The organism is Magnetospirillum sp. WYHS-4 (genome assembly GCA_039908345.1).
Taxonomy (GTDB): domain Bacteria; phylum Pseudomonadota; class Alphaproteobacteria; order Rhodospirillales; family GLO-3; genus JAMOBD01.
In genome coordinates, this window is record JAMOBD010000018.1 from 1 (window position 1) to 44,572 (window position 44,572).

51 protein-coding genes, 1 tRNA gene and 2 pseudogenes are annotated in these 44,572 nt (G+C 66.2%); 35 read left to right on the plus strand and 19 right to left on the minus strand.

Annotated features, from left to right (window positions below):
- From hflK to H7841_07225, 3 genes are all read left to right on the plus strand, one after another.
- Nucleotides 1-1,041 (plus strand): FtsH protease activity modulator HflK (gene hflK, locus H7841_07215; GenBank protein MEO5336666.1); only part of this gene is annotated, 1,041 nt, incomplete at its 5' end.
- Nucleotides 1,041-1,910 carry a protease modulator HflC gene (hflC, locus tag H7841_07220; protein ID MEO5336667.1) on the plus strand — a complete coding sequence of 290 codons (870 nt, stop codon included), beginning with the start codon at nt 1,041-1,043 and terminating at the stop codon, nt 1,908-1,910. The genes hflK and hflC, both read left to right, overlap by 1 nt.
- A gap of 118 nt (nt 1,911-2,028) precedes the next feature.
- Nucleotides 2,029-3,474 (plus strand): DegQ family serine endoprotease, encoded by a 1,446-nt coding sequence (locus tag H7841_07225; GenBank protein ID MEO5336668.1) that lies wholly within the window; start codon nt 2,029-2,031, stop codon nt 3,472-3,474.
- 1 nt (nt 3,475) lies between these two features.
- Here the strand turns inward: H7841_07225 and H7841_07230 are convergent, their stop codons facing one another.
- Nucleotides 3,476-4,276, minus strand: coding sequence for a hypothetical protein (locus H7841_07230; GenBank protein ID MEO5336669.1), 801 nt, complete (start codon nt 4,274-4,276; stop codon nt 3,476-3,478).
- 108 nt (nt 4,277-4,384) lie between these two features.
- Here H7841_07230 and H7841_07235 point away from each other — a divergent pair, with 108 nt between their 5' ends.
- From H7841_07235 to H7841_07275, 9 genes are all read left to right on the plus strand, one after another.
- Nucleotides 4,385-4,636 (plus strand): hypothetical protein, encoded by a 252-nt coding sequence (locus H7841_07235; protein ID MEO5336670.1) that lies wholly within the window; start codon nt 4,385-4,387, stop codon nt 4,634-4,636.
- Nucleotides 4,633-4,905 (plus strand): hypothetical protein, encoded by a 273-nt coding sequence (locus H7841_07240; GenBank protein MEO5336671.1) that lies wholly within the window; start codon nt 4,633-4,635, stop codon nt 4,903-4,905. The genes H7841_07235 and H7841_07240 overlap by 4 nt, the downstream gene beginning before the upstream one ends.
- Nucleotides 4,906-4,928: 23 nt before the next feature.
- Nucleotides 4,929-5,447: a hypothetical protein gene (locus tag H7841_07245; protein MEO5336672.1), complete on the plus strand. Its 519-nt coding sequence runs from the start codon at nt 4,929-4,931 to the stop codon at nt 5,445-5,447.
- A 15-nt stretch (nt 5,448-5,462) separates the two neighbouring features.
- The gene (locus tag H7841_07250) at nt 5,463-5,669 is read left to right on the plus strand and encodes a hypothetical protein (protein MEO5336673.1); all 207 of its coding nucleotides are present in this window, start codon (nt 5,463-5,465) and stop codon (nt 5,667-5,669) included.
- Nucleotide 5,670: 1 nt separating this feature from the next.
- Nucleotides 5,671-5,982: a cytochrome c gene (locus tag H7841_07255; GenBank protein MEO5336674.1), complete on the plus strand. Its 312-nt coding sequence runs from the start codon at nt 5,671-5,673 to the stop codon at nt 5,980-5,982.
- Nucleotides 5,983-6,282: 300 nt separating this feature from the next.
- Nucleotides 6,283-6,633 (plus strand): hypothetical protein, encoded by a 351-nt coding sequence (locus tag H7841_07260; protein ID MEO5336675.1) that lies wholly within the window; start codon nt 6,283-6,285, stop codon nt 6,631-6,633.
- Nucleotides 6,634-6,677: 44 nt separating this feature from the next.
- The gene (locus tag H7841_07265; GenBank protein ID MEO5336676.1) at nt 6,678-7,358 is read left to right on the plus strand and encodes a transglutaminase-like cysteine peptidase; all 681 of its coding nucleotides are present in this window, start codon (nt 6,678-6,680) and stop codon (nt 7,356-7,358) included.
- A 175-nt stretch (nt 7,359-7,533) separates the two neighbouring features.
- Nucleotides 7,534-9,495: an NAD(P)-binding protein gene (locus H7841_07270; protein MEO5336677.1), complete on the plus strand. Its 1,962-nt coding sequence runs from the start codon at nt 7,534-7,536 to the stop codon at nt 9,493-9,495.
- 94 nt (nt 9,496-9,589) lie between these two features.
- Nucleotides 9,590-10,309 carry a DUF1624 domain-containing protein gene (locus H7841_07275; GenBank protein ID MEO5336678.1) on the plus strand — a complete coding sequence of 240 codons (720 nt, stop codon included), beginning with the start codon at nt 9,590-9,592 and terminating at the stop codon, nt 10,307-10,309.
- Here H7841_07275 and H7841_07280 read toward each other — a convergent pair.
- The 4 genes from H7841_07280 to H7841_07295 all read right to left on the minus strand — a co-directional run bounded on the left by H7841_07280 (nt 10,296) and on the right by H7841_07295 (nt 14,384).
- Nucleotides 10,296-11,162: a universal stress protein gene (locus H7841_07280; GenBank protein ID MEO5336679.1), complete on the minus strand. Its 867-nt coding sequence runs from the start codon at nt 11,160-11,162 to the stop codon at nt 10,296-10,298. The two genes, H7841_07275 and H7841_07280, sit on opposite strands and share 14 nt — an antisense overlap.
- Nucleotides 11,159-12,724: an AAA family ATPase gene (locus H7841_07285; protein ID MEO5336680.1), complete on the minus strand. Its 1,566-nt coding sequence runs from the start codon at nt 12,722-12,724 to the stop codon at nt 11,159-11,161. The genes H7841_07280 and H7841_07285 overlap by 4 nt, the downstream gene beginning before the upstream one ends.
- Before the next feature lie 93 nt (nt 12,725-12,817).
- Entirely contained in the window at nt 12,818-13,585 is a 768-nt protein-coding gene (locus H7841_07290) for a phytanoyl-CoA dioxygenase family protein (GenBank protein MEO5336681.1), read from the minus strand.
- 502 nt (nt 13,586-14,087) lie between these two features.
- Nucleotides 14,088-14,384, minus strand: coding sequence for a transposase (locus tag H7841_07295; protein ID MEO5336682.1), 297 nt, complete (start codon nt 14,382-14,384; stop codon nt 14,088-14,090).
- A gap of 233 nt (nt 14,385-14,617) precedes the next feature.
- Here H7841_07295 and H7841_07300 point away from each other — a divergent pair, with 233 nt between their 5' ends.
- Together H7841_07300 and H7841_07305 are read left to right on the plus strand one after the other, a co-directional pair.
- A complete protein-coding gene (locus H7841_07300) occupies nt 14,618-14,893 on the plus strand; it encodes a BrnT family toxin (protein ID MEO5336683.1) in 276 nt (91 codons plus the stop codon).
- Complete coding sequence (locus tag H7841_07305) at nt 14,871-15,197, plus strand: XRE family transcription factor (protein MEO5336684.1); 327 nt, start codon at nt 14,871-14,873, stop codon at nt 15,195-15,197. Before H7841_07300 ends, H7841_07305 begins: the two co-directional genes overlap by 23 nt.
- A 4-nt stretch (nt 15,198-15,201) precedes the next feature.
- Here the strand turns inward: H7841_07305 and H7841_07310 are convergent, their stop codons facing one another.
- On the minus strand, nt 15,202-15,537 hold the full coding sequence (locus tag H7841_07310) for a DUF6441 family protein (GenBank protein MEO5336685.1): 336 nt from the start codon (nt 15,535-15,537) through the stop codon (nt 15,202-15,204).
- Between the two features lie 91 nt (nt 15,538-15,628).
- Here H7841_07310 and H7841_07315 point away from each other — a divergent pair, with 91 nt between their 5' ends.
- Complete coding sequence (locus tag H7841_07315; protein MEO5336686.1) at nt 15,629-15,889, plus strand: type II toxin-antitoxin system Phd/YefM family antitoxin; 261 nt, start codon at nt 15,629-15,631, stop codon at nt 15,887-15,889.
- The gene (locus tag H7841_07320) at nt 15,889-16,314 is read left to right on the plus strand and encodes a type II toxin-antitoxin system VapC family toxin (GenBank protein MEO5336687.1); all 426 of its coding nucleotides are present in this window, start codon (nt 15,889-15,891) and stop codon (nt 16,312-16,314) included. Before H7841_07315 ends, H7841_07320 begins: the two co-directional genes overlap by 1 nt.
- Before the next feature lie 57 nt (nt 16,315-16,371).
- Here the strand turns inward: H7841_07320 and H7841_07325 are convergent.
- Nucleotides 16,372-16,587, minus strand: a pseudogene (locus tag H7841_07325) (hypothetical protein).
- Between the two features lie 195 nt (nt 16,588-16,782).
- A complete protein-coding gene (gene gluQRS, locus H7841_07330) occupies nt 16,783-17,613 on the minus strand; it encodes a tRNA glutamyl-Q(34) synthetase GluQRS (protein MEO5336688.1) in 831 nt (276 codons plus the stop codon).
- Nucleotides 17,614-17,743: 130 nt separating this feature from the next.
- On the opposite strand from gluQRS, the gene H7841_07335 reads away from it, so the two are divergent.
- From H7841_07335 to gatB, 9 genes are all read left to right on the plus strand, one after another.
- Complete coding sequence (locus H7841_07335) at nt 17,744-18,304, plus strand: HNH endonuclease (protein ID MEO5336689.1); 561 nt, start codon at nt 17,744-17,746, stop codon at nt 18,302-18,304.
- A 12-nt stretch (nt 18,305-18,316) separates the two neighbouring features.
- Entirely contained in the window at nt 18,317-18,751 is a 435-nt protein-coding gene (paaI, locus tag H7841_07340) for a hydroxyphenylacetyl-CoA thioesterase PaaI (protein MEO5336690.1), read from the plus strand.
- A 242-nt stretch (nt 18,752-18,993) separates the two neighbouring features.
- The gene (locus tag H7841_07345) at nt 18,994-19,434 is read left to right on the plus strand and encodes a MarR family transcriptional regulator (protein ID MEO5336691.1); all 441 of its coding nucleotides are present in this window, start codon (nt 18,994-18,996) and stop codon (nt 19,432-19,434) included.
- Nucleotides 19,435-19,905 (plus strand): DUF2269 family protein, encoded by a 471-nt coding sequence (locus tag H7841_07350; protein ID MEO5336692.1) that lies wholly within the window; start codon nt 19,435-19,437, stop codon nt 19,903-19,905. It begins immediately after the preceding gene.
- Nucleotide 19,906: 1 nt separating this feature from the next.
- Nucleotides 19,907-20,485 (plus strand): DUF2269 family protein, encoded by a 579-nt coding sequence (locus H7841_07355; GenBank protein ID MEO5336693.1) that lies wholly within the window; start codon nt 19,907-19,909, stop codon nt 20,483-20,485.
- Between the two features lie 302 nt (nt 20,486-20,787).
- Nucleotides 20,788-22,416, plus strand: coding sequence for a nitrite reductase (locus H7841_07360; protein MEO5336694.1), 1,629 nt, complete (start codon nt 20,788-20,790; stop codon nt 22,414-22,416).
- A 237-nt stretch (nt 22,417-22,653) separates the two neighbouring features.
- Nucleotides 22,654-22,941, plus strand: a complete 288-nt coding sequence (gatC, locus tag H7841_07365) for an Asp-tRNA(Asn)/Glu-tRNA(Gln) amidotransferase subunit GatC (protein ID MEO5336695.1) — start codon at nt 22,654-22,656, stop codon at nt 22,939-22,941.
- A gap of 5 nt (nt 22,942-22,946) precedes the next feature.
- Entirely contained in the window at nt 22,947-24,413 is a 1,467-nt protein-coding gene (gene gatA, locus H7841_07370; protein MEO5336696.1) for an Asp-tRNA(Asn)/Glu-tRNA(Gln) amidotransferase subunit GatA, read from the plus strand.
- A gap of 1 nt (nt 24,414) precedes the next feature.
- Nucleotides 24,415-25,875 carry an Asp-tRNA(Asn)/Glu-tRNA(Gln) amidotransferase subunit GatB gene (gene gatB, locus H7841_07375; GenBank protein MEO5336697.1) on the plus strand — a complete coding sequence of 487 codons (1,461 nt, stop codon included), beginning with the start codon at nt 24,415-24,417 and terminating at the stop codon, nt 25,873-25,875.
- Nucleotides 25,876-25,877: 2 nt separating this feature from the next.
- On the opposite strand, the gene H7841_07380 is transcribed toward gatB, so the two are convergent.
- The gene (locus tag H7841_07380) at nt 25,878-26,387 is read right to left on the minus strand and encodes an SH3 domain-containing protein (GenBank protein ID MEO5336698.1); all 510 of its coding nucleotides are present in this window, start codon (nt 26,385-26,387) and stop codon (nt 25,878-25,880) included.
- 106 nt (nt 26,388-26,493) lie between these two features.
- Between H7841_07380 and H7841_07385 the strand changes: the two genes are divergently transcribed.
- Nucleotides 26,494-27,480 carry a D-glycerate dehydrogenase gene (locus tag H7841_07385; protein MEO5336699.1) on the plus strand — a complete coding sequence of 329 codons (987 nt, stop codon included), beginning with the start codon at nt 26,494-26,496 and terminating at the stop codon, nt 27,478-27,480.
- Nucleotides 27,481-27,496: 16 nt separating this feature from the next.
- On the opposite strand, the gene H7841_07390 is transcribed toward H7841_07385, so the two are convergent.
- Together H7841_07390 and H7841_07395 are read right to left on the minus strand one after the other, a co-directional pair.
- A complete protein-coding gene (locus H7841_07390; GenBank protein MEO5336700.1) occupies nt 27,497-29,371 on the minus strand; it encodes a GAF domain-containing protein in 1,875 nt (624 codons plus the stop codon).
- 15 nt (nt 29,372-29,386) lie between these two features.
- Nucleotides 29,387-29,953 (minus strand): annotated as a pseudogene (locus tag H7841_07395) (GAF domain-containing protein).
- 107 nt (nt 29,954-30,060) lie between these two features.
- On the opposite strand from H7841_07395, the gene H7841_07400 reads away from it, so the two are divergent.
- Both H7841_07400 and H7841_07405 read left to right on the plus strand, forming a co-directional pair.
- The gene (locus H7841_07400; GenBank protein MEO5336701.1) at nt 30,061-31,575 is read left to right on the plus strand and encodes a UbiD family decarboxylase; all 1,515 of its coding nucleotides are present in this window, start codon (nt 30,061-30,063) and stop codon (nt 31,573-31,575) included.
- A 31-nt stretch (nt 31,576-31,606) separates the two neighbouring features.
- Nucleotides 31,607-31,683: transfer RNA gene (locus H7841_07405), tRNA-Ile, on the plus strand.
- A gap of 68 nt (nt 31,684-31,751) precedes the next feature.
- On the opposite strand, the gene H7841_07410 is transcribed toward H7841_07405, so the two are convergent.
- The gene (locus tag H7841_07410) at nt 31,752-33,266 is read right to left on the minus strand and encodes a penicillin-binding protein activator (GenBank protein MEO5336702.1); all 1,515 of its coding nucleotides are present in this window, start codon (nt 33,264-33,266) and stop codon (nt 31,752-31,754) included.
- Between the two features lie 83 nt (nt 33,267-33,349).
- On the opposite strand from H7841_07410, the gene rsmI reads away from it, so the two are divergent.
- A complete protein-coding gene (gene rsmI / locus H7841_07415; GenBank protein ID MEO5336703.1) occupies nt 33,350-34,192 on the plus strand; it encodes a 16S rRNA (cytidine(1402)-2'-O)-methyltransferase in 843 nt (280 codons plus the stop codon).
- Nucleotides 34,189-34,554 carry a YraN family protein gene (locus H7841_07420; GenBank protein MEO5336704.1) on the plus strand — a complete coding sequence of 122 codons (366 nt, stop codon included), beginning with the start codon at nt 34,189-34,191 and terminating at the stop codon, nt 34,552-34,554. The genes rsmI and H7841_07420 overlap by 4 nt, the downstream gene beginning before the upstream one ends.
- Nucleotide 34,555: 1 nt before the next feature.
- Here the strand turns inward: H7841_07420 and H7841_07425 are convergent, their stop codons facing one another.
- Nucleotides 34,556-35,329 (minus strand): hypothetical protein, encoded by a 774-nt coding sequence (locus H7841_07425; GenBank protein ID MEO5336705.1) that lies wholly within the window; start codon nt 35,327-35,329, stop codon nt 34,556-34,558.
- 91 nt (nt 35,330-35,420) lie between these two features.
- On the opposite strand from H7841_07425, the gene ruvX reads away from it, so the two are divergent.
- Both ruvX and H7841_07435 read left to right on the plus strand, forming a co-directional pair.
- Entirely contained in the window at nt 35,421-35,885 is a 465-nt protein-coding gene (ruvX, locus tag H7841_07430) for a Holliday junction resolvase RuvX (GenBank protein MEO5336706.1), read from the plus strand.
- 3 nt (nt 35,886-35,888) lie between these two features.
- Complete coding sequence (locus H7841_07435) at nt 35,889-36,809, plus strand: AEC family transporter (GenBank protein MEO5336707.1); 921 nt, start codon at nt 35,889-35,891, stop codon at nt 36,807-36,809.
- A 257-nt stretch (nt 36,810-37,066) separates the two neighbouring features.
- Here the strand turns inward: H7841_07435 and H7841_07440 are convergent, their stop codons facing one another.
- Nucleotides 37,067-37,675 carry a hypothetical protein gene (locus H7841_07440; GenBank protein MEO5336708.1) on the minus strand — a complete coding sequence of 203 codons (609 nt, stop codon included), beginning with the start codon at nt 37,673-37,675 and terminating at the stop codon, nt 37,067-37,069.
- A 157-nt stretch (nt 37,676-37,832) separates the two neighbouring features.
- On the opposite strand from H7841_07440, the gene ilvD reads away from it, so the two are divergent.
- Genes ilvD through H7841_07455 form a run of 3 tightly spaced genes read left to right on the plus strand, consistent with a single transcriptional unit; the run spans nt 37,833 to nt 40,902 of the window.
- Nucleotides 37,833-39,680 carry a dihydroxy-acid dehydratase gene (gene ilvD / locus H7841_07445; protein ID MEO5336709.1) on the plus strand — a complete coding sequence of 616 codons (1,848 nt, stop codon included), beginning with the start codon at nt 37,833-37,835 and terminating at the stop codon, nt 39,678-39,680.
- Nucleotides 39,681-39,699: 19 nt separating this feature from the next.
- Nucleotides 39,700-40,527: a bacteriohemerythrin gene (locus H7841_07450; protein MEO5336710.1), complete on the plus strand. Its 828-nt coding sequence runs from the start codon at nt 39,700-39,702 to the stop codon at nt 40,525-40,527.
- Between the two features lie 9 nt (nt 40,528-40,536).
- Nucleotides 40,537-40,902 (plus strand): cyclic nucleotide-binding domain-containing protein, encoded by a 366-nt coding sequence (locus H7841_07455; protein ID MEO5336711.1) that lies wholly within the window; start codon nt 40,537-40,539, stop codon nt 40,900-40,902.
- A 21-nt stretch (nt 40,903-40,923) separates the two neighbouring features.
- Here the strand turns inward: H7841_07455 and scpB are convergent, their stop codons facing one another.
- The 5 genes from scpB to H7841_07480 all read right to left on the minus strand — a co-directional run.
- Entirely contained in the window at nt 40,924-41,616 is a 693-nt protein-coding gene (scpB, locus tag H7841_07460; GenBank protein ID MEO5336712.1) for an SMC-Scp complex subunit ScpB, read from the minus strand.
- The gene (locus H7841_07465) at nt 41,613-42,410 is read right to left on the minus strand and encodes a segregation/condensation protein A (protein ID MEO5336713.1); all 798 of its coding nucleotides are present in this window, start codon (nt 42,408-42,410) and stop codon (nt 41,613-41,615) included. Before H7841_07465 ends, scpB begins: the two co-directional genes overlap by 4 nt.
- A gap of 1 nt (nt 42,411) precedes the next feature.
- Complete coding sequence (locus H7841_07470; protein MEO5336714.1) at nt 42,412-43,104, minus strand: site-2 protease family protein; 693 nt, start codon at nt 43,102-43,104, stop codon at nt 42,412-42,414.
- 50 nt (nt 43,105-43,154) lie between these two features.
- A complete protein-coding gene (nagZ, locus tag H7841_07475) occupies nt 43,155-44,192 on the minus strand; it encodes a beta-N-acetylhexosaminidase (protein ID MEO5336715.1) in 1,038 nt (345 codons plus the stop codon).
- Between the two features lies 1 nt (nt 44,193).
- Nucleotides 44,194-44,572, minus strand: a 379-nt coding sequence (locus H7841_07480) for an SPOR domain-containing protein (protein ID MEO5336716.1), incomplete at its 5' end; no start/stop codon positions are given.

A 44,572-nucleotide genomic window follows, 5' to 3' on the forward strand; every position in this document is an offset into this window, starting at 1 on the left:
CAAGGCGGCGGCGGCGGCCCCCGGCCTCCCGACATCGAGGCGATGCTGCGCCGGGGCCAGGACCGCTTCAAGTCCATCCTGCCGGGCGGCCTCGGGGCCGGGCGCGGGTTCGTGGTGCTGCTGATGGCGGCCGTGCTGATGTGGCTGGGCAGCGGCGTCTACCAGGTCAAGCCGGGCGAGGAAGGCGTCGAACTGCTGTTCGGCAAGTTCGTCCAGCGTACCGGCCCGGGCCTGCACGTCTGGTTGCCGGAACCTTTCGGCGAGGTGCTCAAGCCCAACGTGGAACGCACCAACGTCATCAACATCGGCTTTCGCGGCAGCCAGCAGGACTCCAGCGGCCGTGGCGCCGGATCGCGGGATGTACCGCAGGAGAGCCTGATGCTCACCTCGGACCAGGCGATCATCGACGCCGATTTCGTCGTCCAGTGGCGCATCAAGAACGCCGCCGATTTCCTGTTCAACATCGTCAACCAGGAAGTGACCATCAAGGTGGTGGCGGAAAGCGTGATGCGCGAGGTGGTCGGCCGGGCGCCCCTGGAAGGGACCCTGACACAGAACCGCCAGGTGGTCGAGCAGCACGCCAAGGAACTGATGCAGAAGACCCTGGACGACTACGGCACCGGGGTGATGATCTCCGACGTCAAGCTGCAGAAGGTGGACCCGCCCACCGAGGTGATCGACGCCTTCAACGACGTGCAGCGCGCCTTGCAGGACAAGGAGCGCCAGCAGAACGAAGCCAACGCCTATCGCAACGACATCATCCCCAAGGCCAAGGGCGAAGCCGAACGCATCATCTACGAGGCGCGCGGCTACAAGGAAAAGGCGATCAAGGACGCGGAAGGCGAGGCGAAACGCTTCATCTCCGTCTACGACGCCTACGCCCAGGGCAAGGACGTGACCGCCCGGCGCCTCTATCTGGAGCGCATGGAGGACGTGTTCCGCCATTCCCAGAAGGTCATCGTGGACCAGGACGGCGATAGCGGCGGCGTGGTGCCCTATCTTCCCCTGCCCGAACTCAAGAAGCGCGAAGGAGCCAAGTGATGAACGGCAAGGCATCCCTGGCCATCCTGGGCGTCGTGGGCGTCGTCGCCGTCGGCCTCGCCGCGACCAGCCTGTTCACGGTCCACCAGCGCCACCAGGCCCTGGTGCTGCAATTCGGCAATCCGATCCGGGTCGAGCGCGAGCCCGGCCTCAAGGTCAAGCTCCCCTGGCAGAACGTGGAAACCTACGAACGCCGCATCCTGGACCTGGACCCGCCGGGCCAGGAGGTGCTGCTGTCCGACCAGAAGCGCATCATCGTCGACGCCTTCGCCCGCTTCCGCATCGTCGATCCGCTGGAATACCGCAAGAAGGCGGTGACCGAGGCCAACTTCCGCCAGGTCTTCGGCGGGCGGCTCAATTCGTCGGTGCGCTCCGAGGTCGCCAAGGTCTCGCTGGCCGATTTGCTGACCGAGAAGCGCGCCCAGGTCATGGACATCATCGCCGACCAGATGAAGGGCCAGGCCAAGGAGTTCGGGGTCGAGGTGGTGGACGTGCGCATCGGGCGGGCCGACCTGCCCGAGGCCATTTCCCAGGCCACCTACAACCGCATGCGATCCGAACGCCTCGCCAAGGCGGCCCAGCTACGGGCCGAGGGCGCCGAGTTGAAGGCCAAGATCCAGGGCGATGCCGATCGCGAACGGACCATCATCCTGGCCGAGGCCCAGCGCGAGGCCCAGGTGCTGCGCGGCGAGGGCGACGCCACCCGGACCACCATCCTCAACGACGCCTACGGACGCGATCCCGAGTTCTTCGGCCTCTATCGCAGCCTGGACGCCTACGGGGTGGCCTTCGGCGAGGGTACCACGATGGTGCTCAAGCCCGATTCGGAGTTCTTCCGCTACTTCGGAACCGCGAACCGGAAAAAGTAAGGGGCCCGGCGGAATTCTCCGCCATTCTTCCGCCTTGATCGCCACGCAGGTTGCGCGGCGTCCCGGCGGGGGCTAAATGGATGACAAGGGTTGTCGGATGGATGGAGATTTTGCCGTGATGCGTCGCATGAAGGCCGCCCTGGCGGGCGTGGTGGCGTTGGGTCTGTGCTCGGGTGCCTGGGCGCGTCCGGCTCCGGAGGGCTTCGCAGATCTGGCCGAAAAGCTGCTGCCCTCGGTGGTCAACGTCTCGACCACCCAGCATATCGAAGGCCGTGCCGACATGCCCGAGTTGCCGCAACTCCCGCCCGGGTCCCCCTTCGAGGACTTCTTCAAGGAATTCTTCGACAAGGGCCGCCCGCAGCAGAAGCGCAAGGCGACCTCGTTGGGGTCGGGCTTCGTCATCGATGCCGCCGGCCATATCGTGACCAACAACCACGTCATCCAGGACGCCGAGGAAATCAACGTCATCCTGCACGACAACACTCGGGTGGAAGCCAAGGTGGTGGGGCGCGACGCCAAGACCGACTTGGCGGTGCTCAAGATCAAGACCGACCACAAGCTGCAGCCCGTGGGCTTCGGCGATTCGGACAAGGCCCGGGTCGGCGACTGGATTCTCGCCATCGGCAATCCCTTTGGCTTAGGGGGCACGGTGACTGCCGGAATCATCTCGGCACGCGGCCGCGACATCAATTCCGGGCCCTACGACGACTTCCTGCAGACCGACGCCTCCATCAACCGGGGGAATTCCGGCGGTCCGATGTTCAACCTCCAGGGCGAGGTGATCGGCATCAACACGGCCATCTATTCTCCCTCGGGGGGCAGCGTCGGCATCGGCTTCGCCATCCCCGCCGGGGCGGCCCGGCCGGTGGTCGAGCAGCTGATCAAGCACGGACAGGTCAAGCGCGGCTGGCTGGGCGTGCATATCCAGGGCATCACCGAGGAACTGGCCGACGGCCTCGGCCTCAAGGAAGCCCAAGGCGCCCTGGTGGCCAGCGTCTCCAAGGGCGGCCCCGCCGAAAAGGCCCAGATTCAGGCCGGCGACGTAATCCTGGAATTCGACGGCCATTCGGTCAACGAGATGCGCAAGCTGCCCCGCATGGTCGGCGAGACACCGGTTGGCAAGCCGGTGGATGTCGTGCTCTGGCGCGGCGGCAAGAAGCAGACGGTCAAGGTGGTCCTGGGCGAGTTGGACGACGAGGAGAGCAAGGTGGCCGCAGCCCCCGAAAAGGGTGGCGAGCGCGGACAGGCCGGCACGATCGACGTGCCGCAAGTCGGCTTGGTCCTGGCGGCGCCCAACAAGCCGTTGCGCGAACGGTTCAGCCTGCCCGAGGACGCCAAGGGCGTGGTCGTGGTCAGCGTCAAGCCGGGCAGCCCGGCGGCCGAGAAGGGCTTTCGCGCCGGCGATCTGATTTCCGAGGTCAATCAGGAACCGGTTTCCGCCCCCGCCCAGGTCAAGGCCAAGGTCGACGACCTGAAGAAGGGCGGCAAGAAGTCGGTGATGTTCCTGGTCCAGGGCCAGGGCGGCGCCCGCTTCGTCGTGGTGAAGATCGACGGCAAGGACTGAGTCAGCGGTACTTGTCCAGCACCGCGCGGCAGATGTCTTCGTGGCGCGGGTAGTTGTACTGGTGGACGACGGCCGGCATCGTGCCGTCGGCATTGGCGACGATGCCGTCGGGACGTAGCGTTACCGACTCGCGCGGCAGGTGCCCCATGGTCAGGACGTGCCGTCCGTTCGCCGACAGGCTGAAGTCGGATAGACGTCCGTCCTGGATCAGCATGTTGTGGATCGCCTGGTCGATCCCGGTTACCGTCAGAGCGGCCGGATCGGCCTCTGCCATCGCGCCGATCATGGCTTTCAGATAGTCCAGGATGCCCCGCCGGGTTCCCAGGGTCGTGCCGGAACAGGAAATCGGCCGATCTCCGATGCGGGCCGCCATCGCCTTGCCGAACGCCGCCCTCAGCCAATGGCTGTTGGTCGCGCAGGTCCCCAGGGTCACGGTGTCCGGTTCCATGAAGAAGCAGGTGGACGTCGTGAGATCCAGGGCGAAAGGGTCGGCCTGGAAGATCACGTCGCGGGTGTCCGTCAGGAAAACCTGCTCGCAGGGATGGGCGAGCAGGACTTCCAGGTATTTCAAGTAACGAGCGGTATTGACCTCCACGGCTGGCCGGGTCGGCAGATCGAAAGGCTCGACGATCACCCGAGCCCGCTCCAGAGCCGTCACGGTAGCGGGGTCGGCGTCGGTGGACATCAAAAGGCAGAGACGGCCACGGTAGCCGGTGGCACGCAACGAGACCAGGAACGGCCGCAACTGCGCCAAGCCGTATCCCCGCGCCGCGCCAAGGATCAGGCACTCGGGTCCATGCATCCCGGCAGCCTAGCACAAATGACCCTGCCTGCCCTCCATTTTCCTGTAGGAGGCCGGCGCCCGACGGAGGTAAGCTGGAGGGCGAGGCGCGCTTCCCGGAGGTCAGCCATGTACAATCCCTGGTCCAGCTACGTCCGTTTCCACCAATCCATCCTGGAAGGCATGGGCGGCATGGCGAAGATCATGATGGAATCCTATCTGCGGCTGGCGCGCCAGCAACAAGAAGTCCTGATGAAGACATTCGATCACCGCCGGGCCGAGGACGGCAAGGCCAAGCCTTCCGTCGTCCCTTCGGGGCCCGACTTGACGGATCATTACGGCCGTCGCAGCCGCGACATCGACGTGGAAAAGGACGTATGATGGCGGACGATATCCTGGCCGGTCCGGCCCGGTCGCTGACCGAGGCCGAACAGCAATCCCTGGCGATCGAACGCCTGCTGGCCGTGTTCGCCGAGGCGCCCGCCTTAGGCATCGCCCCCGAGAAGATGGCGATCGTCGCCCTGTCGGCGGCCGTCAACAACATGGTCGCCGTATTCGGCGAAACCAAGGCCGCAGCCATTCTATCCACGGTTCCGGAGAAAATCCTGGCGGGGAACTTCACCACCCGGCCGCAAGGGACGATGCAATAGACGCAATGACGGAGAAGGGAAGGATGCGGTTCGTTCTGGGCCTCGTGGCTTTGATCGTCGGCATGACGGCGGGCCTGCCGTCGTCGGCGGAGACGCTTGTTTCCTGCCCCGACCTGGGGGGGGCACGGCGCGTTGGCACCTGTCCCAGCGAGAGCGAATTGCGGCACTACTGGGACGAGACCTGCGTCCGCCAGAGGGCCGAGAGCAACAATCCCAACGTTCCGGAATGCGCCAAGTACGAAACCTTCGCCAAGCTGAAAGATGTGGCGCTTTGGGAGGCCGGGCCCGAGGCCGATCCCTTCCAGGGGTATCTCGGCTGCGGCGCCCAGGGGGCCAAGATCAAGCAATCGAAGGCTATCGACGTGGCGCTGGAGTGCGCCTCGACCGCCTGCAAGCTCACTTGTTTCTACGAGAACGGCTTTACCATGATCGCGCGTGCTCCGGCCATCTGCCGGCTACCGGGGAAGGACAAGCCGGTACTTGGGATCGGCAAGGTTTCCTGCGGTACGCCGGGAACGGACTGCGCCGTGCGTTGCGACTGACAAAGGATTTCGTCCATGACCGAGACACGCCGCCTCAGCGATGCCATCGTCGCCGCCCTGGAGGCGGCCTGCACGGAAAACCGAAGGGAAGTCGCCGACCTTCTGATGGAGGCGCTCGAACTTGATCTCTCGGTGATCGGCGGCAAGATGGTCGAGCATCGCGATTCGGTCGACTATGCGGAAAAGGCCTTCAATCTCTATGAAAAAACCTTCGGGCACTGACATGCCGCGAATCTTGGCGGTGGTGGCGGCGATCTTCTGGGCGCAGGGAGCGCTAGCCGCGTCGGACGAAGCGGATGCCGGGCGGGCTCTGGCCGTGCGCTGGTGCGCCTCCTGCCACGTGGTGGAAGCCAACCGTGGCGGAACCGACGCAGTGGCCCCCTTCCAGTCCATCGCCGACCGGCCCCAGACCACCGAGGCGGGCCTGAAGGGCTTCCTCGTGCGGCCTCATGGCCAGATGCCCGATTTCCAGCTTGCCCTGCCCCACATCGACGCCATCGTCGCCTATCTGATGAGCTTGCGCGGCCGCAAGTAAGGCGGGCGCAAAATGAAAAGCCGGGTCGTCGAACCCGGCTTCAGCGCTGAGAGGAGGGGGGGCCGGAGGCGTTGGGGGGGAGGGGAGGAGCGCCTCCGGCCGGGTCGTTGAGGACTCTTTTACACTGAGTTGCGCCGCGACGCTCATCACATCCGTCTCACAATTTCGTGAGGCCGGATTTTCTCCCGCCACGAGGAATTGCGGGTGGCCCTCGGGATGGTCGCGGGCCCGTTGCGATAGAGCTTTCCTCCCGTCCGACTTTCTGTCAGACATTGCACAGCAGAGGAAGGGGGAGACGGCATGAGCGGGACCGAGGCGAATACCCGGGCGGTGGCTGGCATGGACCTCCAGGCGTTCAACGACACCTGCTTCGCCCTGGTCGACTGGCTGGGGACCGTCGAGATGCCCGAGGACCGGGTCGGCATCCGCGAGGCCGGCGGGTGCCTGGGGGGCATTCTGGTTGGCCTGATGACCGAGGGCAAGGCAACCTTCATTCCCGGAGAATCGGGCAATGTGGCGGCACTTTGCGGCTACCTGAAGGACGACGCCGATCCCCACCGCGCCGCCATCCTGACCGTGATCGGCGATTGCGCTCAGGCTGCTGTCGCCGCCGGCCGCAACCTGGAATTCTCCCTCGCGCCGAAGGGGTGACGGCCCCAGGCATGGCCTTGTCGGACGAGCGAGGCGGGGTTACCATGCCGTCCATGCGGGTTGCCGTCGCATTCTTCATGGCCCTCCTTGCCGCCGTTCCCGTACCGGGACGGGCGGGGCCGGCCGACGCCGCGCCGCCGTTGCCCTCCGCTCCCGCCCCCAGCTTCTTCAACACGGTGGAAACCCGCTCCTCCGATCTGTCGGCCTTCAACAAATGGACCGGCATGCTGGAGCGCTTCACCAAGGAGGCGGCCGAGGCGCAGAAGGGCGGCTGCGAGTCGAAGAAGTTCACCAAATGCCATTACGACGACTGGTCCGCCTTTTTGCGCGGCCAGCTCGACCAGGACCGCCAGACCCAGATGATCGAGGTCAACCGGTTCATGAACAAGGCGAAATACACCGAGGACGAACCCAACTGGGGGCAGAAGGATTTCTGGTCGACGCCGGGGGAATTCTTCTCCAAGTACGGGGATTGCGAGGACTACGCCATCGCCAAGTTCATCTCCCTGCTCAAGCTGGGGTTCAAGCCGGACCAGTTGCGCGTCGTTGCCGTGCAGGATCTCAACCTCAAGATCGGCCATGCCGTCCTGGTGGTCTTCCTGGACGGCAAGACCTGGCTGCTCGACAACCAGATTCCCCAGGCCGTCGAGGCCAAGACCGTGCGCCACTACCAGCCCATCTTCTCAATCAACACCCAGGCCTGGTGGCGCCACCGGCCAGCCTGATCGTCCATACCGCAATGCGGCGGAATTGTGCGGTGCACAAGGCGAAAATCGCGTCCGGGGGGCATATTCCGTCTTTACTGTATTAGGCCTGCCTAATATAGTCTCCGCCCGGAACCGGAGGCCGGGCGAACCCACGTTCCCCCGGAGCCGCAGGAGGACAAGAAGGAGCGTGCCGATGGATGCCAAGATTCAGGATGCCGGCCAGCGCGGCGGCCATACCTATCTGCGCTTCAAGAAGGGTGACAACACCTACGACGACCTGACCGAGGTTGTCCTGGAATCGGGCTTTTCCTACAAGTGCCCCACTTACGTCCACCGCACGCCGCCCTGCCAGGGCAGTTGTCCTTCCGGCCACGATATCCGCGGCTGGCTCGCCATCGCCCGCGGCCAGGACAAGCCGGCCGACGGCCGTCCGTGGCAGGCCTACGCCTTCGAGCGCATGGTCAAAGCCAATCCCTTCCCGGCCATCATGGGCCGCGTCTGCCCTGCTCCCTGCCAGTCGGGCTGCAACCGCAACGAGGTCGAAGACTACGTCGGCATCAACGCGGTGGAACAGTACGTCGGCGATTGGGCCATCGAGAACAAGCTCGCCCTGCCCAAGCCGGAAAAGGAATCCGGCAAGAAGGTCGCGGTGGTGGGCGGTGGTCCGGCCGGCCTGTCGGCGGCCTACTTCCTGCGCCAGAAGGGCCACAAGGTTACCTTGTTCGAAGCCAATGCCAAGCTGGGCGGCATGATGGAGTTCGGTATCCCGAACTACCGCATTCCCCCCCACGTCCTGGAGGCCGAGACCCGGCGCATCCTTGACCTGGGCGTCGAGGTCCGCCTCAATACCCGCGTCGGCAAAGACATTTCCCTTGACCAGCTCAAGAAGGACTTCGACGGCGTGTTCTGGGGCATCGGCGCCCAGAAGGGCCGCGGGCTGCCGATCGCGGGCTGGGAAGGCACTCCCAACTGCGTGTCCGGCGTCGCCTTCCTGAAGGCCTTCGCCGAAGGCCGCCTGCAGTTCACCACCAAGCGCATGATCGTGGTGGGCGGCGGCGACACCTCCATCGACGTGGCTTCGGTGGCGCGCCGCATCGGCGCGATTCACCACGCCCGCGAGAGCGACCGCCCGGAGAACGTGGTTTGGGGCAATACCGCCCATGACGTCGCCTCCAGCGGCCGGCGCGAAGGCGTCGAGGTGGTTCTGACGTCCCTGTTCCCGGTCGAGGGCATGATGGCCGCCGAACGCGAGCGCGAGGACGCCATGTGCGAAGGCGTCGAAATCCGCGGCAGCGTCATGCCCCTTGAAATTCTCAAGGACGAGACCGGGCGCGCCAAGGGCCTCAAGATGTGCGAGTGCGACATGGACGGCATGACGCCGATTCCCCGCCAGGGCACCGAATTCAACCTCTACGCCGACTTGATCGTGGCCGCCATCGGCCAGTCGGGCGACATGGAGGGATTGGAAGCCATGGACAACGGCCGCGGGTTCGTCGCCATCGACACCAAGGCCGCCTATCAAGTCAAGGGCGCGCCCGGCCACTTCGCCGGCGGCGATGTGATCCGTCCACACCTGCTGACCACCGCCATCGGCCATGGCTCCATCGCCGCCGAGCAGATCGACGTCTTTCTCGCCCAGGGCGAGGTGCCCATCCGTCCCAAGGTGGACAAGCACCACTTCAACCTGCTCGAGGAACTGCATCAGCGCAAGCTGGAGCCGGAAGCCTTCAAGGGCGGCAACGTCCATGGCACCTCGGCGGCCAAGTTCGCCATCCATAATTACGAGGATCGCTCCACCAAGGAGATCGTGACCCACCACGAACTGTTCCTCGGCCACTTCAAGTTCGTCGACCGCAACAAGCGGGAAGAGATCAAGATCTCCGCCGACACCGTTCTTGGCAACTACGAGGAACGCACCAAGGGCCTTACCGACGCCCAGGTGGTCGACGAGGCCAAGCGCTGCATGAGTTGCGGCATGTGCTTCGAATGCGACAATTGCATGATCTTCTGCCCGCAGACCGCCGTGAAGCGCCACAATACCAAGGAGCGGGCCGTCGGCCGCTATGTCTTCACGGAATATTCGGAATGCATCGGCTGCCACGTTTGCAAGGACGTCTGCCCGACCGGTTACATCCAGATGGGCCTCGGCGAATAAAGTCCGGCACTTCGTCATCGACGCAAGGCCCGCCCTTCGAAGGGGCGGGCCTTTTCGTTATCATCTCCTTCGTCCCTTGTGGCAGGATCGCGCCGTGACCGATGGACAAGGTTCCCCTTCCCGGCTGCCGCTCCTCGACGTGATGCGCGGGTTGGCCCTGCTGCTGATGGCCAGCTACCATCTGGCCTGGGACTTGGTCTATTTCGGTCTGGCCGACATCCCCTTGTTCAGCGCCCCGGCCTGGATCTTCTATCCCCGCTTCATCGCCGCCCTGTTCCTGTTCATCGTCGGGATCGGTCTGGCGCTTTGGTGGCGGGCGGGGGCGAATCGGGCGCGCTATTTGCGTCGCCTGGGGCTGGTATCCGCCTGTGCGGGGATCATCACGCTTGCCACCTGGGCGGCCTTCCCGGCGCAATACGTGTTCTTCGGCATCCTCCATTGCATCGCGCTGTCCAGCTTGGCCGCGTTACCCTTTCTGCGCGGCTCTCCGCGGACGGCGGTGGCGGGGGGATTGCTTTGCTTGGCCGCACCCTGGCTGTTCGCCGCACCGATCTTCGATGCGCCGGCCCTGCTTTGGCTGGGGCTGGCGACTCTGCGGCCGAGCACGGTCGACTACGTTCCCCTGTTCCCCTGGGTGGGTTGGGTGCTGCTAGGGACGGCGGCGGGGCGGTGGAACCTCGTTCCCACGGGCGGCCTTCCCCGCTTCCTGATTCCCCCGGCCTGGCTCGGCCGTCACAGTCTGGCCGTCTACATGCTCCACCAGCCGCTGTTGTTCGGGCTGGTCTATCTCATTGCCTTGGTCAGTGCGCCATGAACAGCGGAACGGCTGCCTTTTCCAGCATATGGCGGGTGACGCCGCCCAGGATCAATTCCCGCATGCGGCTATGGGTGAAGGCGCCCATGACCAGCAGGTCGACCTCCGCCTTCGCCGCATGATCGAGAATCACCGTTCCCACATCCTGGCCGGGGCCCAATTCGAGAGACCAAGCGTCGGCAACGATGTCGTGCCAAGCCAGATAGGCCACCAGATCGTCCAGGGAGGCACCCGGTTCGTCCACCCGGCCGGCGGCCAGCGCCGTCACCCGGTCGGCTCTGCGCAGGAGCGGAAGCGCGGCGGCCACGGCGCGGGCCGACTGCGGACTGCCGTTCCAGGCCACCGCCACATGGCGGCCGATCATGGTCGGCGCGGTGCCTGGCGCCACCAGGACCGGGCGGCCGGTCTCGAACAGGGCGGCGTTGAGGGACAAGGCACGGGCAATGTCGTCCTTGGCCGATCCGCCGACCACGATCAGATCCGCCATCCGGCCCCGCCGGGCCACGACGCCGTCCTCGGGCCCGGTCGTCTCGGCCCATTCGGCGGACAGGTCTCCGGGACCCGGCGCCTCGCGGTCCAAGGCAACGCGATAACGGCCGACGAAGGTATCGAAGATCTCGCGGGCACGAGCCTTGCGGATGGCGATTTCCCGGGCCGCCATGTCGATCATATCCTCGATCATCGGTCCCGACATGCCCTCGCCCAGCAAGGGCAGCGCATCGCGCGCGTCGGCCGCCACGTGCAAGGCCACGACATGGGCCGCCAGGTCGCGCCCCAGGGTCATGGCGGTTTCCAGGGCGACTTGGGAATCGGCGGTGCCGTTGACCGGCACGAGAATGGTCTTGATGGTCATTTCCGGTGTCCTTCCTGCATGGCGCGCAATCCCAGAATCCTCGATCCCTGGCTTAAAGTCTGCTCCCGAGGTCCGCTGCTGTCCACCCTTGCCCAGGAGATGGGTCCCAGATCGTAGCCCTGCTGCATGATGACCACCTCGGCGTCGGCGTCCGAGGCGTTGCCGATGCGCTTCTCCACCCGTTCCAGCATGACGTCGGGCGGGGCTTCCAGCCAGAGGCCGTGGAACTCGACACCGACGTCGACGGCGATGCGCGCCATGGCGTCGCGCTGGTCCGGCTTGGCGAAAACCGCGTCGGCCACCACGGAATGGCCACCCTTCAGGGTGGCGCGCACCGCCTCCTCGAAGACATGGTAGGTCTGCTGGGTGATGTCGCTGGCATAGCCCCACTTGGGCAGCTTCTGCAGGGGGCTGGCGCCCAGAAGCCGCTTGCGGATGACGTCGGTGCGCAGCACGCGGGCGCCGGGTGCCGCGCCCAGGAACGGCGCCACCTCGCGGGCCATGCGGGATTTGCCGCTGCCCGACAGCCCGCCGACCGCCACCAGGCGGGGGGCGGGCGGTGCCAGATAGGCCAAGGCTGCGTCCAGGTAGGCGCGCGCTTCGCCGCGCAGGCGTGCGACCTCGGTAATGTCGGCGATGGTGCCCACGGCGGTGGCGCTGACATGGGCGCGGATGGCGGCGCGGAGCGCGAGGAACAGGGGCAGCGCAGGCAGGCCGCTGCCGTCTCCCGTGATGTCCAGGTACTCGTTCATCAGGAAGCAAGCCAGCCCGCGGAGTCGCCTGTGGTCAAGGTCCATCAGCAGGAACGCCAGGTCGAAGAAGGTGTCGATGTCGGCGAAGTCGTCGTTGAACTCGATGGCGTCGAACAGGACCGGTCGCCCCTCGATCAGACAGATATTGCGTAAGTGCAGATCGCCATGGCAGTGCCTGACCTTACCCAGGCGGCGCCGGGCCTCCAGGCCCGGGCCCCAGCGGTCCAGGGCCTCCAGGCAGGCCTGATCGAGGCGTTTCGTCTTGGCGGTGTCCAGCAAGCCGGGCGGCAGCTGCCCGAAGGCCGCCGCGTTGCCCTTGAGGACGCCCAGCAGGCCCAGCTTGCCCCCCCGATTGGGGCGCTCCTCGGCCTCCATGTGGAATCGGGCCACCGCTTCCGCCAGGCCGCCCATCAGACGGCGGTCGAGGCCGCCGCGCTGCGCGACGCGGTCGAGCAGGTTGTTGTCGTCGAAGCGCGCCATGTCGACCACCCAGTCGAGCACCTCGCCCTCGCCGCCCAGCGCGAGGCTGCCATCGGCGCGCCGCACGACCGGCAGGATACCCTTGTAGATGCCCGGCGCGGTGCGGCGATTGACCGTTACCTCTTCCTCGCAGAACCGGCGGCGCCGGTCGGGGGTCGAAAAGTCGAGATAGGGGTAGACAACGGCGCGCTTCAGCTTGAGCGCCCGATCGCCCAGCAGGAAGATGCTGGAAATGTGGGTATCGATTCTTTCCACGCGCCATTCCCGGACCCCGAAGGCCTCGGGCCGCGAGAGGAAGTCGATGACGGCGGATTGGTCCTCGACGATCATGGCGGCAGTGTACCCTGCCAACCGGAAGTTGGGAACCGGGCCGATGTCCGCCCCACCCCGGCGGCCTGGCCGGGATGGGGCGGGGACGTCGGATCAAACGCGGTAGCTGGCGTCGGCGCGGGCCTCCGAAGCCTTGTTGGGGGCGTAGTTCTTCCACTTGTCAGTATAGTAGCGCATCCGCATGTCGCCCTCGGAAGCGCGGTTGAAGGTAAGGAAGATGTTGCGCCGGCCCTTGGCGCTGGTGTTGGAGGGCGAGCCGTGCGGCACGTAGGAATCGAAGAAGATCACGTCGCCCGGATCGGCCTCGATCAGCATGTATTCGTCCTCGGGCTTGTAGGGCGGGTCGTCATGGGTGAGCACCTGCCACTCGGGGCCCATCAGCTCCTTCTTGTAGTTGCCCGAGCACAGGAAGCTCAGCGCGGCGTTCTCCTTGCGGTTGGCGTCGACCACGATGCCCATGCTGATGAAGAATTTGCTGTAGGCGTTCCAGCCGGCCGCCTGGTCCTGATGCAGCTTGTCGGGGCGGCAGCCGGGCAGCTTGAAGTTCACCTTCTCCTTGAAGAGTACCGGCGCTTCGCCGAACAGGTCGGTCAGGATGGCCTTGGCCTTGTCGCCGATCATGATCTTTTCGATATCGGGGTTGAGGCCGCCGAACAGGTTCTCGACGCGCACCAGCACGGTCTCGCCGTTGACCGGGCTCTTTTCGTAGTATTTCGCCTCCTTGCCTTCCTGCGCGTCGGTATCGCGCAGGCGGTCCAGAAAGTCGGAGATCTTCTTGATCTCGTCCGCGCCGAAGAAGCCCTTGAACACAAGGAAGCCCCGCTTGTGGAACAGCTCGACCTCGTCCTTGGACAACGCCATGATACGAATTCCTCTAAGTCCAATGAAAATCGGGACGCGGAGCATAGCCTCCCGTCACGAAGCTGACAATCGGGGGAAAAGGACCAATTCGAGAAAGCGGGCCCCATTTTGCGATAGCAGGCATGCCCGGACCGGGCAGCCGACGTCGGAGAACGACCTTTTTAGAGCAGGCGCCCGCCAAAAACTTATTCTCCCAGGCGAGTCTGAACCTAGTCTCCATTCCGCTCGACGCGGTTCGGCACTTTCCAGGAGTCATGAGCCGGTCTATTTTTACGGGAAGTATGGACGAGTTGGCAATCTATCCGGGCAATACGGGCTAGAATTCAGCGGGAATCTGTCTAAACAAATACAGCCCGGCCTGCCAAGGGCGCTCGGGAAAAGGAATGCTTCCGATGGAGAAAAAAGTTAAGACATGCCTTTCATTATTGACTGCGGCAATGACTATGAATGCCGAAAACGCACACGCAAAATTAGTAATTGTCCCCCCGCTGGTGGAGCGTAGCTACGCTGCCGCCGGCAGGGCGGTTCCGTCGAGGGTGAGGCGGATGGCGCGCGGGATGCCGATGCCTCGTCGTCGGGCGGTTTCGAGGACGGACCTGACGTTGGCGTAAAGGCCTGCGCCCCCTCGGAATCGGAAACTGTTGGTGACCTTGCGGAAGATGACGCGGGGTCGGAGCGCCTGCTCGGAGCCGTTGTTGGTGGCCGGGTTGGCACGGTTGGTGACGAAGACGAAGAGGTTCTGGCGGAAACGCTGGGCGATACGCTGAAGTTTGAGGCCGGGCTGGTACGTGACAAGCATGCACCGCCGAGCATTCCAACGACATGGGGTTTGTTCAGGGCCTCGAAGGACGCTGATCCTGAACCTCTTGGAGGGCACGCAACATCGATCAATTGGCGTATGTGATCGTCCGCAGGCGCTCGAACAGCGCCGAGAGGATTGCCTCACGACTGGTCATGGTGGATTTCCTGGGCCGTGCGGCCGAGCCGTATGCCGCGCTTGAATGACATACGGCTTGGCCGTATAATGACGGTGTGGAATATGAGTTCGACCAGGCGAAGGAAGAGCCGAACGTCGCGGAGCGGGGTCTTTCCCTGGCTCTGGCTCCGCTGCCGTTCGAGGACTTGCTGCATGTGGCGGACGATGACCGCCGGGACTATGGCGAACGTCGTCAGGTCGCGTACGGCCGGATCGCCGGACGCCTGTTCGTCTGTGTGTTCACCGACCGCGGCGAAGTCCGCCGCATCATTTCCCTTCGCCGCGCCAACTCGAGGGAGAGACGAGCCTATGACCCGCAAGATCACGCCTGAAATGACCAAGGCCGCCCTGGCGAAGACCGACTGGGCCGCCGTGGACGCGACGACGGACGAGCAGATCGAGCGCCAGATCGCCGCAGATCCGAACCTGGCCCCCGAGATCCTGCCGGTGGACGTGAAGGCCATCCGGACATCGACCGGACTGTCGCAGGGCCGGTTCGCGGCCCGATACCGCATTCCGGTGGGGACGCTCCGGGATTGGGAGCAGGGCCGGAAGCAGCCCGACACCACGGCCCGCGCCTACCTCCGGGTGATCGCCCGCAATCCCGAGATGGTGGCCCAGTCGCTGCAAGGCTGACCTCTCAGCGTCCCCGCCCCCGCCAGTTTCGGGCGACCAGCCGGGGCAGTTCGGCGATCCACTTGTCGGCGGCGGCGACCACGTCGAGGCGCTTCCTGACGGTGACCTGTGGCACCAGGATGAACAGCGGCTGACCAGGGTACCGGTGGACCGGCAGGATGGCGATGCCCTCCCGGGGGATCTCCAACTGCCGGCCGAGCGCGGCGCCGATATCCAGGGGCTCCAGGGCACCGCCACTCAGCCGGGGCCCGAGCACGCCTAGGATGACGTCCAGCTTGGGATGCGCGACCTTCAGCGGCGTCCCGAGCAGGCGGGAGGCAAGATGGGGAAGGCCGTTCATGGCAATCCGAAGAGGTCCGGGGGAATAGGCTTGACTCCGGCCGTGGCACCTCTCATATTCTGGACATAATTTCTAGCCAGAATGTGTCGTCATGGCCGAGCCGACTTGGTCAGTACAAGATGCGAAGAACCATTTCAGCGAGGTCGTCGAGGCAGCCCGCCACGGCGAGCCGCAAACGGTGACCAAGCACGGCAAGCCGACCGTCGTCGTCCTGGCGGCCGACGAATACGCCCGGCTGCGTCACCTGGAGCATCTGAAGGTCCCGACTTTCGCCGATCACCTGCTGTCCATGCCGACCGATGGCGGTGAGTTCGACCGTCTCGACGGCCGCATGCGGGAGACCGGATTCTGATGTTCCTGCTCGACACGGTCGTGCTTTCGGAACTGCGCAAACGGCAGGAACAGCGAAATCCCAACGTGGTTGCGTGGATCGCCAAGGTCCGCTCCCAGGACTTGTTCGTCAGCGTGGTAACCATCGGCGAGATCGAACGTGGCATCAAACGGCAGCGTGAGATGAACCCACCTTTCGCCGATGACCTTGCTGCTTGGCTGGACGTGGTGCTGCGCGCCTATGAGGGACGCGTCCTTCCGGTCACCGTGGCTGTCGCCCGCCGATGGGGACGCCTGTCTCACCGGACTGGCAACAAGGGGCTCGACCTGACGATCGCAGCCACCGCGCTCGAACATGGCCTGACGGTGGCAACGCGCAATGTTTCCGACTTCACCCCGACCGGTGTCTCGGTGATCAATCCGTTCGATCCACCTCCCCACCACTGACGTCGCCGGGATTGACGAGCGCCGAGGCTCCGGAGACCAAATCCTTGCTACCACTGGAGTTTTACCTTGGCACCAAGGCTTGACGTAGGCCGGCGGCAGCAGCCGCACCTCGTGCCCCAACTTCACGACCTCACGCGCCCAGTAATGCGCCGACGCACACGCCTCCATCCCCACCAGACACGGCCCCAGCTTGCTGAAAAACCTGATGACCTCGCCTCGCCGCAATGGACGGCCCCCTCGATGGCCTGCTTCCAAACGACCACTTTGGCGCATTACGACGCCGGTGAGCAGGGACCGTCCACCCCATCATCCGTGGCCCATTCCCTTGACGGGGCGTCGGCAGGCATGGCGGCCGTGATGGGCGCGCGGGCCTTGCGCCCGCAATCGGCGGGCAGGACGGGCAGGTTCGTTCCCCTTCAGATCACCCTGGCCTCATTGGCCGCCCGAGACCGGCCAAGAGGTCATGTATCACATCGAAAATCCCACCATCCGCCGTACCTCCTGCGGCGAATGCCCCGCAGCCCTGAGGGAGCGCAGCGCCAGCGAACGGTCGCGCTTGGCGAAGCGGCGGCCGTCCTCACCCACCAGCAGCCGATGGTGATGGTAGCCGGGCACCTCCAGGCCCAGCAGGGCCTGGAGCAAGCGGTGCACGTGGGTAGCCTCGAACAGGTCCATTCCGCGGGTGACCAGGGAGACGCCCTGCAGGTGATCGTCCAGGGCGACCGACAGGTGGTAGCTGGTCGGTACGTCCTTGCGGGCCAGCACCACGTCGCCGAAGAGGGCCGCATCGGCCCGGACGATGCCCGCCTCCCGGTCCCGCCAGGTCAGCGGCCCGGCCAGGGCAAGCGCCTTGGCGATGTCGAGGCGTAGCGCCGCTTCCTTCCCGGCCGCCATCGGCCGGCCGCGGCAGGTGCCGGGGTAGAGGACGCCTTCCGGCCCGTGGGGGGCGCGGGGGGCGCGGGCGATCTCGTCCATGATCTCCTTGCGCGTGCAGGTGCAGGGATAAAGCAAGCCCAAGCCTTCCAACCGGGCGAGAGCGGCGCGATAGTCGTGCAGATGCTCCGACTGGCGGCGCACCGGCTCCTCCCATTCCAGTCCCAGCCAAGCCAAGTCCTCGAAGATGGCTTCCGTGAACTCGGGCCGGCAGCGGCCCGGATCGATGTCTTCGATGCGCAGCAGGAAGCGGCCGCCCGCCGCCCGCGCCGTCTCGAAGGCGAACAGAGCCGAATGGGCATGGCCCAGGTGCAGAAAGCCGGTCGGGCTGGGGGCGAAACGGGTGACGACGGAGCAAGGAGTCATGGGGTGGCATTGTCCCCGTCTTTTCCGCCGAGGCAAGGGGCGCGCCATGAAAATTTCATTGGGGGAGGAATTGGCAATTCCCCACAAGATATAGTATTCTCCGCCAAGCTTAAGGAGGGACTGACGCCCGATGGCGGCCGGAGAGCATTATCCCGCCCTGGTCTTGAACGCGGACTTCCGTCCGCTTTCCTACTTGCCCCTTTCGCTCTGGTCCTGGCAGGAAGCCGTCAAGGCGGTCTTCATGGACCGGGTCGCGGTGGTCTCTGAATACGACCGGGTGGTCCGCTCGCCGTCCTGGGAGATGCGCCTGCCCAGCGTGATCTCGCTCAAGGAATACGTGGCTCCCGCCAAGCGCCCGGCCTTCACGCGGTTCAACGTCTTCCTGCGCGACCGCTTCGCTTGCCAGTATTGCGGCCGGCCCTTTGCCAGCGAGGACCTGACCTTCGACCATGTCGTGCCGCGCTCGCGCGGGGGGCTTACCACCTGGAACAACGTGGTGGCCGCCTGCGCGCCCTGCAATTCGCGCAAGGGCAGCCGCCTGCCGCGCGAAGTCGGCATGGTCCTGCAACGGCCGCCCCAACCGCCCAGCGCCCATCTGCTGCAGGAACATGGCCGGGCCTTCCCGCCCAACTACCTGCATGAAGGCTGGTCCGACTTCCTGTATTGGGATACGGTCCTCGACCAGGCTTGAGGGGGAATTCCCATGACCAAGGCACAGGAAACGGCCGATGCGGTCGGCCGTTTCATCGGCGAAGGCGACCTGCTGGCCAGGCACCTGGGGGTGAAGCTGGACGAAATCCACCCCGGCTACGCCCGCTGCACCATGACGGTGCGCCCGGACATGAGCAACGCCGCCGCCATAGGCCACGGCGGGGCCACCTTCGCCCTGGCGGACACGGCATTCGCCTACGCCTGCAACTCGCATAACCGTATCGCCCTGGCCGCCAACTGCACCATCACCTTCGTCGGCCCGGCGAAGATCGGCGACACCCTGACCGCCGAGGCGGTGGAAACGGTTCTGGTGCGCCGCAGCGGCGTCTGCGACGTCACGGTCACCAACCAAGCCGGCGAGATCGTCGCCCTCTTCCGCGGCCATTCCCGGCAGATCGAGGGCCACCTGGCGCCGCTCGATCCGTAAGGCGGTCCCGTACTACACGGCAGCGAACTCGTGTTCGTCCGTGCCCTCCGGAGGAGGTTGATCGGGAACACATGCACGGTATCCGTAAAGGATCATGTCGTATATCACCGACAACGCATTGGCATCGACCCCGTCGCCAGATTGAGGGCAGCCACTCACCGGTTACGCCATGTATGACGCGATGAATATTGACTCTATGCTGTCACTATGACAATGTACTGTCGTATCAGGGAGGCAGGGCTATGGTGCGTTCGGACGAGGGCGAAGCTTTTACCGATCTGTTGTTGGAGACATTCCGGCTGAACGGACGATTGTTGGCGGCCGGGGATCGGTTGGTGGCCGACCTGGGATTGACCAGTGCGCGTTGGCAGGTCCTTGGGGCCTTGGCGGAAGAGCCGCGGACGGTTTCCGGCATCGCCCGTGCCATGGGGCTCACTCGCCAGGCCGTGCAGCGGGTGGCCAACGAATTGGTCGCCGAAGGCTTCCTTGCCTGGCGCGACAACCCGGCCCATCGCCGGGCCAAACTGGTCGATCCCACCGAACGGGGCCGCACCGCCCTGGCGGAAATCGAACGCCGCCAAGCCGTCTGGGCCGACCGCGTGGCCCAGGGGCTGGGCAGTGGGCGGCTCGCGGCGGCGGCCGGCCTCCTGCGCGATTTGCGCCGCCGCCTGGAGGAAGAATAGATGATAACCAAGACCCTGAAGGTCCTGCACCTGCTGGGCCTGGCGATGTTCCTGGGCAGCATCCTGGGTCATATCGCGCAGGGATTCGTGCCCGGATCGGCCAGCGATCCGGCCGCCATGCTGATTGGACGCCAGGCCATCGAGGTCGCCACCAGGGGCCTGACCCTGCCCGGCCTGGGACTGCTGGCTCTCAGCGGCCTGGCCCTGGCGATCCGCGGCCGGCTGCACCCCGCCCGCCAACGCTGGCTGGCGCTCCATGCCCTGGCCCTGCCGCTCATCGCCCTTTCGGCCTTCACCGTCATGCTGCCCACCGCCGCGGCGCTGCTGGAAGCGGCGCGGGCTGGCGATATCGGCGGATTCGCCGCCCTCAAAGGCCGGGAATCGGCCTTCGGCGCCCTGAACCTGCTGCTGGCCGTGGCGGCGGTGGTCCTGGGCGTGGTCAAGCCGTCCCTCGGGCGCAAGGAGGGCTAGGATGGCCGACTATTACCTCTGGCTACGCTTCGCCCATCTGGGCGGTGCCGTACTGTTGGGCGGGGGGCTGCTGGCCGTCTTCGTCTCGGAACTGCGGTCCTGGCGGGTCGCCGATCCCGTCCGCTTCGCCGAAGCGACTTGGTACACGGCCGTCTTCTACGACACCCTGGCGCTGCCCGGAGCGCTCCTGCTCGCCGGCAGCGGCCTGCTGCTGGTCTCCCTCCTGGGCGTCGGCTATTTCGACCAACCCTGGCTGACCGGCATGTGGGCACTGTTCCTGTTCGAGTTCGTCGAAGGCAACACGGTCACCCGAATCCAGTTCCGCCGCAGCCTGCGCCTGGCCCGGAACCTTGGCTCCGAGCTGACGCCGGAGGTGCGCCGCCGGGTCCGCCAGCCCTTGGGCCAAGCCGCCCACTTTCTCGACCTGCCCCTGTTCGGCGTCATTTTGTTCTGCGGGGCGGCGCGTCCGGACGAATGGTGGCCTATCCTGGCCGCCCTGGCCCTGGCCCTGTCGGCCGGGGGTACGATGGCCCTTGTGGCGAGCCGGACCCCGGCCCTTGGAAGCGCCTCGACGCCGTAAGGACCATTCCGGACCTCTCCGTGGCGAAGCCGCTTCGAATCCCGGTTTCCTCCCAGGGAAAACAGGACCGGAACGGTCGATCCGTAGAATCCTGGACCGCCTTTGGTTTGAAACAATTTGAATGTGACGCCGACCTGATTTATTGCGCTTGATCTAGGTCAAGCCACGGAAATCCTTGCAGAAGTTGCTGGACAGCCGCCCTGAAGGGAGGCATGCTTTCCAATGGAGACGCTTGGCGCCCATACTTTAGTCGGAAGGGCGCGGGGGTCCTTTGTCGACTTAAGAGGAGGAGGAGGAGAGGTATGTTGAAGGCATTGCGGAATGCCCTGATCCTTTCGAGCCTGCCCTTGGCCATGGGGACGGCCTACGCCCAAGACGCGGCGGCGCCCACCATGTCCAAGGAGGCCAAGGAAGCCAGCGCCAAGGTTTACTTCGAGCGCTGCGCGGGTTGCCACGGCACCCTGCGCAAGGGCGCCACGGGCAAGAACCTGGAGCCGGCGAACTCGATGAAGCTCGGTCAGCAGCGCCTGGAGAAGATCCTGGCTCTCGGCACCGAGGGTGGCATGCCCAACTTCGATGACATCCTGACCAAGGATGAAATCAAGAACATGGCTACCTACGTGCAGACCCCGGCCGACATTCCGCCGGAGTTCGGCATGAAGGACATGAAGGCGTCCTGGAAGCTGCACGTGCCGGTGGACAAGCGTCCGACCGCGCCGCAGAGCAAGGTCAACCTGAAGAACGTCTTCTCCGTGACGCTGCGCGATACGGGCGAAGTGGCCCTGATCGACGGCGATACGAAGAAGATCTGGGGTATCGTCAAGACCGGCTACGCGGTGCATATCTCGCGCCTGTCGTTCTCCGGCCGTTACGTGTACGTGATCGGCCGCGACGGCCGTCTCGACATGATCGACATGTGGTACGACAAGCCGACCACCGTCGCCACCATGAAGGTGGGCATCGACGCGCGTTCGGTCGATACCTCGAAGTTCAAGGGCTACGAAGACAAGTACGCGGTCGTCGGCTCTTACTGGCCGCCGCAGTACGCCGTTCTCAACGGCCTGACCCTCGAGCCGTTGAAGATCGTCTCGACCCGCGGCACCACGGTGGACGGCGAGTACCACCCGGAACCCCGCGTCGCCTCGATCGTTTCCTCGCAGATCAAGCCCGAGTGGGTGATCAATCTGAAGGAAACCGGCCTGATCAAGCTGGTGGACTACTCCGACATCAAGAACCTGAAGGAGACCACCATCGAGTCCGCCAAGTTCCTGCATGACGGCGGTTGGGACGCTTCCAAGCGTTACTTCCTGGTTGCCGCCAACAACTCGAACAAGGTGGCCGTCGTCGACACCAAGGAAGGCAAGCTCGCCGCCCTGGTCGACACCAAGCCCAAGCCGCACCCCGGCCGCGGCGCCAACTTCAACCATCCGAAGTTCGGCCCGGTCTGGGCGACCTCCCACCTCGGCGCCGACGTGATCACCCTGATCGGCACCGATCCGGAGAAGCACAAGGACAGCGCCTGGAAGGTCGTGGCCGAGCTGAAGATGCACGGTTCCGGTTCGCTGTTCGTCAAGACCCACCCGAAGTCGAAGAACCTGTGGGCCGACGCCCCGCTGATGCCCGAGCGCGAAGCGGCCGAGTCGGTCACGGTCTACGACCTCGCCAACCTCGACAAGGGTCCGGCCACCATCAACATCTCGAAGATGGCCGAACTGGGCGAGACCAAGGCGGTGCAGCGCGCCGTCCATGCCGAGTACAACGAGGGCGGCGACGAAGTCTGGTTCTCCGTCTGGGCGGGCAAGACCGATCCGTCCGCGATCGTGGTCCTGGACGACAAGACCCGTGCCAAGAAGGCGGTGATCAAGGATCCCAAGATCATCACCCCGACCGGCAAGTTCAACGTCTACAATACCCAGCACGACATCTACTAAGTCGTCTGGCCGAAGACACGAACGGGAACCCCGGGGACCATGTCCCCGGGGTTTTCCTTTGGCCGGCCTCCTTGCTCATCTCCGACGCCGATGAAATGGCTGAACTGCCTCCCGTTGGCCGGAGGCCGGGCGGCGGCGACATGGCATGTCGGCGACACCCCTATCGCCCCCGGCTTGCTCCGCTCTGCCGGGGATGCTACCTTCCGCCGCCATTTCCAGACCTGAAAGCGGGGCGCCATGTCGCTGGATACCAACACGGTCAAGCAGATCGCGTTCCTGGCCCGCATCCGCGTGCCGGACGAGGAACTCGCGCCCCTGGTGGGCGAGTTGAACAACATCTTGCATTTCGTCGAACAACTCTCCGAGGTCGACACCCAGGGCGTGCCGCCGCTGGCCTCGGTGGCCGACGTCGGCCTGCCGCGCCGCGACGACGCGGTGACCGACGGCAACTGCCAGGACAAGGTGCTGGCCAACGGGCCCGAGGTCCAGGACGGCTTCTACTGCGTTCCCAAGGTGGTGGAGTAGGCCCCATGACCCAGTTGACCGACCTCACCATCGCCGAGGCCCGCGACCGGCTGGCGAAAAAGGAATTCTCCGCCGTCGAGTTGACTCGGGCCCACCTGGACGCCATGGCCCGCGCCCGACACCTCAACGCCTTCGTCACCGAGACCCCGGACGTCGCCCTGGAGCGGGCGCGCGCATCGGACGCCCGCCGCGCCGCCGGCCAGGCCGGAGCAATGGAAGGCATTCCGGTCGGCGTCAAGGACCTGTTCTGCACCGAAGGCGTGCTCACAACCGCCGCTTCCCACATCCTGGACGGCTTCAAGCCGCCTTACGAATCGACGGTGACCGCCAAGCTGCGGGACGCCGGGGCGGTCATGCTGGGCAAGTTGAACCTGGACGAATTCGCCATGGGTTCGGCCAACGTCACCAGCTACTACGGCAACGTGGTCAGCCCCTGGAAGGGTAAGGACGGCAAGGACCTGGTGCCCGGCGGATCGTCGGGCGGCTCGGCCGCCGCGGTGGCGGCCCGGCTCTGCTTGGGCGCCACCGGCACCGATACCGGCGGCTCCATCCGCCAGCCCGCCGCCTATACCGGCATCGTCGGAATCAAGCCCACCTACGGCCGCTGCTCGCGCTGGGGCATCGTGGCCTTCGCCTCCTCCCTCGACCAGGCCGGCCCGATGACCCGCAGCGTGCGCGACGCCGCCATCATGCTGGCCGCCATGTCCGGGCACGATCCCAAGGATTCCACCTCGGCCCCGGTCGAGGTGCCCGATTTCGAGAAGGCGCTCGCCATGGGCGTGCGCGGCATGAAGATCGGCATTCCCAAGGAATACGTGGTCAACGGCATGGGGGCCGACATCGACGGCCTTTGGCAGAAGGGGGCCGCATGGCTGCGCGAACAGGGCGCCGAGGTGATGGAGATATCCCTGCCCCACACCAAGTACTCCCTGGCCACCTACTACATCGTGGCGCCGGCCGAGGCCTCGTCCAACCTGGCGCGCTACGACGGCCTGCGCTACGGCCTCCGGGTACCGGGCGAGACCCTCGACGACATGTACATGAACACCCGTGGGGCGGGTTTCGGCAAGGAAGTGCGCCGCCGCATCCTGATCGGAACCTACGTGCTGTCGGCCGGCTACTACGACGCCTACTACCGCAAGGCCCAGCAGGTGCGCACCCTGATCCGGCGCGACTTCAAGGAAGCCTTCGGGAAGTGCGACGTGATCCTGACGCCGACGGCGCCGTCCGGCGCCTTCGCCATCGGCGAGAAGATGGACGATCCCATCGCCATGTACCTGAACGACGTCTTCACCGTTCCCATCAACCTAGCGGGACTGCCGGCGATTTCGGTGCCGGCGGGCTTGGATTCGCGGGGGCTGCCCCTGGGCCTGCAGTTGATCGGGCGCGACTTCGACGAGGAAACCCTGTTCCGCGCCGCCCAGGCCATCGAGACGGCGGCCGAGTTCACCGCGCGCCCGGAGGGCTTCTGACATGACCTATATCGTCAAGGGCGAGACCGGCGACTGGGAGATCGTAGTGGGCCTTGAGGTCCACGCCCAGGTGATTTCCAGGTCCAAGCTGTTTTCCGGCGCCGCCACGGACTTCGGGGCCGAACCCAACACCCAGGTTTCACTGGTCGATGCCGCGATGCCCGGCATGCTGCCGGTAATCAACGAATACACCATCGAACAGGCGGTGCGCACCGGCCTGGGGCTGCGGGCCAAGATCAACCTGGTCTCGGTGTTCGAGCGCAAGAACTACTTCTACGCGGACCTGCCCCAGGGCTACCAGATCAGTCAGTACCAGCAGCCCATCGTCGGTGAAGGCACCATCGTTCTCGACATGCCGGATGGAAGTTCGCGCGCCGTCGGCATCGAACGCCTGCATATGGAACAGGACGCCGGCAAGTCCCTGCACGACCAGGACCCCCGGCGCAGCTTCATCGACCTCAACCGCTCCGGCGTCTGCCTGATGGAAATCGTCTCCAAGCCCGACATCCGCAGTCCCGAGGAGGCCGGCGCCTACCTGCGCAAGCTGCGTTCCATCCTGCGCTATCTGGGGACCTGCGACGGCAACATGGAGGAAGGCTCCATGCGCTGCGACGTCAACGTCAGCGTGCGCAAGGTGGGCGAGGAAGGCCTGCGCACCCGCGCCGAGGTCAAGAACGTGAATTCGGTGCGCTTCGTCATGCAGGCCATCGAGCACGAGGCCGAACGCCAGGTGGGCGTCTACGAGGACGGCGGCCGGGTGGTCCAGGAAACCCGTCTCTACGATGCCGCCAAGGGCGAGACGCGGTCCATGCGGGCCAAGGAATTCGCCCACGACTACCGCTACTTCCCCGATCCCGACCTGTTGCCGCTGATTCTGACCCAGGACTTCGTCGACCGCATCCGTAGCGGCCTGCCGGAACTGCCCGACGACAAGAAGGAACGCTTCATGCGCGACTACGGGCTCACGCCCTACGACGCCAGCGTCCTGGTGGTGGAAAGGGAAACCGCGGCCTACTTCGAGCAGGTGGCCAAGGGCCGTGATGCCAAGCAGGCGGCCAACTGGGTGATTTCCACCCTGTTCGGGGCGCTCAACCGGCTGGGCAAATCCATTTCGGAAAGTCCGGTCGGAGCCGACAATCTGGGCCGGCTGATCGACCTGATCGCCGACGGCACCATTTCCGGCCGCCTGGCCAAGGACATCTTCGAGATCATGGTGGAAACCGGCCAGGAGCCGGGCCGTATCGTCGAGGAACGGGGCCTGAAGCAGGTCACGGACACCGGCGCCATCGAGGCTGCCATCGACGCCGCGATCGCCGCCAATCCAGACAAGGCGGACGAGGTGCGGGGCGGCAAGGACAAGCTGCTGGGCTGGTTCACCGGCCAAGTGATGAAGGCTACCGGCGGCAAGGCCAATCCGCAGATGGTCAACGACCTGTTGCGCAAGAAGCTGATGGGGGCCTGAGGCTACTTCACCGTTTCCGAGGCATGCACGCCCCAGAAATCGACGCGGCGCAGCCAGCCCACGTGCCCGGCGAAGTCGACCTTGCACCAGCCGGCGGCGTCGGGGCATTCCTGGAGTATCCCGACGACGCCGGGTTCCAACTTGGCGACGGCGGCGCCCTTGACGTCCGGTTCAGCGCGCAGGATACGCATCTTGCCGGTGACGATCACGGTACGCTGCAGCGCGACCATGCTTTGATGCACCCAGCCGTGCGCGCCCTCCCAGTCGCGAATGCGTCGCCAAGTCTTGTATTCGGCGATCACCTCGATCGGCAGGCGCTGGCGCTTGTAGATCCATTCGATGGGATATTGGATGCCCGGCCCGGTGCGCATGTTCACTTCGTCGGCCCGGAGACTGCCGAAGCGCGGCACGGGCAACCCGGACGGCCCGTCGCCGCCGCTTTCGCCCTTGGGGGCGGCGGCCATCAGGAACGGAATTGCCAGGCAAAGGGAAAGCAGCCGCTTCGCGGTCATGAGCGTTCGATACCAGCCCCAAACGAAGATTCTTGACGGATTACAGCAGATTCGCCCTTAACATCGGCTTAATGGACATGCCGCAAGCCGGAAGGAAGGATCTCTCATGACCCTGCGCAAACCCCGGGTGGTGGTGACCCGCAAGCTGCCGTCGCCCATCGAGACCCGCATGATGGAGCTGTTCGACGTCCGGCTGAACCTTGACGACAAGCCGATGGCGCGTTCCCAACTCGTCGAGGCCTTGGGAGCCTGCGAGGTCCTGGTCCCCACCCTGACCGACAGAATTGACGCGGCGATGGTCAAGGCCGCCGGCCCGGACCTGAAGCTGATCGCCAACTATGGCACCGGAGTCGATCATATCGACTTGGCGGCGGCGCGCGAACGCAAGATCCTGGTCACCAATACGCCCGACGTGCTGACCGAGGACACCGCCGACATGGCCATGGCGCTGATCCTGGCGGTGCCGCGCCGGCTAGTCGAAGGCGACCGGGTCATGCGGCGCGGCGACTGGTCGGGCTGGTCGCCCACCTGGATGCTGGGCCGGCGGATCAACGGCAAGCGGCTCGGCATCATCGGCATGGGCCGCATCGGCCAAGCCCTGGCGCGCCGGGCCCGCGGCTTCGGCCTGTCCATCCACTACCACAACCGCAACAGGGTCCATTCCGAAGTGGAAACCGAATTGGAAGCCACCTACTGGGATAGCCTGGACCAGATGCTGGCGCGCGTCGACATCGTTTCGGTGAACTGCCCGCACACCCCGGCGACCTATCATCTGCTGAACGAGCGCCGGCTCAAGCTGATGCAGCCGCATTGCTACGTCGTCAACACCTCGCGCGGCGAGGTGATCGACGAAAAGGCGCTGATCCGCGCCCTGGAACAAAGTCATCTGGCGGGGGCCGGGCTCGACGTCTTCGAGGAGGAACCCGCAGTCGACGAACGGCTCTTGCGACTGGATACGGTGGTGGTGCTACCCCATATGGGTTCGGCCACCGTGGAAAGTCGTCTCGACATGGGCCAGCGGGTGCTGATCAACATCCGTGCCTGGGCCGACGGCCACCATCCCCCAGACCGGGTGCTGGCGGAGGGGTTTTGAAGGACCGCCCCCTTTCTCAGGCCGGCTTCTTCGCACCGTCGTCCGTGCGAGGCGGCGGCGGAGGGGGGTTGAGGACCTTGTCCACGTCCACTTCGTCCAGCTGATCGGGGCGCAGGAAGCGTTCGGCGTAGTCCTTGTAGACCCCGGTCTTCAGGAACAAGGCGAACAGGTCCGGGTCCACGTGCCCGTCCTTCTTCATGAAGGACATGATCTTGATCGCCTCCGACAGCTTCTTCGGGGGCTTGTAGGGACGGTCGGTGGCCGTCAGCGCCTCGAAGATGTCGGCGATCGCCATGATGCGGGCGGGAATCGACATCTTGTCGCCGGTCAGGCCCCGCGGATAGCCTTTGCCGTTCATCATTTCGTGATGGCCGCCCGCGTATTCCGCCACCCGCGCGAGATGCCGCGGGAAAGGCAGGGTTTCCAACATGATGATGGTCTGGACGATGTGGTCGTTGATCTTGAAGCGCTCTTCCTCGGTCAGGGTGCCGCGCGCGATGGACAGGTTGTAGACCTCGCCCAGATTGAAGGAGTTTTCCGGCACCTTCATGTTGAAGCCGTGCTTGCCCCAGTCGACCTTGATCCCCGAAGACCGCTTGATGATATGGTCCGGCCGGTCGAACAGCAGGGTCTCCTCCACCGGCAACTCGGGGGCCGGGAAGTCTTGCAATCGCTCCAATTCCGCCTGCGACAGACCGATGCGGTCGTCCAGGGTCCGGGTCCATTTGGTTTGGGCGATGCGCTTCAGGCGCTCCACCTTCTCGGGGGCCATGAACTCGCCGCCGACGTTACTTTCGGCGACGAAGGCGTAGTCCTCGTCGAAGGTGTTCAGCCGTTCTTCCAGCCGCTGGCGCAGTTCGTCCGGGTCGCCCTTGCCGTCGATCAGTGCCCGCAGATAGTCGATCACCGCGTCGCGCTTGACCACCTCGAAGCGGGTGCGTACCTCGTGGATGCGGTTGTAGATGGTTTCCAGCTTGGTGGCCTTGTCGACCACGTATTCGGGCGTGGTGACCTTGCCGCAATCGTGCAGCAGCGAGGCGATCTGCAGCTCGTACATCTCGTCGTCGCTGAGCCGGAAATCGGCGAAGGGCCCGTCGCCCACCCCGTTGGCGGCGCGGGCCAGCATCATGCTGAGTTCGGGAACCCGTTGGCAGTGGCCGCCGGTATAGGGAGACTTGGCGTCGATGGCGGTCGCGATCAGGGCGATGAAGGCCTCGAAGAGTTTCTTCTGGGCCTCCATGAGCCGCTGGTTGTCGAGAGCCACGGCGGCTTGGCTGGCCAGGGCCTCGACCAGGGGCTGGACCTCGCCGGAAAAGGGGACGACCTCGCCGCTGGAGCGATCCCGGGCGTTGAGAAGCTGCAACACGCCGATGACGTCGCCCTGGTGGTTCTTCAGCGGCACGGTAAGGAAGGACTTGGACCGATAGCCCGTGCCCTCGTCGAACTTCTTGGTGCCCGAAAAATCGAAATCCTTGGCCTCGTAGGCGTCGGGGATGTTGACCGTGTTGCCGGTAAGCGCCGCGTGGCTGGCGATGTTCTTGTGGTTCGCGACCTGGGCGACCTTGGAGTTGCCGTCGGCGTCCTTCTGCTCCTCGTCGCGGTACATGGGCAGGGGCGGGAAGCCGATCGGCTTGCCGGTGGTGCCGCCCATGGCGATCTTCAGCGAATCGGTGCGCATGATCTCGAACTTGAGGCGGTTGTCCTCGGTGCGCAGGTAGAGGGTGCCGCCATCGGCGTTGCAGATCGCCTTGGCCTCCAGGAGGATACGCTCCATCAGGCGGTTGTGGTCGCGTTCGGCCGACAGGGCAAGGCCGGTGGAGATCATGCGCTGGAAGACCAGGAGATTCTCCAGCGATACCGCCGCCTGCGTTCCGAGCGTTCCCACCAGCATGGCTTGGACGGGATCGAAGGCCACCGGCTCGCCGGTTCCTCCGGTCCGCGCGTTGACCAGCTGCAGGACACCGATCACATCCTGCTTGTGGTCCTTGAGCGGCACGGTCAGGATGGATTTGGTACGGTAGCCCGACCGTTGATCGGTCGCCTTGACGCTGGCGAAGTCGTAATCGGCCGATGCGTAGGCGTCGGCAATCGCGATGGTCTCGCCGATCAGGGCGGCATGGGTGGCCACGCTGCGGGTGTTGGCCGTGCCGTTGTCGTCGTAGAGACGCAAGGGCGCGAAGCCGATGGTCCGCCCCGATCTCCCCCCCAGGGCAACGTTCAGGGACTCGACCTGCATCGCCGCGTATTTCAGGCGATTGTCCTCGGTGCGAAGGAAGACCGTGGCACCGTCGGCGCCGGTCAGGCCCTTGGCCTCGGCGAGCAGCCGCTCCAAAAGGCTGTCCGGATCGCGCTCGGCCGCCAGGGCGACCCCGACCTCGATCAGGCGGCGATAAGCCTCGCACGCCTCGCGCGCGTCGCGGGAAGTTTCGGTATCAGTCAAGGCAACCGCTCCCTGCTGTCTTTCGCGCTTCATTCCGGGCCAGCGTAGCCCTTTTCGGGTTTGGAAACAATCGGTTTGCCGCCCAATGTCCAAGGTCGTAAGGTGATCCGAAGCGTTGGCCGGGGAACGGAGACGAAGGCATGGCCTACACATCCTTGCGGGACTTCATGGCGCGGCTGGAAGCGTCGGGACGACTGGTCCGAGTCGCCGCTCCCGTGTCGCCCCATTTGGAAATGACCGAGATCCAGACCCGGCTGCTGGCCGAGAAGGGACCGGCGGTCCTGTTCACCAATGTGGTGGCCCCGGGGGGTGATTCCTACGGCCGTTCCGTCCTGGTCAACCTGTTCGGCACCGTGGAGCGGGTGGCTTGGGGCATGGGACGCGAGCCGGCCCAATTGCGCGAAGTGGGCGAGACCCTGGCCTTCCTGCGCCAGCCCGAACCGCCGGGCGGTTGGCGGGAAGCCATGGAGATGCTGCCGCTCTTGAAGACCGTGCTGGCCATGAAGCCCCGCTCGACCTCGCGAGCGCCCTGCCAGGAAGTGGTTCTGACCGGCGAGGGAGTGGACTTGGCCCGCCTGCCCGTTCAGACCTGCTGGCCAGGGGAACCGGCGCCCCTGATTACCTGGCCGCTGGTGGTGACCCGCGGCCCCGATCCCGAAGGCGACAAGCGCGACGTCGCCAACCTGGGGATCTACCGCATGCAGGTGACGGGGCGGAACACCGCCTTGATGCGTTGGCTGGCCCATCGCGGCGGGGCCCAGCACTTCGCCCGCTGGAAGGCCGGGCGGACCGATCCCATGCCGGTGGCGGTGGTCATCGGCGCCGATCCGGCAACCATCCTGGCTGCCGTCACGCCGGTGCCCGACACCTTGTCCGAATACCAGTTCGCCGGCCTGCTGCGCGGCCAGCGGGTCGATCTGGTGGACTGCAAGACCATTCCCCTGCAGGTGCCGGCGGAAGCGGAAATCGTGCTGGAAGGCCATGTCTCGCTGTCGGAGACGGGGCCGGAAGGGCCTTACGGCGACCATACCGGCTACTATAATTCGGTGGAGCCTTTTCCGGTCTTCACGGTGGACGCCATCACCATGCGCCGGGACGCCATCTACCTGTCCACCTTCACCGGCCGCCCGCCCGACGAACCGGCGGTGCTGGGCGAGGCGCTGAACGACGTCTTCGTGCCCCTGCTGACTCAGCAATTCCCGGAAATCGTCGATTTCTGGCTGCCGCCCGAGGCCTGTTCCTACCGGGTGGCGGTGGTCTCGATGAAGAAGGCCTATCCGGGCCACGCCAAGCGGGTGATGCTGGGGGTGTGGTCGTACCTGCGCCAGTTCATGTACACCAAGTTCGTCATCGTGGTGGACCAGGACATCGACGCCCGCGACTGGAAGGACGTGATTTGGGCGCTGTCGACCAACGTCGATCCGGCGCGCGACATCACGGTGATCGAGAACACGCCCATCGACTACCTGGACTTCGCCTCGCCCGAATCGGGGCTGGGCAGCAAGCTGGGTATCGACGCCACCGCCAAGCTGCCCCCCGAAACCCACCGGGAATGGGGCCGCAAGATCCGCATGGACGAAACCGTGATCGAGGAAGTGACCCGCAAATGGGCGGCTTACGGATTGCCGGGAACGGGAAAGCCGATCTGGAAGTGAGTCCCGGCCGGTGCTATCAATCGCGGCGGTGGGGCCCGTAGCTCAACTGGTCAGAGCTGGCCGCTCATAACGGTCTGGTTGCAGGTTCAAGTCCTGCCGGGCCCACCATTCCCGTCCGAAATCGGGCACCAGTGCCCAAGCGCACCTTGTCCCAGAGCCACTGTTCAAAGAGTCGCTCAGTGGGCCTGGGCCTCGAAGGTGGTGGGCGGGGGGCTCAGGACCTTGGGGGCGCCGCGTTCGATCTGCAGCACGGCAAGGCCCCGTTCGTTGGTGCCGTCGGGCAGGAAGCGGAAGATGCCGTCCCGGCCCGAAAAGCCGTTGGGATCGGTCAGCGCCGCCTTGGAGAACCGCCCGCCGCCCTGGACCCGGCCCAGCACCGCCGCAAGAGCGGTGGCGTCGTAGGCCAGCGTCGCCAGGCGCGGCGGCTTGCCGCCGAAGGAGCTTTCGTATTCGCCGGTGAAGGCGGCCCGTTCCTGCGGCAAGGGCGCGGCGTACCAGCCGCCCACCAAGGCCGGTTCGGAAGCCAGGCCCGGCTCGTCCCACTGGCCGGTGCCGAGCATGCGCACCGCGCCCGGATCGATGTCGTAGTAGGGCAGCATGGCGGCCAGGGACTGCAGGCGCTTGCCGCCTTCGGCCACCAACAGCGCCTTGAAGGGCGGATCGCCCAGGGTCTGCTGTTTCTTCAGGCGCTCGCGGGCCCGGAGCGAGACCTCGTCGCCCTTGGCCTCCAGCTTCTTGATCTCGGCCAACAGGCTCGCGCGGCGCCGGTCGAAGTCGCCCAGTTCCTTGATGGCGGCCGTATGGTCGGCGGTGCCGGGGTCGTAGAAGCGGACCTTCACCACCTTGCCGCCGCCCGCCTCGACGGCAATGCGATACGCTTCCACCACCGCCCGGCCGTAGGTGTTGTCCGGAGCGAAGGCGGCAAATTCTCCGAGGCCTTGCGAGATGGCATATTCGGTCACCTTGCGGACCTCGGCCCGCGGCAGGAAGCCCATGGTGTAGACGCCTTCCATGGCGATCGAACGGTCGCTGGAGAAAGACACCACCGGAATCCCGGCCGCCCGCGCGATGGGCGCCACCGCCTTCACCTCGGTGGCCAGCAGGGGGCCCAGGATCACCGTGGCGTTGCCCGACACCGCCCGGCGGGCCGCTTCCTCGGCGCCGTTCGGCGTGCCCTGGGTATCGACGGGCAGCAGTTCGAAATTCTTGTCGGCGAAGGCGAACATGGCAAGTTGGGCGGCGTTCGCCATGGCCTTGCCGAGCGAGGCGTTGGGACCGGACAGGGGCAGCAGCAGGGCGGCGCGGGTGGGGCCCGGCGCGTTGGGCGGCGATTCGGCCGGCGCGGGGACCGAAAGGGCCGCCATGCCCGTCATGCCGGACATCCCCGCCATGCCGTTCGGCGCCCCATAGCCCGAGGGAACCGGCGGCAGGCTGACGGTTCCGCCCCCGTTGCCGTTGGCCGGCGGCGGCACGGGAATCGCCTTGACCGTCGCCGCCGGAGCGGGCGCGGAGACCGCCGGCTTCCCCTTGCCGTCCTTCGGCCAGGGGAAGTTGGGGATGGCCGATTCGAGGACCGGACCACCAACGTCTTGCCTTGCGGGCTGGGATTGGGAAGACTGACAGGCGGCCACCGCCAAAAGGGCGGCCGCCGCGATGGCGCGCAAAGGCCAGGATTTCAACATTCCGAACATGGAACCCCGTGACTCCTCGATCCAATCCGCCTCGACCCAGGCGTCAGGCCCCGGAGACTACCTCCGGCGGGCCCGCGAGTAAACTGCCGCCCGGCCTCTACGCCGTGGCGACGCCCATCGGCAACGCCGGCGACATCACCCTCCGGGCCCTCGAGGTGCTGCGGACCGTCGACGCCATCGCCTGCGAGGATACCCGGGTCACGGCCCGGCTGCTGGCCATCCACGGCATTCGCCGGCCCCTGCTGGCCTACCACGAACACAATGCGGAACGGGCCCGGCCGCAGATCGTCCGGCGCCTGCAAGAGGGTGAAAGCCTGGCGCTGGTTTCCGACGCCGGCACGCCGCTGGTTTCCGACCCCGGCTACAAGCTGGTGCGGGCCTGCCACGAGGCGGGCATCGCCGTCAACGCCCTGCCCGGCCCCTCGTCGGTGCTGACCGCCCTGGTGCTGGCCGGACTACCCACCGACCGCTTCCTGTTCGCCGGCTTCCTGCCCAACCGCTCCACGGCCCGGCGCAAGGCCCTGGCCGAACTGGCCGCCATCCCCGCCACCCTGGTGCTGATGGAATCGCCGTCCCGCCTGCCCGCATCCCTGGCCGACATGGCCCTGGTGCTGGGCGACCGCGAGGCCGCGGTGACCCGCGAACTGACCAAGCTGTTCGAGGAAGTGCGCCGGGGCGGCCTGGCCGACCTGGCCGCCCATTACGCCGAAGCCGGGCCGCCCAAGGGCGAGGTGACGGTGGTCATCGGTCCGCCTTCGGGCGAAAGGGAGGCTCCGGCCGCCGACGACCTGGACGGCTGGCTGCGCGACGCCATGGCCGAACTTTCGGTGCGCGATGCCGCCGATCGGGTGGCGGGCATCAGCGACCTGCCGCGCCGCCAGGTCTATGCCCGCGCCCTGGAACTGAAGAAGGAAGCGGAGCGGTGACGGAAGCCCGTCGGCAAGCCTTCCGCTACGGCCGGCTGGCCGAAGGCCTTTGCGTCTGGTGGCTGCGGCTCAAGGGGTTTTCCATCCTGGCCCGCGATTTCCGCTGCCCGGTGGGCGAGATCGACATCGTGGCCCGGCGCGGCCGGCTGGTGGTGTTCGCCGAGGTCAAGGCCCGCGCCGACCGGGAAGCGGCCGCCGAAACCCTGTCGCCCCGCCAGCGCCGCCGCATCGAGCGGGCCGCCGAACTGTTCCTGGCCCGCCATCCGGCCCTGGGCGGAAAGGACCTGCGCTTCGACTTGCTGCTGGTCGAACCCTGGCGCCCGCCCCGCCACATCGCCGATGCCTGGCGGCCGGAAGCCTGACCTACTGGCGGACCAGGGACAGGGTCTTGCGTGTCCAGGACTTCAGCGTCAGTTCCACGGCGGCCGTCAGGATGGAAGGCACGTCGGCGACCGTCCGTTCCTTTTCCGCCGGAGCCTGCACCAGTTTGTCCTGGGAAGCCCCGTCGTAGCGCACCCGCTGCTTGTCGAAGTCATAGAACAGATTGGTGGTCAGCACCGTGTCGTCCCCCTCGCCCCGCAGTTCCAGCAAATCGAGGGAAATCTGGAATTCTCCGCCGCGCACCATCTGGTAGGGTGCCTCGGTGATGAACAGGGTGGTCGGGAAGGTGGCCTTCCTCTGGCCCAGGTCGCAGCGGAACCAGACCTCGTAATCGGCGGTTTCGAAGGCCTCGTCCTCGATGGGCGTGGTCCCCTCGAAATGGATGTTGTATTCGCAGGGAATGCCGTCGCCCGTGGCCGCCTTGGCGCGGATATCCTTGGGCAGCTTGCCCGAGATCGTCGGCACCGTGGCCGATTCGTGGATGAAGCCCAGGTCCTTGCCCTTGTCGTCGCGCACCGCCAGCCAGCCGGACGGATGGGTGCGGCCGACCACGCGCAGGCGTTCGCCCTTTTCCACCACCTTGCCGGCCTTGCCCTCGTTGTCGGGGCGGGACTTGAGGGTGAAATCCTTGACCACCAGGAAGGTGGCTTCCAGAGGCTTGACCTCCTGGCCCATGAAGCGGGTCTTGTCCTCTGCCGCCCGCGCCGGGGCGACAGCCAGGAAGATGAGAATCAGGGCGGCGGCGTTCCGGAACATCGCGAGGGTCCTCTTATTTTCTCCGGAATAATACCGGGCGCGGCGGCGATTTCCACTGTCGGGATGGCAGGAATGTCCTTATTGTCGCGTCATGCCCGTGGTCGACCTCAAGGAAATGGGAGGCCTGCTGCCGCCGGAACGGCGGTTGATGGGCCTGGACGTGGGCAGCAAGACCGTCGGCCTGGCGCTTTCCGACGTCAGGCGGATGATCGCCAGCCCCCTGAAGACCCTGATGCGCACCAAGTTCACCCGCGACGCCCAGGACTTGGCGAAGCTGATCGCCGAATTCGAGGTGGGCGGCCTGGTGCTGGGCCTGCCCGTCGGCATGGACGGCCTGGAAGGCCCGCGCTGCCAATCGGTGCGCCAGTTCGCCGCCAACCTGATGGAAACGGTCGACCTGCCCGTCGCCTTCTTCGACGAACGCCTGTCGACGGCGGCGGTCGAACGCATCCTGATCGGCGAGGCCGACCTGTCGCGCAAGCGGCGCAAGGAAGTCGTCGACCGCGCCGCCGCCGCCTACATCCTGCAAGGGGCGCTGGATCTCATGGGGAGGTAGGAGATGGCTTCCGTCCTGTCCGCCCTGGTTCCGGTCTTTCTGCTCATCGCGCTCGGCTGGGCGATGCGGCGCAGCGGATTCGTGCCCGAGGCCTTCTGGCCGCCGGCCGAGAAGATCACCTATTACGTCTTCTTCCCCGCCCTGGTGGTCCACAGCACCGCCAAAGCCGACGTGGCCGGGCTGTCGGTGCTGCCCATGGCGGCGGGCATGGCGGCGGCCATCTTGCTCACCGTGGGGCTGGCCGTGCCGCTCAAACGGCTTTTCCGCAGCGAGGGCCCGGCCTTCACCTCGCTGCTGCAGGGCGCCATCCGGCCCAACACCTACATCGCCATCGCCGCCATCGTCGCGGCTTTCGGCCAGCCGGGCCTGACGCTCGCCGCCGTCTGCATCGTCACCGTGGTGCCTTTGGTCAACGTCGTCAGCGTCCTGTTCCTGCTGCACTACGCGGGCGGAGGCGCGACACCCCAGGGGGGGCTGCGGCGCCTGGTCCAGCCCCTGGCCGGCAATCCGCTGATCCTCGCTTGCCTGGCCGGCGGGCTGCTGAACGCCACCGGCGCCAGCCTGCCGGGACCGATAGGCACGGTCGTCGATCTGCTGGGCCGGGCTTCCCTGCCTTTCGGCCTTCTGGCGGTGGGGGCGGGCCTCGATCTGCGCGCCGCCCGGACCGCCCACGCCCCGGTGGCCGCCGTCGCCGGTCTCAAGCTGGCCGCCATCCCCGCGCTGACTTGGCTTTGCTGCCGGGCGTTCGGGGTGGACGGCCTGACCGCCGCCGTCGCCACGCTCTACGCCGCGGTACCCACGGCCCCCAATTCCTACATCCTGGCCCGCCAGATGGGCGGTGACGCGCCCTTGATGGCCGGCATCGTCACCGTCACCACCCTGGCCGCCGCGACCACCATGCCGGTGGTGCTGGCGCTGCTGTAGGGAACCCCGGAAACAGTTGCGGGAGAGGCCTGGGGGGGATAGGCCTCTCCCGCTTGGCTGTTGGCTTCGGCCCTGGGAGTGGTAACCGAAGCCTTGGAAGCGGCAGGGTTTTGGACGTCGTCCTTTGGTGGGGGGGAGGAAGGTACCGACTGATCCCAACCGCTTCCGTCCCCCTGGATATAGAATGCCCCACCCTACCCGTCAACCAAGTTCCACACCTTGTTCACGGAGATTTGATGAAGGACGCCGGACCGGCATCATCCCTTGGCCCCGGCAAGCGCCCGGAAGGCCCCTTCCATCGTCTCGCGGTACTGGTTTCCGATGTCCTTGATGGTCTGGGCGGGGCTGGCTGCATTGGAGGCGAAGCGGAACGGCACCGCTCGGGCGGCCCCGTTCCGTCCTTTGATCCAGAAGCTGTCCGGCCCTGCGTCCTTGGCGGTGAACCAGTGGACGTAGTCGAAGCCCCCCAGGTCCGGTTCCTGGCCGAAATCGGCCCGTTCCACCGCCACTTCGTCGAACAGGGCCGCCTTCTTCAGGACGTCGGCCATGAACCGGTAGTTGGCCGTGTATTGCCCGACCGCGCCTGCGGTGGCCGCCGCCCGGTTGGTGGCGTCCATGCGTTCGAACTGTTCCCGCTCCATGGGGCCCAGGACCTTCTCGACGATGGACTTGTCGGAAGGGATGACCACCTTCAGCCGGCCGCCCAGCGGCAGGCCGGACGGTTCGATGCCCATTACAGCCGCGGCGCGGGCCGGACGGTTCACTTCCTCGGTGTTCTGGTGGTAGTACTGGTTGTAGATGGGCGTCGCCTGGCAGGCCGCCGCCAGGATCGCCGCCGCAAGGCCCGCTCCCAATCGTGATTTCATGGACATCCTCTCCTCCCGCAGATTGTTCGATTCTGCAGCATAATCCCCAAGGCTGTTCGCTTCGACATGGCACAACCAAGCCAAAGGGGTAGGCAGGAGAGGGAGGCGGCGTATATATACGGGAACCCCTTTTCTCGATCCCAGGAAGGCCAGGACCATGCCCGAGTATCGTTCCCGCACCTCCACCCACGGCCGCAACATGGCCGGCGCCCGCAGCCTGTGGCGCGCCACCGGCATGAAGGACGAAGACTTCGGCAAGCCGATCGTCGCCGTGGTCAATTCCTTCACCCAGTTCGTGCCCGGCCACGTGCACCTGAAGGACCTGGGCCAGATGGTGGCGCGCGAGATCGAAAGAGCCGGGGCGGTGGCCAAGGAATTCAACACCATCGCCATCGACGACGGCATCGCCATGGGCCATGGCGGCATGCTCTATTCCCTGCCGTCGCGCGAAGTGATCGCGGATTCGGTGGAATACATGGTCAACGCCCACTGCGCCGACGCCATGGTCTGCATCTCGAACTGCGACAAGATCACGCCCGGCATGCTGATGGCGGCCATGCGGCTGAATATTCCGACCGTCCTGGTATCCGGCGGCCCCATGGAAGCGGGCAAGGTGACGCTGAAGGGCGAAACCCATGCGGTCGATCTGATCGACGCCATGATAAAGGCCGCCGACAAGACCGTCGCGGATGCCGATGTGGCCGAGTACGAGCGATCTTCCTGCCCCACCTGCGGGTCGTGTTCCGGCATGTTCACCGCCAATTCCATGAACTGCCTGGCCGAGGCCCTGGGCTTCGCCCTGCCGGGCAACGGCACCCTGCTGGCCACCCACGCCGACCGCAAGGAGCTGTTCCTGGAAGCGGCCCGCACCGCCGTGACCTTGACGAAACGCTGGTACGAGCATGGCGACGCCACCGCCACCCCGCGCGGCATGGTCACCAAGGCCAGCTTCGAGAACGCCATGGCGCTCGACATCGCCATGGGCGGGTCGACCAATACGGTGCTGCACATCCTGGCCATCGCCGCCGAGGGTGGCGTCGATTTCACCATGGCCGACATCGACCGCCTGTCGCGCAAGGTGCCCAACCTGTGCAAGGTGGCGCCGTCCGTTCCCGACATCCACATCGAGGACGTGCACCGCGCCGGCGGCATCCAGGCCATCCTGGGCGAACTGGAGCGCCTGGGCCTGCTGGACGGCGGGCGGCCCACCGTCCACGCCTCGACCTTGAAGGCGGGGCTGGACTCTTGGGACATCCGCCGCACCCAGGACGACAAGGTGCGCGAATTCTTCAAGGCGGCGCCGGGCGGCAAGCCGACCCAGGTCGCCTTCAGCCAGGCCAGCCGCTACAAGGATCTGGACCTGGACCGCGAGACGGGCTGCATCCGCGAGGGCCGGCACGCCTTTTCCCAGGACGGAGGCCTCGCGGTGCTGTTCGGCAACCTGGCGGAAGAAGGCTGCATCGTGAAGACCGCGGGGGTGGATGCCTCGATCCTCAGGTTTTCCGGCCCCGCCGTGATCTGCGAAAGCCAGGAGGAGGCGGTGGCCAAGATCCTGGCCGGCGAGGTCGGGAAGGGCGACGTGGTGATCGTGCGCTACGAAGGCCCGCGCGGCGGCCCCGGCATGCAGGAGATGCTCTATCCCACCAGCTACATCAAGTCGATGGGCCTGGGGAAGGATTGCGCGCTCGTCACCGACGGCCGCTTCTCGGGCGGCACCTCGGGCCTGTCCATCGGCCACGTCTCCCCGGAAGCCGCCGAAGGCGGATTGATCGGTCTGGTGGAAGCGGGCGACGTCATCGAGATCGATATCCCCGCCCGCTCCATCCGGCTGGCGGTGCCGGACGCGGAAATCGAACGCCGCCGCGCTGCCATGGAGGCCAAGGGCAACAAGGCCTGGAAACCGGCGGCCAGAGACCGTAAGGTGTCGCCAGCGCTCAAGGCCTATGCCGCCATGGCAACCAGTGCGGCGAGGGGGGCGGTGCGCGACGTGAGCCGGTTCGACTGACCAGGGGAGACAACTCCGGGTGGCGACCGAAAGCGTGGAATGGAACAGGGACCTGGAGATCGGCATTCCCTTCATCGATGCCGATCACCGGACGCTGATCAGCCTGCTGAACCAGGTGGCCGCTTGCGTGGCCGCCAACGAGGAAACGTTGACCGTAGGCAGCGTCCTCAACAGCCTCGACGACTACGTCCGGCTTCATTTCGGCCGCGAGGAATCCCTCCAGGAGGCCTGCGGCTACCCGGGCTTGGCGGCGCACCGCAACCAGCATCAGGAACTCTGTCGGCGCCTGGACGGCGTGCGCCAGCGTTTCCATGCCGATCCGGCCCAGGTTTCCCTGGGCGACGTCCATCGCCTGCTGAAGGACTGGTTCGCCCGCCACATCCAGGCGGAGGACATCCCCTTGCGGGAGCACTGCGCCGCCAATCGCGAAGCCATCGCCCGCGCCGCCGCCATGCGCCTTGGGGGCGACGGGCCCGACTGGTCGCAGCGACGGATTTTGGTGCTGGACGACAACCCGAACTTCACCCGCCTGGTGGAAACGGTGCTGGCCGCCATCGGAGTCGGCACCGTCTACACGGCGGGCACGGCCCGCGAGGCCATGGCCCATCTGGCGCGCCACAACGTCGATCTGATCCTGGTGGACTGGGTGATGGACGACACCGACGGCCTGGACTTCGTCCGCGGGCTCAAGCGTGACGGAATCCCCTGCCCGACGATCATGGTGACGGGATACGCCCGGACCGACTACCGGACCAAGGCCATGGCGGCCGGGGTTTCCGGCATCCTGGAAAAGCCCATTTCGGCCCGCGCCCTGGTCCGGGCGATGGGCGAGGCCCTGGCGAAATAGGAGACGGAATTGGAAAAGCGCGAAATCCGTCCGGGCGAACGCCTGTTCCGCGAAGGAGAGCCGGGAATCGAGGCCTATATCATCGAGTCCGGTCGGATCGAGATTTCCAAGCGAATCGGCGAGGACGAGACGGCCGTGGTGGCTATCGTCGGTAAGGGTGAGATGATCGGCGAGATGGCCCTGGTGGACGACTTCCCGCGCAGCGCCACCGCCCGCGTGGTCGAGCCGACGACGGTCATCGTGGTGCCACGCGCCGATTTCGAGCAGCGCCTGTCCAAGAGCGACATGGTGGTGCGCCGGGTGCTGCAAATCCTGGCCCGCCGCTTGCGCGACCAGACCGACATCAGCGCACGGGCCAAGACCATCGTTCGATGACGCGACCGGTACGGCCGCGCATCAGCCCCCGCCGTCCGGGTCGAGGGGAGTGGGGTCGGCGGCCGACGTTTCGTCGTGCTCGGGGCCGACGGTGAGGGCTTCCGTGTCCACCGGCGCCAAGGTCTGGTCGGCGCGCACGCTGTAGGCCTGGATGGCCGGACGGGTGTCCAGGAGGCCGGCCGCCTTCAGTTCCGCCAAGCCCGGCAGGTCCTTGACGCTTTCCAGTCCGAAGTGGTCGAGGAAACCGTCGGTCGTGCCCCAGGTCATGGGGCGGCCCGGCGTCTCGCGCCGGCCGCGCGGCTTGATCCAACCCGCTTCGAGCAGGGCGTCCAGGGTTCCCTTGCTCAGGGAAACGCCGCGGATCTCCTCGATCTCGGCACGGGTAACCGGCTGGTGGTAGGCGACGATGGCCAAGGTCTCGATGGTCGCCTTGTTGAGCTTGCGGGCGACCTCGGTATCCACGTTGAGCACGTGGCGCAGGTCGGGCGCCGTACGGAAAGCCCAGGAGGCCCCGACCCGCACCAGATTGACTCCGCGCCCGGCGTAGTGTTCCTCCAGCCGGCCCAGCAGGGCTTTCACGTCGCTGCCTTCCGGCAGGCGCTCCTTGAGAGCCCGCTCGGGCACCGGCTCGGGCGAGGCGAAGAGGATCGCCTCGACCAGCCGAAGCGGATCGGGATCGAACAGGTTGGGAGAGGTACCTTCGGTTTCGCTCATGGCTGGCCGTTACCGTTAACCGGAGGCGTGGCGGCGCGCAAGTAGATGGGCTGGAAGGGGCCGTCCTGGCGGATGGCGAGCCGTCCTTCCTTGACCAACTCCAGCGACGCGTTGAAATGCGACGCCAAGGCCGAACGAGCCACCAAACCATCCTTGAGGCCCTCCGGCAGAAAGCGCGCCAGGTCCTGCCAGTCGGGGGTGGCGCCCACCAGCTTGCGCAGGCGTTGCAAGGCGTCTTCCACCGTATAAAGGTCGAAGGGCTCGATCTCCAGGGTGTCCTTCTGGGTGCGCCGCTTGAAGTCGCCGTAGGCCTTGAGCAGATCGTAGAGGCTGACCTCGTAGACCGTCCGGTAGACCGAGGCGAAGCTCTCCGCCTCGCCGCGCGGGAAGAAGTCGAGGCCCAGGCGGGTCCGCGCCACCAGTTCGGCACCCACCGTCTGCATGGACTCCAGGCGCCGCAGGTGGAAAGCCAGCGCGGCGGCCATCTCCTCACCGGAGGGTTCCTCGCCGCCGCTCAGGTCGGGCAGCAGGAGACGCGACTTCAGGTAGGCGAGCCAGGCGGCCATGACCAGATAGTCGGCGGCCAGTTCCAGATTGGTGCGCCGGGCCTCGGCCATGAAGGTCAGGTACTGGTCGGCCAGCTTGAGGATGGAAATCTGGGTCAGGTCGACCTTCTGGTCGCGCGCCAGGGCAAGCAGCAGGTCGAGCGGCCCCTCGAAGCCCTCGACGTTGACCACGAAGGCTTGGGCGGGGTCCTGGGGAGGCTCGCTATCGAAATCGTCGGGACCGGCCACGCTATCGCATTCCCATGGCAAGGAAGACCAAGCCGGAAAGATACTCCGCCGGCGCCCCGACAAGCCACGGGAAAACGTCCAGATCGAGGCCGATCCTGTGTCCCAGCCAGGGCAGGGCGAACAACGCCAGCAACAGGATGACGATGCCCGTCCGTTCCAGACGCGCCAGGTGCCGACCCAGGAATGGCGGCAGCGCGCCCACCGCCACCCGCCCGCCGTCCAGCGGCGGCAAGGGAATCATGTTGAAGACCGCCAGCAGGCAATTGATCCAAACCGAATTCAGGATGTTGGCGGCCAGCCAGCCTTGCAGGAATCCTCCGGGCAGCAGCGGCAGGACGTGGCCCAGACCGGCCGAAGCCAAGGCGAGCAGCAGATTCGTCCCCGGCCCGGCCGCCGCCACCAGCACCATGTCGCGCCGGAAGTGCCGCAGCGCATGGAAGGCCACCGGCACCGGCTTGGCGAAGCCGAACATCATCTGCCCACCCGAGGCCAGAAGCAGCAGGGCCGGCAGGATCACCGTGCCCATCGGATCGATGTGGCGCAGGGGATTGAAGGTGACCCGGCCCATGCGCCAAGCGGTGTCGTCGCCCAGCTTCCACGCCGCCCAGCCGTGCGCCGCCTCGTGCAGGGTGACGGCCAGCAGCACCGGAACGATCCAGACGGAGACGGTAATCAGGAAGGATTCGATGGTCATGACCGCCTGAACTTGACTGGGGATGGCGGGGAATGCAAGGCTCCCGGCCGCTACGGATTCCGATCGATGGTCCCCAGCAGGGCCGCCAGGCGGGATTTGCCGGCGTCGACGTCGAAGGGCTCGGGCGGGCGGCGAAAGGACTCGGCGTAGGCAAGGCGGGCCTGGGCGGCATCCGACAGGGGTGGACAGACGGCGGCCACTTCCGCGACGGCAGCCAAGGGTTTCCTTTCGGTGTTGCAGTCAAGAACCACGTCGCAGCCGCCGGCGATCACCCGCCGGGCCCGGTCGGGCAGGGTGCCTTGCAGGGCCTCCATGGCCAGGTCGTCGGAAATCAGCAGTCCCTTGAAACCCAGTTCGCCCCGGATCACTCCATCGACGACCCGGCGGGAAGTGGTCGCGGGCTCGGTTGCGTCAAGCGCGGTATAGACCACATGCGCCGTCATCGCCCAGGGCATGTCCGCCAGGGCCTTGAAGGGGGCGAAGTCCAGCCTTTCCAGTTCGGCCCGCGCGGCCCTGACCACCGGCAGTTCCTTGTGGCTGTCGGCTTCGGCGCGGCCGTGGCCGGGAATGTGCTTGATGACGGGTAGCACCCCCCCGGCCAGGAAGCCTTCGCAGGCGGCGCGGCCCAGGGCGGCGACCCGTTCCGGCGTCGTCCCATAGGCGCGGTCGCCGATGATCGGGTCGGCGCCCGGCTGCGGGATGTCCAGTACCGGGGCGCAATCGACCGTGATGCCCAGGGCGTGCATCTCGTGGGCCAGCAGGCGGGCGGAAAGGAATGCCGCCTCGCGGGCCGAGTCCGGGTCCGTATCCGCCAGGCGGGCAAAGGCGGCGGCGGGCGGCGCCTCCCACCACTGAGGAGCCCTGAGCCTGGCCACCCGGCCGCCTTCCTGGTCGATGAGGACCGGCGCATCGGCGCGGCCCACGGCGTCCCGCAGATCGTCGATGAGAGCGCGCACCTGGGTCGGGGTTTCGCAGTTGTGGCGGAACAGAATGAAGCCCAGGGGATCGGCGCCGCGGAAGAAGCGGCGCTCGGCCTCGGTCAGGGCGGGACCGGAACAGCCGGCCACCAGGGACAGGGGGCGGCCCACGTCAGTTCCCCGGCTTGACCACCAGGCAGGGTAGCTTGCGTGCGGTCAGTTTGGTGCAAAGATCCTTGGCCGCCGCCTCCGAGGACACACCGCCGGCGCGGATACGATAGAAGGTGCCCTTGCCGGCCACCTCGACCTCGACCACGGTCAGGCCGAATCCGGACAGGAGATCGGCGTTGTTCTTCTGCTGCTTCTTCCATTCGGCTTCGGCCTCGGCGCGCGTGCGCAAAGCCCCGATCTGTACCTTGTAGGCCCCGCCTTTGGCGGGCTCGGCCACCGGCTTCGGAGCCGGTGCCGCTACGGCGGCCGCCTGGGGTTCGGGTGCCGGGGGAGGAGGAGGCGCCGACGGCGCTGCGACGGGAGCCGGATCGGCGACGGGC

What these genes read in the sequence shown, in the direction of transcription:
- hflC (MEO5336667.1), top strand. Translation starts at nt 1,041, where the DNA reads ATGAACGGCAAGGCATCCCTGGCCATCCTGGGCGTCGTGGGCGTCGTC.
- H7841_07225 (MEO5336668.1), top strand. Translation starts at nt 2,029, where the DNA reads ATGCGTCGCATGAAGGCCGCCCTGGCGGGCGTGGTGGCGTTGGGTCTG.
- H7841_07230 (MEO5336669.1), bottom strand. Translation starts at nt 4,276, where the DNA reads ATGCATGGACCCGAGTGCCTGATCCTTGGCGCGGCGCGGGGATACGGC.
- H7841_07235 (MEO5336670.1), top strand. Translation starts at nt 4,385, where the DNA reads ATGTACAATCCCTGGTCCAGCTACGTCCGTTTCCACCAATCCATCCTG.
- H7841_07240 (MEO5336671.1), top strand. Translation starts at nt 4,633, where the DNA reads ATGATGGCGGACGATATCCTGGCCGGTCCGGCCCGGTCGCTGACCGAG.
- H7841_07245 (MEO5336672.1), top strand. Translation starts at nt 4,929, where the DNA reads ATGCGGTTCGTTCTGGGCCTCGTGGCTTTGATCGTCGGCATGACGGCG.
- H7841_07250 (MEO5336673.1), top strand. Translation starts at nt 5,463, where the DNA reads ATGACCGAGACACGCCGCCTCAGCGATGCCATCGTCGCCGCCCTGGAG.
- H7841_07255 (MEO5336674.1), top strand. Translation starts at nt 5,671, where the DNA reads ATGCCGCGAATCTTGGCGGTGGTGGCGGCGATCTTCTGGGCGCAGGGA.
- H7841_07260 (MEO5336675.1), top strand. Translation starts at nt 6,283, where the DNA reads ATGAGCGGGACCGAGGCGAATACCCGGGCGGTGGCTGGCATGGACCTC.
- H7841_07265 (MEO5336676.1), top strand. Translation starts at nt 6,678, where the DNA reads ATGCCGTCCATGCGGGTTGCCGTCGCATTCTTCATGGCCCTCCTTGCC.
- H7841_07270 (MEO5336677.1), top strand. Translation starts at nt 7,534, where the DNA reads ATGGATGCCAAGATTCAGGATGCCGGCCAGCGCGGCGGCCATACCTAT.
- H7841_07280 (MEO5336679.1), bottom strand. Translation starts at nt 11,162, where the DNA reads ATGACCATCAAGACCATTCTCGTGCCGGTCAACGGCACCGCCGATTCC.
- H7841_07285 (MEO5336680.1), bottom strand. Translation starts at nt 12,724, where the DNA reads ATGATCGTCGAGGACCAATCCGCCGTCATCGACTTCCTCTCGCGGCCC.
- H7841_07290 (MEO5336681.1), bottom strand. Translation starts at nt 13,585, where the DNA reads ATGGCGTTGTCCAAGGACGAGGTCGAGCTGTTCCACAAGCGGGGCTTC.
- H7841_07295 (MEO5336682.1), bottom strand. Translation starts at nt 14,384, where the DNA reads ATGCTTGTCACGTACCAGCCCGGCCTCAAACTTCAGCGTATCGCCCAG.
- H7841_07305 (MEO5336684.1), top strand. Translation starts at nt 14,871, where the DNA reads ATGACCCGCAAGATCACGCCTGAAATGACCAAGGCCGCCCTGGCGAAG.
- H7841_07310 (MEO5336685.1), bottom strand. Translation starts at nt 15,537, where the DNA reads ATGAACGGCCTTCCCCATCTTGCCTCCCGCCTGCTCGGGACGCCGCTG.
- H7841_07315 (MEO5336686.1), top strand. Translation starts at nt 15,629, where the DNA reads ATGGCCGAGCCGACTTGGTCAGTACAAGATGCGAAGAACCATTTCAGC.
- H7841_07320 (MEO5336687.1), top strand. Translation starts at nt 15,889, where the DNA reads ATGTTCCTGCTCGACACGGTCGTGCTTTCGGAACTGCGCAAACGGCAG.
- gluQRS (MEO5336688.1), bottom strand. Translation starts at nt 17,613, where the DNA reads ATGACTCCTTGCTCCGTCGTCACCCGTTTCGCCCCCAGCCCGACCGGC.
- H7841_07335 (MEO5336689.1), top strand. Translation starts at nt 17,744, where the DNA reads ATGGCGGCCGGAGAGCATTATCCCGCCCTGGTCTTGAACGCGGACTTC.
- paaI (MEO5336690.1), top strand. Translation starts at nt 18,317, where the DNA reads ATGACCAAGGCACAGGAAACGGCCGATGCGGTCGGCCGTTTCATCGGC.
- H7841_07345 (MEO5336691.1), top strand. Translation starts at nt 18,994, where the DNA reads ATGGTGCGTTCGGACGAGGGCGAAGCTTTTACCGATCTGTTGTTGGAG.
- H7841_07350 (MEO5336692.1), top strand. Translation starts at nt 19,435, where the DNA reads ATGATAACCAAGACCCTGAAGGTCCTGCACCTGCTGGGCCTGGCGATG.
- H7841_07355 (MEO5336693.1), top strand. Translation starts at nt 19,907, where the DNA reads ATGGCCGACTATTACCTCTGGCTACGCTTCGCCCATCTGGGCGGTGCC.
- H7841_07360 (MEO5336694.1), top strand. Translation starts at nt 20,788, where the DNA reads ATGTTGAAGGCATTGCGGAATGCCCTGATCCTTTCGAGCCTGCCCTTG.
- gatC (MEO5336695.1), top strand. Translation starts at nt 22,654, where the DNA reads ATGTCGCTGGATACCAACACGGTCAAGCAGATCGCGTTCCTGGCCCGC.
- gatA (MEO5336696.1), top strand. Translation starts at nt 22,947, where the DNA reads ATGACCCAGTTGACCGACCTCACCATCGCCGAGGCCCGCGACCGGCTG.
- gatB (MEO5336697.1), top strand. Translation starts at nt 24,415, where the DNA reads ATGACCTATATCGTCAAGGGCGAGACCGGCGACTGGGAGATCGTAGTG.
- H7841_07380 (MEO5336698.1), bottom strand. Translation starts at nt 26,387, where the DNA reads ATGACCGCGAAGCGGCTGCTTTCCCTTTGCCTGGCAATTCCGTTCCTG.
- H7841_07385 (MEO5336699.1), top strand. Translation starts at nt 26,494, where the DNA reads ATGACCCTGCGCAAACCCCGGGTGGTGGTGACCCGCAAGCTGCCGTCG.
- H7841_07390 (MEO5336700.1), bottom strand. Translation starts at nt 29,371, where the DNA reads ATGCTGGTGGGAACGCTCGGAACGCAGGCGGCGGTATCGCTGGAGAAT.
- H7841_07400 (MEO5336701.1), top strand. Translation starts at nt 30,061, where the DNA reads ATGGCCTACACATCCTTGCGGGACTTCATGGCGCGGCTGGAAGCGTCG.
- H7841_07410 (MEO5336702.1), bottom strand. Translation starts at nt 33,266, where the DNA reads ATGTTCGGAATGTTGAAATCCTGGCCTTTGCGCGCCATCGCGGCGGCC.
- H7841_07425 (MEO5336705.1), bottom strand. Translation starts at nt 35,329, where the DNA reads ATGTTCCGGAACGCCGCCGCCCTGATTCTCATCTTCCTGGCTGTCGCC.
- ruvX (MEO5336706.1), top strand. Translation starts at nt 35,421, where the DNA reads ATGCCCGTGGTCGACCTCAAGGAAATGGGAGGCCTGCTGCCGCCGGAA.
- H7841_07435 (MEO5336707.1), top strand. Translation starts at nt 35,889, where the DNA reads ATGGCTTCCGTCCTGTCCGCCCTGGTTCCGGTCTTTCTGCTCATCGCG.
- H7841_07440 (MEO5336708.1), bottom strand. Translation starts at nt 37,675, where the DNA reads ATGAAATCACGATTGGGAGCGGGCCTTGCGGCGGCGATCCTGGCGGCG.
- ilvD (MEO5336709.1), top strand. Translation starts at nt 37,833, where the DNA reads ATGCCCGAGTATCGTTCCCGCACCTCCACCCACGGCCGCAACATGGCC.
- scpB (MEO5336712.1), bottom strand. Translation starts at nt 41,616, where the DNA reads ATGAGCGAAACCGAAGGTACCTCTCCCAACCTGTTCGATCCCGATCCG.
- H7841_07470 (MEO5336714.1), bottom strand. Translation starts at nt 43,104, where the DNA reads ATGACCATCGAATCCTTCCTGATTACCGTCTCCGTCTGGATCGTTCCG.